Genomic DNA, 57671 nt, shown 5'->3' with positions numbered 1-57671 from the left:
TTATTAATCAAATTGCCACCCTTGTCCAAAAAATTATCCCCGGCAAAGAAAAAAATCTCGATATTCACCCGATTCAATTAGCAGAAAATTTAATTTATACGGCACCGAGCCTTGCCATTGAGCAGGCTCGCATTGAATTACAAAATATGGGGGACTATGTCTTAGCCGCCTTTCAAGCTGCTGAGACCTACTACCAACAGCAAAATCCTGAACAGCAACAGGATTTACTTCAATATGAGGATGCCATCAACCATTTAGATACTGAGCTGACTCTCTATTTGGCAAAGCTAGCCACAGTTGAATTGACAATTAAAGAAAGTCACGATTAGACGATGCTCTTAGAAATTGCTAAGGACATGGAACGGGTTGGCGATCACAGCAAAAATATTATTGAGCTGCTGGAAGATGCGGCAACGATTGAGAAGAAGCAGCGAAATAAAGATAAACGTCAGAAAAAAACTGACCTGCGCAATGATTTAATTTTACAAGACCAAGATATCTTCACCCTCTTTGCAACTGTCAAAAAAAATCTATCCTCTGCACTGAGTCTTTTACACGAAGACGACGAGCAGCTGGCCCATGAAATGATGGACCGGGAAGAACAAGTTAACTTGATGGTGGAAGAATTACGGGCTAAATACATTCAATTGATGACCACCGGCCAAGGCCGACCGTCTGACGGCGTCTTATTTATCGACATCAGTTCTAATTTAGAACGCTGCAGTGATTTGTCCGTTCATATTGCAAAATATGCCTTAGACAAGCGTTATTAAGTTAATAAAGGGTAAAGGAAAAGAAAACTTGCAGAAAACAAGTTTTCTTTTTGACTTTTTACTGCTAAACTTGGGTTTGTCGAATAAAAAAGGAGGTCCTTATGACTTGGAACAACTTGTGCTAGCTACTGCAACAACAGAATCTTCCTCCGTTGATATTGCCCAAGAGGCCACGCAAAAATTAAATGCGCTGCAACGCTTTTGGAATTCCATCGATTGGGATCAGATTACGTTAACGATTATTGAGAAAACCTTGTATATTCTTTTTATTATCGTCTTATTTTTACTTTTGGCAAAAATTGGTCGGGCAGTGATTAATCATTTGTATAAAGGTTACGCTAAAAAAGCGAGCCTCAGCGAAAGCCGCTTAAAAACCATCCATACGCTGTTAGGAAATACGTATTCATATATTTTAGTCTTTTTCTTCCTCTATTCCCTGCTGTCGACAATTGGCATTCCTGTGGGCTCCCTTTTGGCTGGTGCCGGGATTGCCGGTGTGGCGATTGGACTGGGTGCTCAGGGCTTTATGAATGATATTATCACCGGCTTTTTTATTATTTTAGAAAAGCAGATGGATGTTGGCAATTATATTAAATTGACGAATTTGAGTATCGAAGGCACCGTCACGAATATCGGAATTCGCAGTATTCAGGTCAAATCAATTGACGGCACGCTGCATTTTATTCCTAACCGAAACATTACCACCATCAGCAACCTTTCCCGCTCCAACATGCTGGTTCAAGTCGATGTGCGGATTAAACAAGATGAAGATTTAGACCAAATCAATTTGATTATTGAAAAAGTTAATCAAGAGCTGGCTAATAAATATCATGATGATATTCAAAATGGCCCCTCTATTTTTGGTTTAGTTGATTTAGGCAATGGCAATTTTGCGATTCGAACCACCATGTATGTGTTGAATGGCTTACAGGCCATTATCAAAGAAGATTTTTTAACAACCTATGTCAAAGAATTAACCGATGCTGGTTTTACAATTCCCAGCACCCCTATCGTAACAGTTTAAACCACAAAAAAAGCTGTGAATGTTTTAAACAAAGCCTGCTGAGTAAATTTTTTTAGCAAGCTTTTGTTTTTAAACATCACAGCTTTTTTATTTATCCAATGATTTCAAAAAGCGACTGACCCGGTCAACAGCAAAGCTTAAGGCTGACTCCTGCGGTTGAAATTTTGGATGATGTAAACCAAATTCAGAATCCACTCCTAGCCAAAACATCGTGCCAGGAATTTTATCTAACAGATAACCAAAATCTTCTCCCGTCATCGCTGGTTGCATAATTTTCAACTCAACATCGGCTTGAGCTTCCATAAACTCAATAAAATGTTCCGTTTCCTTTTGATGATTCACAACCGGCAAATAGCCTTTTTGATCCAAAATGACTTCGACTTCACACTGGAAGGAGGCGGCAATGCCGACGCCGATTTCCTGCATTCGCCGTTGCGTTAATTCATTCATTTCTTGGGTTAACGTGCGAATTGTACCGGCCGCTTGTGCTTGACCGGCAATCACATTGCGGGCGGTACCAGCATAAAAGGTACCAAAGGTAACAACAGCGCCTTGAATTGGATCTACGCTGCGACTGACCACGGTCTGAGCCTGTTGAATATACTCCATGCCGGCAATTATCATATCGTTGGCTTGATGAGGAAAAGCAGCGTGCCCGCCCTTACCTGTTAAATTGACTTCGACTTCACAGGTGCCGGCAAACAATGTCCCCACACGAGTGCCGATGGTTCCCACCGGCAGTTCTGGTGAAACATGGAGGGCATAAATTTCATCTGGCATAAAGCCATCATCAAAAGCGCCACCCTCATACATAATCATACCGCCAGCTTCGTTTTCTTCTGCTGGTTGAAACAACAACAGATAATTATTTTTCGGTTGTGTCTCGCTTAAGGCCCGCAAAAGACCTAAAGCGATTGTCATGTGAAAATCATGGCCACAGGCGTGCATTTGTCCGGGATGAGTTGATTGAAAGTCTGAGAGAACTTCTTCGGTAATCGGCAGACCATCAATGTCAGTTCGCCAGCCGATTGTTTTGGTCGGCGCAGTTCCGTTAATTTTAACGAGAATTCCCGTCTGCCATTCCTTGACTTCGATAAAATCTTTCATATTTGCCTGAATCATCTGCATTAAAAATTCGTGGGTTTTAACTTCCTCTAAGCCAATTTCTGGAATTTGGTGGAGGCTGCGGCGTAAAGCAATCAATTCATCTTGGGTATAAGTTGCTGCCATGTTTTATCCTTCTTTCAAAAAAATCTGAAAGGCCTTTGTTCGTCGGCCATTTCAGATTTATCTTTGTTAAATAAATTATAGTTTGCGTAATTCTTCCATCATGTTTGTCTTGCCTTTAGTTTTCTCATCAATGTCTTTAATTTTGCGGGCTGGAATTCCAGCGACAACTGTGTTTGGTGCAACATCGTCAACCACAATAGCGCCAGCGGCTACAACAGCTCCTGCACCGACTCGAATGCCTTCTAAAATAACGGCATTAGCACCAACTAAAACATTGTCTTCAATTACAACTGGATCAGCTGAAGGTGGTTCAATGACCCCAGCTAAGACAGCTCCCGCTCCGATGTGGCAATTTTTGCCGACAGTTGCGCGACCGCCAAGAATCGCTCCCATATCAATCATTGTTCCTGCACCGATGACAGCACCGATATTAATAACAGCCCCCATCATGATCACCGCATTGTCGCCGATTTCCACTTGATCGCGAATAAAGGCACCTGGTTCAATCCGAGCATTAATTTCTTTTAAATCCAATAAAGGAATGGCTGAATTGCGGGCATCATTTTCCACAACAAAGTCATCAATGGCATCTGCATGTTCATCTAAAAACGGTTTAATATCTGACCATTCACCAAATAACGTTCCCATTTTACAGCTGGCAAAAGCTTGAATCGTTTCGGGAAATTCCAGCTCCTTCAAACGACCTTTCAAAGTAACTTTTACTGGTGTTTTTTTCTTCGCATCACCAATGTATTTTATAATTTCATAAGCGTCCAACTAAACATCCTCCTCTTGATTGATACTGTTCTAGCATATCAAACTCGCCGCTAAAAGCCAATTTATTTCGTAGCTGCGCCTTAAATTACTTTGGTCGCAGTTTCTTCTGTCCGAGGAACCAAAACATTGCGTTTTTCCATCAAATGCAGGGTCCGATTGACGGCTTTTAAAATTTCTTTTCGGGTGATAATCCCCTTGAAAATTCGTTCTTCATCCACCACCGGTAAAAAAGAAGCGTCTACTAATAAATGCAGCACGTCCTCTAAATCCCAATTTTCTTGGACGACGGGAACGCCAACCTCCATCACATCCGCCACCGTGCATTGCTCAAGCGTTTCCACGTTGATGGCATTTAGGTCTAACATTTTTTCAACAATGTCAGATAAGCTGACTAAGCCGACAAAGCGATCACCTTTGCCCAAAACCGGAATTTTGCTGTATTTCACCTGTGAGAGGACTAATAAAGCGTGGGTTAAGGGGTTCATATACATCACATTTGCGACATTTTCCGCCGGAATCATAAAATCCTCTTGACCCTCTAGCATTAAATCTTTTACAGTTGCTCCAATCATTTTGCTGCTCCCTTCAAATCTATCACGTTGACTGTACCGTAAAAATATGAATTAAACGTTAATAATCTGCAATTATTTTTTAAAAACAAAGTGTAAATCCGGTACCATTTGATGATTGCGGCGATAATATTGGACTTCATCTTGAGTCGGCGTGCTTTCAATAATCGCATAGGACTGAATTTGAATCGGTCCTCGGGGTTGTGAGATACTGCCAGGATTTAAAAATAAAATGCCTTGATGCTTCTCACAGCCAATTTGATGCGTGTGACCAAACAGAGCAATCGTCGCCTGATTTTCTTGAGCTTCATAGGTTAAATGATTCAAGCCAAAGCGGACATTGCTTAAATGTCCGTGGGTCATGTAGACACGATCACCGCCGGTATCGACTAACCGGCGGTCCGGAAATTCCGGATCAAAGTCACAATTTCCCTTGACTACATAGAAAGTTTGCCATAATTCATCATTCGGGGCTAACTCGGAGTCGCCGCAATGAAAAAAATAGTCGACTTTACCTGCATATTGATTTTTTAAATCTACTAAAACATCACGATCGCCGTGGTTGTCGCTGACTACTAAATATTTCATAACCTCTCCTTGTCACACATTAATAATTATTCCGTTTCCTCTAACCAATTTTGCCAGATTTTTGCCAATTTGGCTACCGCTTGTCCCCGATGACTGACCTGATTTTTTTGTTCATCAGATAATTCTGCAGCCGTTTTATCGTATTCTGGCAGATAAAATAAAGGATCGTAACCAAAACCGTTTTCTCCTCGAGGAATTCGCCCGATTACCCCCGGCCACTCTGCTTCAACGACTAAACTTTTTTTATAAGGGGCTGCAAAAACCAGCGTACAATGAAATTGAGCCGTCCGTTTTTCATCTGGAACTTCAGTTAGTTCATGCAATAATTTGGCGTTGTTTCCCGCATCGGTCGCCTGCAGTCCAGAAAAACGGGCCGAATAAATGCCGGGCATTCCATCAAGAGCATCAACCTTTAAGCCGGAATCATCGGCTAACACTGGTTGCTGCAAAATCTGGGCAATCGTTTCCGCCTTTAAGCGGGCATTTTCTTCAAAAGTTTGCCCGGTTTCAGCGACATCTGGCAGCTCAGGATAATCCAATAAAGTTTTGATTTGATAGCCAGCTTGACTAAATAAATTTGCAAATTCCTTGGCCTTGCCGGGATTTCTAGTGGCAATCACAATCGTTTTATCAACTGCAGCTCCTTGATGGTGAGTAAAAAGAGCTTCCTTTTGCAAAGTAATTAATTCTTGAATCGCTTGCTTTCCGTAAAAAAGCATTGTATTCAAATCCTCACCGGAAAAAGTTGCTTCTTCACCGGTTCCTTGAATCTCAACAAATTCACCGGCTTCGGTCATCACTAGATTCATATCGACTTTAGCAGCAGAATCCTCTATGTAATCTAAATCGGTCACACAGCTGCCGTCTGGCAAAATACCGACACTGACAGCTGCCAGATGTTCCTTGATGGGATTTTCTTTTAACTCGCCTCTAACAATTAATTTTGTAATTGCCAAAGACAAAGCAATGAAAGCCCCGGTGATGCTAGCTGTCCGAGTGCCTCCGTCAGCTTGCACCACATCACAGTCAACGACAATGCTGCGCTCGCCAAGCTTTTCTAAATCGACAACCGCCCGTAAAGAACGAGCAATCAAACGTTGGATTTCCATCGTTCGTCCGCTGAGCTTGCCTTTATTGGCTTCCCGCCGATTTCTTGTGTTGGTAGCTCTCGGTAACATTGAGTATTCAGCAGTCACCCAACCGCTGCCCGCCCCTTTTAAAAAGGGTGGCACATTTTCTTCCACAGTAGCCGAGCAAATCACTTCGGTATCGCCAAAGGAAATAACTACTGAACCTTCTGGATGTTTGTAGACATTGGTTTTAATTTGTACTGGACGCACTTGATTCACTGCTCGACCGTCATGGCGCATGAGTTTCCTCCTAAAAATTATTTGCTACTTAATTTTGCATGTTGTGCTTTTTCTTGATAATTTGTCAACCAGCCTTGAGCAATTGCATCAAATAATTGCGGAGAACTAGTCGTATAAAATTCTTTTGTCGGCTGCGGGTTTTCTGGTCCGTTGGCGATGTCAAAATAATCTAATAGCATGCTGACCTCGCCGACAGTTTCCGCACCTGAGTCTATCAGATGCACGCCGCTGCCCATAACATTTTGAATGACTGGCCGCAGCAACGGATAATGAGTACAGCCTAAAATTAAGGTGTCCAGCCGTTTTTTTTGAAGCGGCATGAGGGTTTCTGAGACAATTTTTTTGGCAACGGAAGAGGCATATTCATTACTCTCCACAATTGGCACAAACTTGGGGCAAGCCAAACTTTCTACAAAAACCTGCGGGGATTTATTTTTTAAGGCTCGCTTATAAGAATCACTTTTGATTGTGCCTTGGGTGCCGATAATTCCGATTCGTTGACTGCCGGTGGATTTTAACGCGGCCCTTGTTCCTGGCAAAATTACCCCCACCACAGGAATTGAAAGCTGGGCCTTGATTTCCTCTAAGGCAACGGCAGTCGCAGTATTGCAGGCAATCACCAGCATTTTGATATCCTTCTGCAATAAAAAATTGGTCATCTCCCAAGTAAACTGAATCACTTGTTCTGCGGGTCTCGGACCATAAGGACAGCGGGCCGTGTCCCCTAAATAAATAATATTTTCATAAGGCAATTGCTTCATGGCCTCCTTAGCGACCGTCAAGCCGCCAACACCAGAGTCAATGAAGCCGATTGGTTTTGGATTTAACAAAAGAATCCATCCTTTTACTAGTTAAAATTAAAACAATACAATATATTCTCGCTTTTTTAGACAACTTTTTCAAGTTTTTTTCCTCTCCCTTAGGAAAGTTTAATAAGCCTTCTATGCATTCCCTTTTTCCAGCAAACAAATTCCTTCTATTAAACACTGGATATAAATATTTTTTATAATATTTTCCGCAAAAAAGCAGCCTGCCAAATGACAAGCTGCTGAAAAATTTTTTAATAACTGTATTTGCGTCTTTCTAAATAATTTGACAATAAAGAAAGGGCGTAACAAATTATAAAGTATAAAACCGTTAAGGCTACATACATCGGCAAAACATAGCTGGAATCCTGTCCGTAAATAATCCGAGCATTGTGGGTTACTTCCGGCAGTGAAATAATGATTGCCAAAGAAGTATCTTTAATTAAAGAAATCAGCTGGCTGACGATTGCCGGCACCATTGATTTAATCGCCTGAGGCAAAATAATCTGCCACATCGTCTGCGGATAAGTTAAGCCGGTGGAAAGACCGGCTTCCATTTGGCCTTTTGGTACCGCATTTAAACCAGCTCGGAAAATTTCTGAGAGCATTGCAGATTCGAAAATAGTCAATGCCGCAACCGCTGACCAAAAGATATCAAATTGAATACCGATTTGCGGTAAAGCAAAATACGTAAAGAAGATAATTAATAGCAAAGGTAAATTCCGAATCACATCGATGATGACCCCTAATATTTTAGATAGAAAGGGAATCTCAGCAAAACGTAAAATGCCGGTGATACCGCCAATCAGCAAACTCAGTACCATAGAAATCAGAGAGACTTCGACTGTAACTAATAGGCCGTCCAATAAAAAGCGAATATTAATCCATGAAAATGCTTCAAAAAATGCCATGTGGTCTCCCCCTTTCTAGCCGGTCACTGCCCAGCGTCTTTCTAAATATTTCATCAAATAAGATAGTGGCAAAGTAATTACCAAGTAAAAAATACCAACAATGATATAAGTGTTAAAGGTATCAAAGGTCGCACTGGCTACTAAGTCCCCTTGATACATGATATCCAAGCCAGCTACCATTGCTAAAATAGATGAATTTTTTACTAGATTGATAAACTGATTACCTAATGGTGGGACAACAATTTTAAAGGCTTGCGGCATGACGATATAGCGCATCGTCTGCACGTAAGTCAAACCAGATGACAAGCCGGCCTCCATTTGTCCGGTTGGTACAGTTTGAATCCCTGATCGAATGGTTTCGGCGATAAAAGCCGAGGTATAAAGAGTCAGCCCGATTGTACCGGCTGTAAATCCATCCACTGTGAACCAATATAACGGCACCACCACATAAAAGAACATGGCAATAATTAACAAGGGAATATTTCTAAAAAATTCCACGTAGGCTTTGGCTAAGCCTTTAACTAAACGGTTGTTGGACAGCTGTAAAATCGCCATCAACGTCCCGATGATTAAGCTGAAAATCAAGGCAAGAATACTGGATAACAAGGTGTATTTAAACCCTTCAAAAAAGCTTGAACTATATGTTTGAAAAAGCTCTAACATATTTTCCCTCCTCTACAGATTGCTGAATTTTAAAACTCGCTGGCCAACTGACTAACTAGCGACACTACCATCTTGATTATCAGGGAACCATTTTGTATAAATTTCTTCATAGGTTCCATCGGCGACCATATCAGCTAAAGCATCATCAACGGCATTTAGAAAATCTTCTTGCCCTTTGTTGATGGCAATTCCGTAAGGCTCATCGGTAAAAGTTCCACCAACTAGTTGATAATCAGGATTTTCTTGAGCCAAGCCGAGTAAAATTGCATTATCAGTGGTCATGGCATCCCCTTGACCAGCCTGCAGTGCTGTAAAACATTCTGAATAATTTTCCAGCTCTAAAACATTGGCTTCAGGAGCAGCTTCCCGAATGTTGTCAGCGGAAGTGGACCCTTTTACAACTAGAACCGTCGTATCAGAATTAAGATCGGCGATACTTGAAATGCTGCTGCCATTTTTGACTAATAAAGACTGACCAGCGCTAAAATACACATCAGAAAAATCAACCTGCTGCCGGCGTTCTTCAGTAATGGTCATCGTGGCAATAATCGCATCGATATTCCCATTTTTTAATAATGGAATCCGCGTTTTGGAGGTTACTTCGACAAAAGTTGCTTGTCCTTCATCTCCGAGAATTTCTTTGGTCAAGGCTTTTGCGATATCAATATCAAAGCCCTCGACTTGATTGTCAGCAATATTATAAAGTCCAAATAAATTGGTATCGTATTTGACACCCCAAACAATTTCGTTGTCACTTTCAGCAGCCGATAAGATATTCTGGTTGGCCACAGAGCTTGCGCCACAGCCACTTAAAAATAAGGCTAAGCCAGCAAGCAGACCTAAAGGCAGCCATTTTTTTATTTTTTTCATACAATACCTCCTAATGATTGATTACTTTACTGATGAACTGTTTCGCCCGTTCGTCTTTAGGATTTGCAAAGAAATCTTCCACATCGCGACTTTCTTCTAAAACTTGTCCGTCCGCCATAAAAATAACCCGGTCCGCCACTTCTTTAGCGAAGCCCATTTCATGGGTGACGACAATCATCGACATCCCTTCGCCGTCTTTGGCTAATTTTTTCATGACATTCAAAACGTCACCAATCATTTCCGGATCTAATGCTGAGGTTGGTTCATCAAACAAAAGCATTTCTGGGTTCATCGCTAAACCACGGGCAATAGCTACCCGCTGCTGTTGACCACCAGAAAGCATGGAAGGATAAGAATCTTTTTTATCCAGCATATCTACCCGCTTCAAGAATTTTTCAGCTGTTTTTTCAGCTGTTGCCTGATCTTGTTTTAAAACCTTCATCGGTGCCAAAGTAATGTTTTCCAAAACCGTCTTATTGGGATACAAATTGAAATGCTGAAAAACCATTCCAATATTTTTACGAATTTCGGTTAGCTTGATGGACTTGTCATGAAGATTGACATCATTAATTAAAAGCTCGCCTTCTGAAATCATTTCCAAGCCATTGATACAACGCAGCATGGTACTTTTACCAGAGCCGGATGGTCCAATGACAACCACAACTTCACCTTTTTCAAAACTTAAATTAATATTTTTCAACGCGTGAAACTTCCCATAATATTTCTCAACGTTCTTAAATTCAATCATGGCCATGCGATTCGCTCCTTTGTTTAGTTTGTTGTTAAAAAATCTAACATGAAAATATGTGCAGGTTTTATTATAAACTAATGAGAAAGGAATTGTAAAGTACTTAAAACATGAAAAATTGAATTTTTTTTCAAAAATCGCCACATTTTCAGAAAAAAATTCGATATTATTTCATACTTTTTATCCCAGTGACTTGATAATCTTGTAGTTTAGCTAAAAAAAAGGTACTATAAAGGGGAAACTTTTTAACGAATTAAATGAGGTGCACGATGACAAACATTATTTTAACCGGCGACCGCCCCACTGGTCGTTTACATTTAGGCCATTATGTTGGTTCTTTAAAAACCCGAGTTGAGATGCAGGCTGATCCGATGAATAAATTATTCATTATGGTGGCGGATATGCAGGCCTTGACGGACAATGCCAAGAATCCAGAGAAAATTCGGACCAATTTAACCGAGGTCGCCTTGGATTATTTAGCAGTTGGCTTAGATCCAAGCAAAACAACTATCTTTGTCCAGTCACAAATTCCTGAACTTTCGGAATTAACCATGTATTATTTAAATTTGGTGAGCGTTGGCCGTGTGCGGCGCAACCCGACCGTTAAAGCGGAAATTGAACAAAAAAAATTCGGCGAAAGTGTTCCGGCAGGTTTCTTTATTTATCCGGTATCACAGGCAGCGGATATCACAGCTTTTAAAGCTAATCTAGTGCCTGTTGGCGAAGATCAAAAACCGATGCTGGAACAAACGCAAGAGATTGTTCACAGCTTTAACAATACTTATGGTGAAGTTTTAGTTGAACCTAAAGCTGTGTTGCCGCCAAAAAATATGGGCCGCCTGCCGGGCATTGACGGCAACGGCAAGATGAGCAAATCTTTAGGCAATGGGATTTACTTAGCCGATACAGCAGATGTTGTCCAAAAGAAAGTTATGAGCATGTATACTGATCCTAACCATATTCATGTGGAAGATCCTGGACAAGTAGAAGGCAACATGGTCTTTACCTACTTAGATGTTTTTGGTCAAGACAAAGAAAAAATTGCAGAGTTGAAAGAACATTACCGTCGTGGCGGCTTAGGAGATGTCAAAATCAAACGCTATTTAATTGATGTTTTAGAAGCGGAGCTAGCGCCAATTCGCACTCGCCGAGAAGAATATGCAAAAGACTTAGGTGAGGTTTTAAATATTTTACAAGCGGGCAGCCAGTCAGCTGAAAAAGTTGCGGCCGCGACCTTATCTGAAGTGAAAAAAGCGATGGGCATTGCCTATTTCTAAAAAAATATTTTGAGGTGTCAGTATTTAATCAAACGTTAAATACTGGCACCTCAATTTTTTTATTTTTCCAAATGTTCACCAGCGTTGCGATAGAAATCAAAAATGCTTTTGCCGTAGATATATGGAATAAAGGCGCCACTTTCTAAAAGCGTCAGATACTCGGCTTCATCAACCCAACGGGCAGCTATGACTTCAGATTCCTGTAAAACAAGTGCTTCAAGGGGGATATCTTTAGTAATAAAATAAATCTCATCCCAACCTTCGTGAAAGGCAAACGTCATTCGGCTAGCTACATTTTTAAGCTGGACAGTAATTCCCAACTCTTCAAATAATTCTCGTTCAGCCGCTTGATAAATTTCTTCGCCGAAGTCAACTGCCCCGCTGGCCGTGAAATCCCAATAATTTGGCCACGCAAATTTATTTTCTTTACGCTTTTGAATCAGCAATTGTCCCGCTGAATTAAAAACCAAGACTGTCACCACAAAACGATAGTCATCTTTCATCATGGGGGTATCCCGTAGATGATATTTCTCCATTGTTTGCTTTTGGGCATTGTAAACAGATATTTTTTCCGGCATACTAAAACTCCCTTACTGAAAATTTTTACTACAAGAAAGGATACCGAAAAAATGACGGACTATCAACTAACAGATTATCAAGCAGCCAAAAAATCACTAACCTCGACCCTTCATAAAATTGAGCAAGCGGTGCTTTCTTTAGAGGAAAAGCAACGAGCCGGAAAAAATCTTAAAGCGCATATTACGTTGTCAAAAGAGCGCATAAAAGCTTTTAAGCTAGCCCTTTATTTGATTGAAAAAGAATTAGCCCAGAGTCAAAAAAATCTGTGAGTGTCAGAATTTCTAACACTCACAGATTTCTTTTTAGCGAATTTCGACTGCAAATTGGTCGATTAAGTTTTTAGTGATTTTTTCCATAGCTGCATTAATTTCTTCGTCGGTTAACGTCGCTTCGTGATTGACAAAGGTCAAACTGTAGGCCAACGACTTCTTGCCAGCTTCAATGTTTGCCCCTTGATAGACATCGAATAGGTCAACATTTGTTAAGAAGCGACCGCCAAATTCACCAATCGTTGCAACAATATCGCCACTAGCAACCGTCTCGGGAACCAACAATGCGATATCTCGGCTAACGGAAGGATATTTTGAGACTTCTTGATAGACTAAAGGCGCTTTTTCAACAGCCAATAGAGCCTGCAAATCAAGTTCTGCAACATAAGTTTCTTTAATATCATAAGCCTTAGCAACTGCTGGATGGACTTGGCCGATAAATCCGACAACTTGATTATCCAAGACAATTTCGGCTGTTCTGCCGGGATGCATTTCTTTAATGGTAGTCGTTTGGACAAAAGAAATTTGTTCAGCTAAGCCTAGCTCCTCTAAAAGCGTTTCAACAATCCCCTTCAACAGATAGAAATCAACTTTTTGTCCTGCCGTTTGCCAATCTTTATCCTTCCAATTTCCACTGATTGCCAGACCTAAATGTTTTACTTCTTGAGGCAAATCTTTTAACGGATCATGTTCTTGGAAGAAGACGCGGCCAATTTCATACAGCGCAACATTACTATTTTTGCGGGCGCTGTTATACGCAACATCATCCAGTAAGCCGCTAATTAAATTTTGCCGCAGAACTGAGCGTTCTTCACTCATTGGCCAGTCTAAACGGGTTAATTTCGTTGGCTGAACGGTAAATTCTACTGATTTTTCCGCCGTTGTTAAAGCGTAACTGATGGCTTCACTCAGACCACTGCCTTCTAAAATGCCACGAATTTGACGAGTCACCCGCTGTTCAGTAGTCAGACTGCCGGCAACTGTTTCTCCGCTTGGCAAGGTGGATGGCAAGTTGTCGTAGCCATAAATTCTAGCAACTTCTTCAATGATATCTGCTTCAATAGTAATATCCCAGCGTCTTGGCGGAATGGTAATTGAGTAATCCCCTTCAACTACTTCATAGCCAAAGCCTAAAGCTGTTAAAATTTCATTGACCTGCTCTTCGGTTAAATCGGTTCCTAAAGACCGATTGATTTTAGCTAAAGTAATGCCGACTAAAGCATCCTCTGGAATAATTTTAGAACCTTCTACGGCACCAGATAAAACTTGACCGCCAGCTAATTTAGCAATCATTGCGGCTGCCACATCACAGGCCTCTGCAATCGTCGCTTGATTAATCCCCTTTTCAAAACGAGTGGAAGATTCGCTGCGCAAATTAAATTGCTGAGACGTTTTGCGAATGGAGACACTATCAAACATGGCAGCTTCTAGGGCAACCGTTGTAGTCGCTTGATCAATTTCTGAATCTAAGCCCCCCATTACGCCAGCCAAGGCAACCGGATTTGAGCCATTGGTAATGACAATATTTTCTGGTGTTAAACTTCTTTCAACGTCATCTAGCGTAGTTAGTTTTTCTGCCGGTTCTGCTCGACGCACTAAAATTTCTTGACTGCCCAATTTATTGTAGTCAAAGGCATGGAGCGGTTGGCCAAATAATAAAAGAATATAATTGGTGATATCCACGACATTATTAATTGGTCGAATCCCTTCGTTCATCAAACGATTTTGTAACCATTGAGGACTTGGGGCAATTTTGACATTTTCAATTACGCGAATCTGATACGCAGGCGCATCTGCTGTATCTGCCACGGTAACTTTAATTTTATCGCTGGCTTTTTCGGCCACTTCGACTAAAACTTCATCATTAAAGACTGGCGTTTGACGATAGATAGCACCAACTTCATAGGCAACACCACGAATACTTAGAGCATCCGCTCGGTTAGGTGTAATCGATAAATCAATGATCGCATCATCCATCTCTAAGTAAGAAAAGACTTCAGTTCCTACCACAGCATCTTGCGGTAAATAATAAATGCCATCAGCGAATTCTTTAGGAATGACGCTGTCTGAGTAGCCCAGCTCCTGTAAAGAACAAATCATGCCGTTAGAAACTTGGCCCCGCATCTTGCCCTTTTTAATTTTGACATTGCCGGCAATCCGAGAGTTTGGTAAAGCCACGATGACTTTGATGCCGACTTTAACATTCGGTGCTCCACAGACAATCTGTGATAATTCCGCTTCACCGATATCGACTTGGCAGATTGAAAGATGATCTGAATCAGGATGTGGAATACATTCTTTAACCTCGCCGACGACAATTTTTTTCAAGCCTTCAACTGGCAGTTCCACGCCTTCTACTTCAATGCCGGTTAACGACATTTGCGTTTCTAAATCCTTTGCGGAGATATTGCTTAAATCCAAATATTCCCCTAACCATTTATATGAAACTAACATTTAGTCTATTCCCCCTTGAATTGTTCTAAGAAACGTAAGTCGTTTTGATAAAAATAGCGAATATCGTTGACGCCATAGCGCAGCATCGCGACCCGATCTGGTCCTAAGCCAAAGGCAAAACCAGAATAAACTTCTGGGTCAATGCCGGACATTTGCAGTACATCGGGATGGACCATGCCGGCCCCTAAAATTTCAATCCAGCCGGTATATTTGCAGACATTACAGCCAGCCCCGCCACATTTGAAACAAGAAACATCTGTTTCAACAGAAGGTTCGGTAAAGGGAAAATAACTTGGTCGCAGGCGAATTTTGCGATCGGCGCCGAACATTTTTTTCATCACCACTTCAAGGGTGCCTTTTAAGTCCCCCATCGTAATGTTTTTGTCGACAACCAAGCCTTCAATTTGGTGGAATTGGTGACTGTGGGTGGCATCATCGGTATCACGGCGAAAAACTTTTCCCGGCGAAATCATCCGCAGAGCGCCTTTTGAAAAATCATGTTTTTCCATCGTCCGTGCTTGGACAGGTGAAGTGTGGGTCCGGATTAAAATTTCATCAGAAATATAAAAAGTATCCTGCATGTCCCGAGCGGGATGATTTTTCGGTAGATTCATCCGTTCAAAATTATAATGGTCGCTCTCCACTTCAAAGCCTTCTACTACTTGATAGCCCATGCCGACGAAAATATCTTCAATCTCTTCCATCGTTTGCGTCAAGATATGACGAGTACCTTGTTTGACTTGTGCTCCTGGCAAGGTGACATCCAAAGTTTCCTTTGCTAATGCTTCATTTAAAGCATCAGCTTCTAGATCAGTTTTGCGAGCTTCAATTGCTGCGGTAATTTCATCACGAATAACGTTGGCAAAACCACCAACTTTCGGACGATCTTCAGCGGATAAATCCTTCATCCCTCGTAAGACCTCAGTAATCGGGCCTTTTTTTCCTAAGGTTTCCACGCGAATCTGATTTAAACTGTTTAAATCAGTTACGGCTGCAACCTTTGCCAATGTTTCATTCCGCAACGTTTCTAAAGTTGCTTGGGTTTTTGCTAATGACATGTTTCTCCTCCTATTTTTAAGTGGCAAAAATAAAAAACACGAGAATTCATTCCAACTAAGGAACGAGCTCTCGTGTTACCATCCTAATTCACAAAAAAATCTTTGCGCACTCAATTTTTTTAACGGTCTGACCGGTCTAAAAGACAAACTCCGGAAGTGAACTTCATTTTTCGACAACTCAACCTGCTTACAGTCAGTGACAGGTTTTCCCTTTTCAGTGTCAGCCAAACTACTCTTTTCCATCAACGTTTTTATTTATTCAATTGACAACAGTGTACTAAACTTAATCGAGAAAATCAACTGCATTCTGCATCAGTCAGCCATTTATCCCCCCATTGGTGGATTTGTGTCATAGCCAAACGCAAGTCTGCGCCTTTTTTCGTCAATAAATACTCGCTGCGATTATTTTCTTTACAGGAAACTTCTCGGGTAACGATGCCTTCACGTTCCAACTCTTTCAAGCGTTCAACTAAAAGACGATCGCTGACTTGAGGAATTTTGCCGGCAATGTCAACAAATCTTTGCGGCCCATTATCTAATAAGACTTCGATAATTAAACCGTTCCACTTTTTGCCAAGAATTGAAAAAGTTTTTTCAAACTTGGGACAGATTGCGTAATTAGAAATTTGTACTTGCTCCATTCTTATCACCTCATTAAGTGATTATAGCACATTACTTACATTTTGTAAGTGAGAATGCCTAGCCCTTTGCTTCGATGTCAATCACTTTACCAGATTCTAACAAAATAAGAAAAATTTTACTCACCGGCAACTTCTCCGCTTGACTTAAAGCCTGCTGATACAAGCGCAACTGTCCTTGGTGTCGTTGGACAACTTCTTGAAGTTCTACAGCATCGTCAGGGTTTTTTAAATGATCCGTTTTGAAATCATAGAGATAAATTTCATTTTCTAAAATGACGTAACCATCAATAATACCATGAATCAAGACTTGATCAGCTTCTGTCGGGTAATCTGAAAAAATATCATCGGCTTTTTTCAACATTGAGAAAGGTTGCTCTCTTTTGACTTTATCAGAATGGGCCAATAAAAATTGGCCAAAGTCTTGCTCGAAAAATTCTAGAATCGCTGGAACTTTAATTTTTTTCGCAACAGCTGCTTCAAAATTATTGGCTGCTACCAAGCGCTCAATCAAAGCTTCAACGGTTTCGACTGCTGGTTTTTGGTCAAGGGGTAATAGCTGCAACACGCGGTGAGTCGCTGTTCCAATAACTGCGGCTGTCGGTTCTGCCTCTGTTGCTAAAAAATTCGGCACAGCCAAATCATCCGCGACGTAGCGATGACGCTTCATCGCCTTTTCCTGACTGCTCTCCCACAAAAGTTTTTCAGAACCGGTGTTGTCAGGATCGTCAAAGACCCGTTTTATTTCAGAAACCGATTGGTAGCTAGTAGTTTCAGTGGCTTCTTTAAAAGGATAGCTGAAATTTAAAATTTTCTCTGCTCGATCAACAAATTCCTGTGTCGCAGGTTGTTGACTGACAGAAATCTCGATATCAGCCGCTTGTTTTTCTAACTGCTGATAGCTGTGTTGTAAATCATTTTCTGTGTACCAATGAATGCTAAAGTGACTAGGATGCTTCGCTAATGCGGGTAAAATCGCTTCTTGCTCGGTAAAATTTTTAATATCTGGATGGCGAATTAAAGACCAACCTAACCAGTCCATAAAACTGCGGGAGGTTTGCATCCTTAAAGTTGTGGGTAAAACCAAGCCGTCATCGGCTGATTTTTCCGCCATCTGCCACGTCTTCAGCAATTCTTCTTGATTTTTGTAAGAGCCAACTAAAAAAAGTTTCTGCTCCGCGCGAGTTAAGGCAACATACAGTTTGCGCAACTCTTCTGAGAGTAACTTGCGAGTTTTCAATTGGCGAATGCCATTATAAGGCAGCGTTTGTTTGCGCACACGGGAAATCTGGTCGAGATATTTGATGCCAATGCCGGATTTTTCATCAAAGATATAATTGGCTTGCGTGTCCGCCATATTAAAGCGTTTTGACATATCCATCAAAAAGACAATTGGAAATTCTAAACCTTTACTCGCATGAATGGTCATGACTCGTACAGCATTGCCGCTACCTTTGGCAATCGGTTCTGCTAAATCTTTATCCTTCTCCTGCATCTTTTCTATAAAGCGGATAAATTGATACAGACCACGATAACTACTGTTTTCATAATCCTTTGCCCGATCTGCTAAAGCTAATAGATTAGCATAGCGTTGATCACCAGCTGGCAAGCCTAAAACATATTCTGGATAGGCTGTCTCTTGGTAAACCTGCCAAATCAGTTGGGCAATATTGCGGCGGCGCACTAGATTGCGCCAGCGATTCAGCTGGTCGAGAAATTCTGTCACCTTTTGCAATAAGGGACCTGTTGTGCTATATGACAAAACTGCTTCGTAAAAACTGCCATTTTTATTAGCCATCCGAATTTCTGCTAGCTCCCGCTCGTTTAAACCGACCATCGGCGAACGAAGAATTGCCGCTAATGGAATATCTTGATAAGGATTGTCGATAATTTGTAGCAGCGAAATCATCGTGCGGACCTCTGTGGCTTGGAAATAATTTTCCGCATCGTTGACTTCAACAGGAATGCCCAAGCGTTTAAAAGTATCCATAATCGCAATATTATTTTTCTTTGTTGGGGTTAATAGGACAATGTCACGATATTCTGCTGGTCGTTCTGCTTTGGCATCTTTGTCGTAAAGTAAAAATTGACTGTCAATCAGCTCCCGAATTTTTAAGCCCGTCATCAACAGCTCGCCATCAGTCTTATCCTCCAACAGCAGTTCATTAATTGCACTGCTGTCGCCAATCAACTGGTCAATAACTTCTGCTTCGTCACTATTTTCCTTCGCTTTTTCATATAGTAGCAGCTCCGGTTGAAAAACATCTTTTTGCGGGAACTGCCCAAAGCCGGCGACCAATTTGGCTGCTTCATCATAAGCAATCTGCCCCACCTGTTTGTCCATCAGCTGTTCAAAAATTAAATTGGTAAAATTAATGACTTCCTTGCGGGAGCGAAAATTATCCGGTAGCACAATTAGGCGACCATCAGAATTATCGGCTTCCTTAAACTGTTCAAATTTACCAATAAATAAAGTCGGATCAGCCAAGCGGAAAGAATAAATCGATTGTTTGACGTCTCCCACCATAAATAAATTTCCCGGCTGATTTTCGGGATTGGTTAAGCGGCGAATAATTGCTTCCTGCAGGCCATTAGTATCTTGATATTCGTCCACTAAAACCTCTGAAAATTTATGACGATAATATTCTTGGGCCTCTTTGATGCCTTTAGTATTTTCAGTTTGCAAAATTTGCAGGGTCAAATGTTCTAAATCATTGAAATCTAAGACACCTTTTTGTCGTTTTGCCAGAGCATAGCTTTCCATAAATGCTTGTCCGACACCAATTAATTCTTGGATTAAAGGACGGGCTAAAGCAATTAAGCGATTAATTTCAGCTGGTAAGTAAGGGAGAAAATCTTCTCTAATTGCCGCTAATCTTTTCTTGGCAGCGTTACGGGCTTCTCTAATCTCTGTAACCGTTGTTTTTAATTCTGGGTCTCTGATTGGTGGAAAGCGCAAAGCTAAATCAGGATGGTCAAATAAAGCATAAGCAGCTTCAAAATCTTGCGCTTTCAAAGCTGTCAAAATTGCTTGGCAAATTGCTTGGCTGCCAAGCATCACAGGAATAATGTTTGCCAATCCTTCTGTGGCTTCAGCCGCCAGCTTCAATTGCTCAAAAAGCTCTGCCTCCGCTGCAACCATTTCCATCATCAAGGGCAGCATTTCCTCGGAGAATAATTTAGATTTTTTTAAGCCCTCTTCTTCCGGATAATTATCTAAAAGTTTTGACAGCCAAGCCTCCGGGTCGGGATTGGCTCTGGCAAATTCATATAATCGATAAACTAAATCAGTCAGTCCGTCATCACTGCGGTCATTGGAAAAATTAGCGGTCAGCTCATAAAAAGCAGCCGGTACCCCCTCGGTATCGTCATAAAATTTTTCCCGCAGTGCTTCCCAAACATCTTCTTTTAACAATAGCGTTTCAGTCTGATCTGTCAACATTCGAAAGACTGGATCTAAATCAATCAAATAATAAAAGCGACGAATCACTGTCAAACAAAAGGCGTGTAAAGTTGAGATATTGGCGGCTGGTAATTTTACTAATTGTTCTGTCAACATTTGTCGTTCTGTCACTGAAATTTCCGGTAGATTAATTGTTTTCCGCAACTCTTTTTGAATCCGTTCCTTCATCTCACGAGCAGCGGCTTCGGTAAAGGTCACAATCAACAATTCATCAATCTTGACGCCTGTTTTCAGCTTTTCAATCACCCGTTCAACTAAAATGCGGGTTTTACCAGAACCCGCTGAGGCCGAGACTAAAATATTTGTACCACTGTCGTAAATGGCATCCCATTGCGGCTGGGTGAACATCACGTCGGTTGGTTTTTCTGGAATATTACTCATGCTCTTCGCCCCCAATGCGTTTTAAAACTTCTTCTTTTGATAATTTTTCTAAACGATGGTAATCGTTCCCCTTCATTAGTACGTCGAAATTGCAGACACTTCTAAACGGACAAAAATTACAGGCCAAAGGATTTTTATTAATGTAGGCGGGATTTAAGGCAATTTCTCCTGATAAAATACGATTGCCGGCGGTTTTCATATTGTCTTCGTTGTGCTTGCGCAATAAATTCAGCTCGTCTTCGGTGTAAAATTTATTTTGTGAACGGCCGGGGCTATATAAATCTTTGGCATTTTTACTCACTGGAAAGACGTTAGAAGTTTCCGATTTTTCTAAATCCGGAGCCATCTGCTCTAACACTTCAGGGTCGTTAACAAACAGGCCGTCATACTTAAAGGCTGTCATCGTTTCTTTGGCGATATCCTGATCGTTTTTCAATTCAGGATTTCTGACGTGGAGATAATAAGCCCCCGCTGGTTTAACATCCTCCTTACCAACTAGTTTTACCGCATTCATCAAAGCGACATCTAGATAAGTCAATAATTGCATCGTTAATCCGTAATAGGCTTTCCAAATTTCAAAGCTGTGCTTACTGGATTTATAATCGACGACACTGAGAAATGTTTGCTGACTCTCTGGAGAAGTCGCTACATCAATCCGGTCAATAATCCCGCGGACTGCTAGTTTGCCATGATGATTTAGCTGGACTTCTTTACCGGCAATGCCTTCTTTTCCGAGATTGCTGCCAAAAAGTAATTCGGTTTGCATCGGCGATAATCCGGTGGCTTGACTCTGCCGCTTCAAGGCCCAGCTGACCTTATGAATTGTCTGTTTCAATTGGTAGCGAATATATTTCATTCGATTGCTTTCATTTAAAATGGTGAAGCGGGCTTCGCCTAACACCTTGATTAAGACTTGCTCCGTTAAGTTTTGCACCTCTTCGTCGCTGATAGTCGCAAGGCTGACTTGCATTTGAATGACTTCTTGTAAAAAACGGTCCAATGCATCGTGGAAAAAATCACCGGTGGCTGCCGGAGACAAACCGTAAATGTCCCGCTCTTTTAAAGCCAAACCATAGGTAGCGAAATATTTGTATTCGCAATTGAAAAAGTTTTCTAAACGGGACACGGAAACTTTTAACTGATTGCCATAAATCGCTTCGACTAAATCAGCAGACAAAGGCACCACCTGATTTGCATAATCCAAACTTTTAAAAGTCTTTTCAGTGGTGGCGGCTAATGCTGAGCGCTGCAGTAAATTTTTCAGCACCTGCCATTTTTGTGGCAGGAGAGCCTTTTTATCTTCTGTTAAACTTGCATCGATTGACAAGCGTTGCAAATAAGTTAAATCCCCCAGCAAACTGCGATAGGTTCCCAGATGCTTATCAGCCGCTGCTTCCAAAGAAATGCCCTGTGCCAGCTCAAAATCCAAGCCGAAATAATTGGCAATATTTTCCACATAGGGCGACACCTGCAGATTTTTGTCGGTATCTTGGTTGCCGGCATAGCTTAAATACAATTCCTCTGTTGCTGAAAGAAAAACTAAGTAAGCAGCAAAAGGCTCACGATTCATTCCCTGTGTGGTGGCATCAAATAAATATTTTTGTTGGACATCCTCAGCAAATAAATGATTAATAAACACTTTATCTTCTGAGCTTAGCAGGCCGGTCATTTCAATTTTTTGCGGAAACACTTGATTGTTCAACCCAACTGCAAAGGTGATTTTTGCCTGATTAGGTCGAGCCAATTCTAAATTATTGATGCGCACTTGGTCTAGGGCGCTGGGAATCATGCCGTAATTCGCATTTTCCATGCCAGCCTCTAAAATCTCTTGAAAGACTTCCCATTCAAAGACCTCAGTCCCATAAATCGAGACATATTCTTCTAAGAGATGAACCAGTGTATTCCAGGTCTGCTCATGATTTCTGGCAGCCTCCAAATTCCCTTGATTAATTTCTTCACTGCGCCAATCTAAAAGGCGCTGCTTAACGCCGCTTGTTGCCAAAAAATTAAACAGCTGAGCGGCCGCTTCTTGACCGGTCTGGCTATTTTCTAAATTAGCAAAAAAATCAAGGAGCTGTTGGCGAAGAAAATTGCGGACAAAATTGGCTTTTTGTTCCTCTGGTTTAATGTCTTCCTCTTGGCCTTCCTCAAAATCATAGGCATATAGATGCCAATCCTGTTCATTTTTCCAGCTATAGCCTTGAAAATTATAGGCCAGCGCAATATTTTCTGTTATATCTACCAGATCACGAAAACGATTGGCATGACTAAAGTTTTCATTGCCAAAAGGAATTTCCTCTGGCACTAATAATTCAGTGCGTAAAAGTCGCATGATGTCATTCAAACGGAAATCAAAAGTTTTGATTGCAAACAGCGCTGATAAAAACTCGACTAAAGGATGCTGCTCCATTTTGACGGACTCGTCCAAATAAACCGGCAGCGCTAATTCTTTAAAGACTTCGGCAATTAAATTGCCATAGCGGTCTTGATCACGGACTAAAACTTGAATATCTTGGTAGCGATAGCCCTCTTCTATCACTTTTTGACGAATTTTGCGGCCAATCCAGCTAATTTCTTCTTTTAAATTTTCTCCCCGCATTAAATGCAATGCTGAAACTGATTGAGGAGCTGGCGGAATTGCTTGATTACTTTGGCTAGTTTCCCAAAATTTTTGCAGCGCCACTAAATCAGGATGAACCTGACTTTCGGCAGCAAAGAGATCATTGCTAATCGGCACAGCTTTTTTTCTAGCGAGTTGATAAAGCTGAAAATAAAGTTCACTGGTATCGTAAAACAAATCAATCTTATCCATTGGCTGATCGTAGCTCTTTTTATCTAACAATAAGCTGACAGTCACCGATGCTTTTTCCATCAATAAGCTAATCAGCTTGATTTCTTTCGCTGAAAAGTGCGAAAAGCCGGTAATCAGAAAATGGACTTGGCTCAAATCTACTTCCTGTAAATACTCAACCAATTGATCCAGCAAGTCACCTTTAACTAATTGCGTCTGCCAAATGGTTTCTTCAAAGGCCGCCATTATTAGACTTAAATCCTGCAATTTTAACTGCTGATCGGCGGTCTGGTCATTTGATTGAGCAGCTTTTTTTAAATCTGCAGAGGTTAAATTCCCCTGCAGTAATTCTCGATACAAGGTATAAAGCTGACTGATAAACCCAGTTTTATTGATTTCACCCCGAAAAACCGTTAACTCCTGTTCATAGGTTGCTAAAATTTTTCGAAAAATCATACCGCTGCTAGACTCACTCAAATAACTTTGAACAAAATCCGGTGACTGCTGTAGGTAATACCAAGCCAAACGCTGTAGACTAAAGACTTGTAAATTTATAGCTGAAAAATCCTGTTCTTGATCGGCAAATTTTTGTAAAATTTCCCGCTCTTGTTCGAATTTATTAAAGTTAGGCACCAGAAAAAAAACTTGCTGTTGGGCAGTCAGTAATTCTTTGGCTTCTGAAATCAAAGTTTCCCGATGATTTCGACTGCCGGTCCCTAAGATAAATTTTAGACTCATAACATCCTCCTTCAAACTGTTATTACCACATAAAAGGTTGTTGATTCACTGTATAGTATAACAAAAAAATTCAGCAGGTGGGCTATTCTAATGCCCTCACGCTGCTGAATTTATCTTTATTTTAAATGCTGCCAAAGCGGTCAAAGGGCCAAAAAACATATTTGACATTGCCGATAATTTGATCTTCATCAATAAAGCCAATAATCCGGCTATCCTTTGATATGCGACGATTATCTCCGAGAACAAATAATTTTCCTTCTGGGACAGTCGTGACACCAGTAAACTGTGAAACTGGCGGATTGCCATGATAGCCTTGCGCTAACGTTTCAAAAGTGAAATCCCACGTGAGAACTTCGCCTTCAGATAGTTCTGATTTATACTCATCCAAATAAGGTTCATCAATGGCTTCGCCGTTAATATAAAGCACATCACCAGACATCGAAACCGTATCACCGGGTAGACCAATCACCCGTTTAATATAATTAGTATCTGCTTCAGTCGGTGCTGGAAACGTCACGATATCAAAACGTTGAATTTCACCAAATTTCAGGGCAATCACGCGTTCGTTATTTTCTAACGTTGGATCCATCGAATCCCCTTTAACAATCACTGGTGAAAAAACGTAGGTGCGTACAATCACGAGCACCACCACTAAAACAATTAGATACAAAATAAACTTCAAAAACTCAATCAACTTCACAGAATTTTACCGCCCTTCATCCAGTTTATTTTAGCATACAATTTCAACTGGAACACTTATTTGCCTTTTCCGTTGCTAAATCTAGCAATTTCTTAAATTGTTTTTAGCGGCAGTATAGTCTGCTAATTATTTTCAAGGGCTTGTAGTGCTTTAACCGGCAGCTCTTCTGCAGTCACTTCTTCATAAGTTTCCACGTAAGCCCCTTTATTGGAAATTTTTAAATAACGTTCTTGAATTAGTTCATGGTCTGCGGTAAATTCAATTTGTCGCTCTTTGCCGTTTTCATCAACGGCAGACTGGCGATAGCTAGCTGTGCCGTAGCCGTTCACACTATCAGCGGCTTTGGTTTTGACATAGACAGCCCCTTCTTGCACTAATGGATTAAAGCGGTCAATGACAGCGGCAACTTCGCCTGAAGAATTGGCGGTAAAAAAGAGTAAGCCGCCTAAGCCAATGATTATGATTACTGCAAAGCCCATTAAAATTTTTATGATTTTCAAAATTACACGTCCTTTCTAGAGAAATAGTAACAAAGATTCTCAAGAAATCCGTCCGCCTGTGAAAGGAGTTTTTTTTCAGCCTTTAGCAGTAGACCACTTCGGGCAAATCTTAGATTTTTCTTTTATTCAAAGTTTTTTCTTTCTATTTTAATGGGTTATCCTTATAATCAAGATAAAGGAAAAATAAGAGTAGGTTGATGGACTATGCAAAAAATTTCACGATTACCTGATAATATCAATGAAATTCCTGTGGTATTTTTGAAAAATCCATCGGGAAAAATTTTAGAAAAAATTTCAATCAATGAGCTAAAAGAACGGGTCTCTCCCCTTGTTAGTGAAGACTACCGAATTAAACTCTATCGGAATGCCCTAGAACATTATGCGGACCAAAATTTTGAGAACGCCGAATTACTGCTTTTACATTTAATTGAAACCTCTGAAGGCTTCCACTATGAGTATTATGAACGACTAGCTTCTGTATATGAAGCCCAAGAAGCCACCGAATTACAGATAGAAGTCCTGACCTTCGCCCAAGAAAAAATTACTGAGTTTAATGGGCAAGAAGCCCTGCTGCGGCGAGTTACTAGACGCTTAGTCAAAGCGCAAAAGCAGCAAGAAAAGAAATTAAAACGCCAATCACAAAATTAGACTTAAAAGCAAGCTATCTTGATAAATACAAAACGTGCCAACTGCTGGAAAAGCTTTCAGCAATTGGCACGTTTTACGTTTGTCAGGTTGGCAAGCGTTTTTTTATTTTGGAAATTGAGACAGAAGTTTAAAAAAATAAATAACTTGACTAGTTTAAGCTAATCCAAAACCGCTTTTAAATCAGCCGCTAAATCTTGGCTGCCTTCAATGCCGATTGATAGTCGCAATAAATCGGCAGTTAAACCATAGGCCTCCCTCAGTTCTTTAGGAACGTCGGCATGGGTTTGCGTTGTCGGATAGGTAATCAAACTTTCGACTCCCCCTAAGCTTTCTGCAAAGGTGAAGAGTTGCAAATTTGCCAAAATCTCAGGAACTAATGCGGCCTCAGTCACGCGAATCGAAATCATGCTCCCCACCCCAGGATAGATGACTTCTTTGATTTTGCTAAATTGTGGCAATAGCTTCACCAACTCTTTAGCAGTTTCCTCCTGCTTTTCAAAGCGTAACGCTAAAGTTTTCAAACTTCTGACAAATAGCCAGCTATCAAATGGTGATAACGTTGGCCCTGTTGTATTGGCGAGCCAAGTCAGTTTCTCGCCAATTTTTTGATCTTTAGCAACGACCACGCCAGCCAATAAATCATTATGCCCGGATAAAAATTTCGTGCCAGAGTGAATCACAATATCTGCTCCCAAGTCTAAAGGTTTTTGTCGCAATGGTGTTAAAAAAGTGTTGTCGACAATTAAAAGGGCTTGATTAGCTTTGGCGATGGAAGCGATCTTTTTGATATCTAAGACTTGCATTAAAGGATTAGTCGGCGTCTCGATAAAAATTCCAGCAATGTCAGCAGAAACTAGCGCAGCAAGCTCCTCTTCATTATTAAAATACTCAAAGCTAGCAATCCCTTGTTGCGTTAGCATCTCAAAAAAGCGGAAGCTGCCACCGTATAAATCACGACAGACGAGAAAACGGCTGCCTTGTGGAAAATATTGAAAGGCTAGTTGCAAAGCGCTCATCCCAGAACTAGTAGCGACTGCGACACTGCCGTTTTCTAATTTTGCTAAAGCTTCTTCTAAAACCCAACGTGTTGGATTTTTAGTGCGAGTATAATCATAACCGGTACTTTGACCTAATTTTGGATGCTCATACGTTGTTGATAGATGGATGGGCAAACTGATGGCGCCGGTGCTTTGATCTTGATGATTGCCGATTTGAGCTAAAAAAGTATTGATATCTGTCATAAAATTGCCTCCAGTAATTTTATCATTAGTTTAATATTAGATTAAAATGAAATAATGATTAAATTATAGACAGGCACAATTTTTCTGTCAACTTAAAAAAGGTTGGAATTTATCTTTGTGGGAATAAATTTTTGGGATTGGTCTAAGAGAATCTGTCGTCGGTGTTGTTGACCGGTGACGTTTATAAATTCACCTTTTTAGTCTCTGTAGTTTAATAAGCTTAAAAGACAGATCGTATGTGAGCCTCTTTAATCAAGTAACCCTTCATCGTGAACATAAGATTTTCAATGCTTCACAATAAAATCATTCACAAAATTCAAATTTGTATTAACTCATCTCGGGGCCTTTTCTAGTTGCTTTTGAGCTTTTTTTTGTGATACCTTTAATAAAAGGAGCGAATTACCGTGAAGGGACATTTAAAACAATTATTACATTTTAATAAACCACAGGGCAATCGGGCTCGCCTATTTGGTGCCTGCCTAGCGATGCTGACGATTTTATTAGTCAGTTATCTGTTCGCTACACCGACGATTGCCAGCTTTGGCTCATTGGGCATTTTTACTTTTCTTTATTATGATAATTTAAAATTAACGGATTTAATTAAAAGGCTCTTATTGGTGGGGGCTTACCTATTGCTTTGCTTACTGGCTGGAATTCTGGGAACCCATGCCGTTTGGACAACGCCGATGTTGATGGCTGCCATTGCTTTTATCGGCCGCTTTTGTTTTCGCTTATATAGCTTTGCTAAACCCGGAGTGTTTTTCGGCGTGATGGTGGCCGGCACCGGCAGCAGTACCCGCATTGCTGTTGAAAATTTACCGACTGTGATTGCTTATTTTTGTTGCGGCATTTTTATCTCACTGATTTTTGCTTTGATTGTTCATAGGATGGAAAAAATTCCGGCGCTTGCCTTACCAAAAAAAAGCTTGCGCAAACGCTTGGATGCAGATCCGACAGCCATGATTGATGCATTATTTTATACAGGCATTATTTTCTTTGCGGCTTATCTCAGTCAGGGGCTAAATTTGCATAATCCTTACTGGATGGTCGTTTCAGCGGCGGCCATTTTGCAGGCCAATGATTTAGCTAACATGATGCAACGAAATTTACAGCGGATTTTGGGGACAGTAATTGGTTTGGGAATTGCCGCCATTTTATTAAATATTCACTTTTCTTATTTGGAAATGGTGATTGTCATCACGTTGCTCTTTTTTGCGGTGGAATATTTTATTCCCCGCAATTACGGGGTTGCTAATTTTTTCACGACACCCCTTTCTCTGCTCTTGGCGAAATTAGCGACGGACCAATATGTGATTTCCATTTTGCAATATCGTTTTATTGGAATTTTTTTAGGTAGTATTTTAGGGGTCGTGGCTGCTTGGGTCATGCATACTGGCTTGAAATTTTATCAACGTACTTTGCATTTTTAAAAAATGTTTTCCGTTAGTAAAGCAGCTTTTAAATTTGTAAAACATGATTTTGGCTCATAGATTCTGCTCTTTTCTAGCCATCCTCTTTTGTTTAAAATTTTCTATCACAATGTGGCAGTCCAATTTTTTTGATGGCCTGCATTTCGACAATTTTTTTAAACAAATAAAATGACTATAATCCGAAAACTTTTTGAGAATAAGCTAATCCTTTATTTAGTTATTCATTCAAGCGTTTTTGGTTATGATAATTTTGTGAAATGTAGTACATGTGTGTCATAAAATCAAGAAATAAATTTTCTTTTTTTCCGTTGCTGTTTAACTTTTTTGAAAATCCCCAAGATTGATAGTCCGGCTCTTTCGTACTAAATTAAAGGTGGGGTGAAGACCATGAAATCAGTAAAAGAATTTCGAACAGACAACGAACTAGTGATTTTTTTGGAGAATCAGAACACGATCATTTTTGTTACCGAAAAGGATTATAAAACTTATACTTATCTATTATATGCTGATGCGGAACACTTTTTTTTGAAACTAAAACGTGCCCTTTGTAAACCACAATTGCTTGCCTGAAGGAAAAGCCTGAGAATCCAGTTTTCAACTTAGTTCATACTAAGCTGCTAAACTCGGAAATCTCAGGCTTTTTTTTAATTTATTTGATATCTTCTACTTTTTTTCACCGCAAATTTCAAGTAGAACTTAGCCACTTATTGAAATTCACTTGTTATTTAGTTTTATTTTTATTTTCTTGTAGTTGTTTCACTGGATAAAGACAACTTCGTCAGTTCGTTTAATAAGCACTCACGAGGAGTTGCGTAGCCTAAAATTTTTCTTGGGAGGCTATTCATCCAGTCTTGCACTCTGCGAATTGTTGCGAGTGGAACAGTTGACAGGCGTGTTCCCTTGGGAAGGAAACGGCGAATCATCCCGTTGTGGTTTTCATTCGTCCCACATTCCCAAGAAGAATAAGGATGGGTAAAATAAACAGCCGTGACCTCTTTCAAGAGCGTTGAGATGCCTGAAAATTCAGCACCGTTATCCGAGGTGATGGTTTTAAAGAGCTGTTTAAAATGGCTTCCAGCAGAGGCTTTTAGATTAGTGAGGGCTTCGTTGACTGGATTCGCTGCTTTCCCATCGATTTTTAGAATTATTTCGAACCGTGTTTTTCGTTCTGTCAACGTCAAGAGCGCATGGTCCTTACCGCCCCGGACCCCTGCGACAGTATCGATTTCCCAATGACCAAATTCTTCACGGTGATCCACAACATCCGGATGCTTTTCAATCAACTCACCGAGCATTTTTTTTTGTTTTTTCTATTTTTGGCGCGTTCACTTTTCTACGAACCTTCAAATGGAGATCAATATTTTTCGTTTCCATCAATCCAAGATGGATATAGTGATAGAGTGTTGTCGTCCCCGGAATCTTCTCATGTGGAAAGAGATTCATTTTTTTTTGCTCGTCCTGCCACGGCATCAGGAGATTGTTTTTCTGTTTTCATTTGTTGATCCGCATACGCCATAAACTCAGGTGCAGCGCTCCATTTAGGTTGCTTGATACTATTCTGACGTGCTTTTTCATAGGCTGCCTGACCAGCGGCGGCAGAATAGATAAACGTTTCATAGTCGTAACGCTTGTCATGTTGTTTCTTTTGCCGAATTTGGCGAACAGTACCATCCTTCACTTCAGTGTGAATCGTCTGTGGCGCACGACCGAGCTGTTTGGCGACTTTTCGGTTAGATAGCGGGTGTGTTTGTGCTTTTAGGGCTTCGATTTGGCAGCGTTCTTCATAAGTTAGGTGTTTTCCTTTGTGTGAATCTGTGGTATTCTCGATTTGCGTCATTGCGAACTCATCCTTTATTGATTGTGTAGGAACTTCAATAATACATGAAATTTGCAATGACGTTTTTTTATTTGTCTAGGTGGCTAAGTTCATTATAAAATCCGCCACTTTTTTTCACTGCTAAAACTTTTTTAATCCACTACACTTTTCGTTCGACTAAACGATAATAGACTTTTGAAGTCTGCCAATAAACGAATAAGTAGCAAATCGCAAAAACAATGACCGACAAGATTGTCACAATAGTAATCAACTGACTGTTGGTTAAGCCAAAGAGAATCAGTAATTTACGAATAATCGGCAGCGCGAAGGCTAAGTGAATGACGGCTAATGACAGCGGCAGTAAAAAGACCATCAACACTTGGCTAGAAATTGTTTGTCTGACCTCTTTACGGCTCATGCCGACTTTTTGCATAATTTCAAACCGACTAGTATCCTCATAGCCTTCAGAAATTTGCTTGTAATAAATAATCAGAGCTGTCGCCAATGTGAAACTCAATCCGAAAATAATGCCGATAAATAAAAAGCCGCCGGTAAAGCCATTGGTCTCTTCACGATCGACCTCAATTGAAGTTGCCGAAGCATAATTCATGGAAGGATTCGGCAGCAAATCTTGATTGGCTGCTTGATTGAGCTGCTCTTGGTAAGCAAAGACTGCAGTGGCAAAATTCTTCAAATTTGCCTGACTCCCCTCAAGGTTCATCATGACTTCGCTGTCATAAGCAAGCGGCTGATAGCTACTATGGGTGCCTAAATTCAAATCTGCATAAATTTTTTCAACAACACTCTGGTCTTTTACAAAAAAGAAAAAGGTATCGACAAAGCTAGGATTTTTAGGAAACATCGGTAAATCTTCCAGCCGCTCTCGAATGTCATAAGATTGTTCCCCAAAGTAAATGGTTTGGCCTTCATAATCGCCAGAAATTGGGTAAAAGACTAATTTGTTGTCTTTTAAGTCAATCGTCTTTCCGGTGAGCTGTTGATAATCAGCCGCTGTTAGAAATTCAACCCCAATCACACCATCAAACTCCTGCGTATCATTTACTGGTACAAAATTATTTCCCTCTTCCTTTAAAAAAGAAATATTAGGACTATCCAGTTCCACCATCTCAGTAACCGTCACTTGATTTTCTACAGCCAAGGCGTTTAAGTTTGCTGCTAAGTCGTGATTAACTGTCTGAGTTGTCAGACTAATATCACTAGGATTGCGAGTCTCCAGGACATTTTCTTTGCCAAAATAAAGTCCTGCAGTTGAAGATACCGTCACTAAAACCATCGTTGATAAAATACAAATACTCGCCAAGCCAGCACCATTTTGCTTCATGCGATAAATCATCCCAGAAATATTAATAAAAGGCTTTGGTTGATAATAGAGCTGGGGCCGTTTTCGCAAAGCTTTTAAAACGGTAATGCTGCCGGTCATCATCACCAGATAAGTGCCGATAATCACTAAGACAATCGCCACGAAAAAATAAGGCAAGGCGGCAACCGGTGATTCAATCAAAACGGAAATCAGATAGCCAGCGGCAATCGCAGCAAAGCCAATGATCGTCAGTAGCCAATGAGCTTTCGGTTCTTTTTCACCTGTGTCGCTACCGTGAAGCAATTCAATCGGCTTGGTCCGCCATAATTGAAAATAATTATGCAGCAACAGCAGTAAAAAAATACCAGCAAAAACGACGGTCACAAATAGCAGCATTTGAAAGCTTAGCTGGAAAACAAAATCCTCACCAAAGCCGGTCATTTTCTTCATGACTAAAAATAAAAATTTTGCCAAAATACTACCTAAGCCAATGCCAATCACTAAAGAAATCACTAAACTAAGGAGACTTTCAATCAACAGCATCCAGCCTAATGATTTTTTGTCCATTCCTAAAATATTATATAAGCCAAGTTCTTTTTGGCGCCGCTTAATTAAAAAACTGTTGGTATAAAAAGAAAAAATGACAGAAAAAACTAGAATAACGACAACTCCAAAGCTAAACATAGAGTGAACCGTCATCGCTTGCGGTAGATTTTGCATGCCGGGATTGTTCACCATCACCTGCATCAACAGATTTAAAAAAACTAAAAACATCATTGAGCCTAAAAAAGGCAGATAGGTCGTCCGATTTTTTTTTAAATTGGACCAGGCTAGTTTTAAGTAAAACATGACTAGACCCCCTTTGTTAAAAGAACGGTGGTCGTATCCGAAATTTCACTTAAAAACTCTTCCTGTGTTTTTGCACCCCGATACAGCTGATGAAAAATTTCACCGTCTTTAATAAATAAAACCCGTTTAGCATGGCTAGCGGCAATCCCACTATGGGTCACCATCAAAATCGTTTGGCCTTGTCCGTTAATCTGGTTAAATAGCTGTAGCAATGCATCAGCCGAACGGGAATCTAATGCCCCAGTCGGTTCATCTGCCAACACCAAATCCGGACGAGTAATCAAAGCTCTGGCAACGGCAACCCGCTGCTTTTGGCCGCCGGAAATTTCATAGGGATATTTTGTTAATAAATCAGAAATCCCCAAGGCATCGGTCAAAGCTGGCAAACGCTTTTCCATTTCCTTAACCGGTACACGAGATAAAACCAGCGGCAGAAAAATATTGTCTTTGATATTAAAGGTGTCTAGTAAATTAAAATCCTGAAAGACAAAGCCCAGATGCTCCCGCCTAAACTTGGCCAGCTGCCCCTCAGGAATCTCCCCCAAATTTTTATTTTCTAATAGCACTTCTCCGCTGGTTGCTTTGTCTAGAGTGGCTAAAATATTTAAAAGCGTGCTCTTGCCGGAACCGGATTCCCCCATGATTGCGATATACTCTCCAGCATCAACACCAAAACTAACATTTTTCAAGGCTTCCACTTGGTAGTTGCTGAGGCGGCTGCGGTAAACTTTTTTTAGATTTTTGACCTGTAATAATTCCATTTTTTTCTCCACCTTTGCTTTTTCACACGCTGAGTTTAACTAAATTATTAATACCCAAATTCGTTTTGCAGCAACTTGCTAGTAGCTGCCCTCTAAGTTTTTAACTCAGCTGTTGATACCTTTAGTTTAAGAGAAAAAAAGTAGAAAAAACAGTTACAGTCCTGGCCAGTAAGGCTACAATTTTGTCACATTAGTCGACCGTTCCGTAATTTTTTTGTTGAGATAAGTCAATGGTGACGGTTGTCCCTTCACCGATTTTTGAAGTCACGGATAACTCAATCCCTAGATAACGGGCAATTTCATGGCTCATAAAAAGCCCTAGTCCGCTAGCTTTTTGCGTTTGCCGTCCATTAAAGCCTGTATATCCCCGCTCGAAAATCCGCGGCAAATCCTCTGCCCGCATGCCTCTGCCGGTGTCGCTGACACGTAATACTTGAAGGTTATCAGCTGTTGCTTCAATTGTAATACTGCCTCTGGTCGTATATTTTATCCCGTTAAAAATAATTTGCTCTAAAATAAAGGTCAGCCATTTCTTGTCAGAAATAACCTTGCCCTCCAAATTGATTAAATGTACCTCTAAATCTTTATGAATGAAAAAAGGAGCATATTTTTTAACAATTTGATTGATTAAAGGCTTAATGGTGATTTCTTCAAATAAAAAATCATTTTGAATATTTTGCAGACGAAGATACTGCAGCATCATATCCAGATATTGCTGAATTTTAAAAATTTCTTCCTTCATATCTTTTTTTAACGGCTGTTCTAAAGTTTGTACCATTAAATCCAAGGCTGCCAAAGGTGTTTTGATTTGATGAGTCCACAGACCATAATAATCATGAAGCTCAGTTTGCTGTTGCAGCTGTTGTTGTTGCAGTTGCTGAATTTCTTTGGTTAAGTTTAAAATAATTTTTTCATAATCCTCTTCGATTAAACTATTTTTTTGCTGTAGCTCATCAAGCTTGGCCATACCTCCGCTTTGCAACAGATTTTGCAGCTGTTGATGCTTATAGGATAGCTTCACCCCACGGATAATCAAAAAAATGATTAATAAAGGCAAGGTAAACAGTAACGCATCCTGATAAACCACCGTGGGAATATCATATAGAAAAAACGTCACAGCAAATAAGAGAGCCATCGCAATATATAAAACTATAATGCCACTGTTTTCTTTTAAAAAAGCCTTGAGAAAATGCCATTTTTTCTGAAAATTATTCATCTGACTTCACCAAAGTATAGCCAACTCCTTTAACAGTATGGATTAGATGGGGAAAACCAGCAGTTTGAATTTTTTTCCGCAAACGAGTGATGTTGACGGTCAATGTGTTTTGACTGATAAACTCTTCACTTTCCCAGAGCTTTTCCATAATGATTTCTCTGGTCACGGTTTTTTCTGGTGTCGCAAATAGCAAAGCCAAAATTTTAGTCTCTGTTGGCGTCAGCTTGACCAGTTGTTTTTGAAACGTCAGCTCCCCTTCTAATAAATTCAGCTGCACCTCATGATAAGCTAGCAACTGGCTTGGCTGATCATTAAAAGTGTAAGTCCGTCTTAAAATAGCTTGAATTTTAGCCACTAATAAATCCAAATCCACCGGCTTGGCGATAAAATCATCGCCTCCCATGTTCATAGCCATCAAAATATTCATTTTATCATTGGCAGAGGAAAGAAAAATTACTGGGACATTGGATTGTTTGCGGATTTCTTGGCACCAATGATAGCCACTAAAATAAGGCAAGGAAATGTCGAGTAAAACTAAATCCGGCTGGAATGTAGAAAATTCCTGTAGGACTTGTTGAAAATCATTGACGCCAGCCGTCTGAAATTGCCACTTGGCTAATTCTGATTGGATAATGCTGCTGATTTTTTCATCATCTTCGACAATAAAAATTTTATTATGTTCCATAAAAAGTCACCTGTTTTTTCTTTTTATTATCACAGAAGTCCTGCCAAAGTGCAAAACGGCCTTTAGTCAAATCAAATTTTTTAAAGTTCAATTATTTTGTCGGCGACTGCTTCAACAAATCGGCTATCGTGTTCAATTAAAATCATCGTCGGTTGAATCGATTTTAGGAGGCCTAAAATCTGATCTTGATTAAAGACATCGAGATAATTCAATGGCTCGTCCCAGATAAATAAGTTGGCGGTTTGCGATAAAGATTTCGCTAGCTCAACTTTTTTCCGTTGGCCCATACTCATCTCCTGAATGTCATTGTCAAAAACATTGCGCTCCATCCCGAGTTTCCGCAAATTATTTAAAAATTGCGGATAATCTAGCTCTTCTGCTGCAGCAAAATCAATCAGTTTGCCTTGGTTGTTTTCGTAGTTTTGCCGCACCCGACTGATGAGTAACCCTTGAGGTAGAAAAATTTCACCCCTTTGCTCACCAGCAAACTCAGCTAAAATTGCTGCCAACAGTGAGCTCTTGCCGCTGCCGTTTGCGCCGGTCACTGCCAAGCATTCACCTCTTAGTAATTCCGCATTTAGTGGCTGAAACAACGGCTGATCTTGATAGCTTAAGACTAAATTTTCCAGCTGTAAAATGCGCCGATGATAGCTGGGCAGATAACTTATTTTCAAGCCATCGATGGTTTCAATATTTTTTAAGAGCTGGGATTTTTCGCTAATCTGACTTTCTACCCGCTGCAAAATAGCTTTCGAGCGTTTCATCATCCTTGCTGCATCGGCACCAATTGACCCGGGAGACTTGCGGCGATATTCTGTATCGATAAAGCCCTTTGATTTATTCAGTTTATCTTTTTCGCGGTTGCGGGACCATTCGGCTTTTTCAATGGCCGTTTGTTGGAGCCGACCGATTTCTTTTTTTAATTTGATATTTTGCGCCTGTTCATAGGCATCTTGGCGGGCTTTTTGGTCTTCATAGACACTAAAATTCCCCTGATAAAGCACCAATTGATTTTTTTCAATTGCCAAAATATGATTGACCGTCTCATCTAAAAATTCACGATCGTGACTGACCAAAATATAGCCTTGCTTTTTCTTTTGTAAATATTGTGCTACCTGCTGTCGCCCGACAATGTCCAAGTGATTCGTCGGCTCATCAATCAAAGGAAAATAGCCTTCTTCAATAAACATCAAGGCCAACAAGACCTTCGTTTGTTCACCTCCGGATAAAGTTTCAAAAGGTCGCCACAGGACTTCTGGATCACAGGCTAATAAATTTAATTCCCGTTCCAGCTGCCACAGTTCAAAATCCTTTAAATTATTTAAAGCGTAAAAAGTCAGATCTCTTGGGTCTAAAACTTTTTTAGGAAAGTAGTCAAAGGCCAAACTGTGAGTAATTTTTCCTTGAAAGGGCAACTGCCCCTGTAAAAGTTTTAGCAACGTCGTCTTCCCCCGACCATTGCGACCTATCAAGCCCAATTTCCATTGAGCATCAATCACCAATTGCGCCTGATCGAATAAAAGTGTGCCTAAGCGGTCATAGCCAAAGCTTAAATTTTCAATCTTAATGGTTGTCATTTTGTGTCACATCCTTACTTCACGAAAACGTGATGGCAGGATTTTTTCACCGTTTTTTTTACGACAAAAAACCCGGTCATTTTCAAAAAACGGGTTTAAAATCAAATTATTGGAAAATGCAAATAAGCTGCTAAATAGATTAGGAGTATTGTGAATTTTCTCAATTGATTTTTTTTCACCAGTTTTCGAAAATCTGCACACTGCTCCCTCGGAAAAATCCTTGGTACAGTCTGAATGCAGCTTCTACTTATTTGGCGAAATTAATCATCAAGATTCCTCACTTTCCTTTATCTACTTTAAAAATAGCATGGTCTAAAAAACAAGTCAAGCCTTCGTTGCGTTTCTAAAAAAACGCTTACTATTATTTAAAATTCTAGCTGACTTTCTAGTTTAACGGGAACTTGGATTTCTGTTAACCATTCTTCAGTAGAATTTTTATTCCAGATGCCGTCAATATAGTTTTCTCGCGGTAGGCCATCAATTTCTAAGCCGTGAGTATCAATGTAATGAAAAATAGCAGCGTAGGCTTGAGGTAAATTTTCGTAAGGTCCGTGATGCATAGTGCAAATAGCTCGGGGAACTTCTGCCACCCGTTTAAATTTCAATTCACCGAAGTCCTCTTTCATCTCGGTGACAGCTTCACAAATTTCGTAATCAATATCGGTGTCTCGATACTCCTGATCGTGATACAAATTAAAGCAATACTCGGGAATCCGGCACTCACAACCGGCAGCCTCCATCATCTGCCCCATCTCTGGCACCACCGTCATCAGTTGATCATAGTTGGCGACAATTCGGCGTATAGAAGCTACAATAACTTCCGGTAAAACTTTTTCCACCATATGATAGGTTTGCCGATAGTCCTGCTGCATATAAGTTTCAATTAAAGAAAGCATCTTGGTTTTTTCAGCGATGTCTTGCAAAAGCTGCGCCTTTTTTCGTTGCAAAAGCGTCTCTTGGGTAGCTCCTTTTCCTAAAGATTGAATATCTTCAATCGAGAAACCGATTTTTCGCAGGGCCAGTAATTGATGAAGTTCCCCCACCTGCCCGCTGCTATAATAGCGATAGCCATTATCAGGGTCAATAAAACGGGGTTTCAATAAGCCGACATCGTCATAATAGCGCAGCGCCTTAATTGTCACTTGATTCATTTTAGAAAACATCCCGATGCGATAAAGTTTTTCTTCCTCTAATAATTCACAATTTTTTTCCATGCTGTTCACTCCCAGCGAAATATTTTTAAGGAAATCAGTGCTGCTGCTATTCCCAAGATTAGCAAGTAGCCGACGATTAGCGGCTGATTAACGAGCGCCTGATTTAAGGTAATACTTTTTAAAAGTTGAATGCCTTGGGTTAAAGGTAAAATTGCGGCTACCTTTTGAACAGCGTTGGGAAATAGTTCAAAGGGAATCACGGCACCAGATAAAAAGAGCATTGGAAAATAAACAAAGGTGCAGATGACATTGGCAATTTTTAAATTCTTGCAGATACTGGCAATCAAAAAACCGAGACTATACATGCTGAACATTACTATGAAGTAACCACCAATTAAAGCTTCCCAGCTGCCCGCCAGCTGATAGCCGAGAAAAAGATAAGCGACGAGGGTCACCAGGACTGCGGAGATAATTGCCGTGACTGCCGCTACAATAAATTGAGCCAAAATAAAAACTAAAGGTGATACCGGCGTGACAAAAAAATGTTTCAAAATTTTTTTATCTCGATAGTCACAGATGGTCAACGGAATGCCCATAAAAGCCGTAGCGCAAATCCCCACTGCTAATAAAGAAGCAAAACTGCTGTCTAAAAAAGTATAATCCGCCCCATTTGCAGCTGTATTGCCAGCAATGACTGCAATTAATAATAGCACACAAACCGGCATCCTAATGCCAAAAATTATGCCATCTAAGGTTCTGGTTGCTAATTTTCCTTGAATTTTTGTTAACGTCAATAAACTCGTCATGTTAATTTCCCCCCATAAAATAAAGATATGCTTCTTCTAAATGATTACAGCCAGCCTGATGTAAAATATCAGCGACTGTTCCACTAATTACCGGGCGACCATTTTTTATCATGAGTAAGTGGTCGCACAACAACTCAGCTTCCTCCATGTAATGCGTCGTCAAAATAATTGTCAGTCCCTGCTCCTTTAAGCTGAGCAGCGTTTTCCAGACTTCTCGGCGGGCCTCGGTATCTAAGCCCGTAGTTAATTCGTCAAGAAAAATTACCTCAGGATTAGGAATTAGTGCTAAGAGAATCGACAGCTTTTGTCGCTGACCACCGGATAAATCAGCGACCTTTTGACGGGAAAAATCTTGGAGACCAAAAAGTTTCAGCAGCTCACGATAGTCCTTTGGCTGTTGATACAAGGCCATCATTTCCTGACACAATTCCTCCACCCGAATCATATCTTGGTAATTTGAGGATTGCAGTTGGACGCCAATCTTTTGAAAAACTTTTTTGCGATGCTGTCGCGGCTCCACTCCAAAGACAGTCCCTTGACCACTGTCAACTGGACGAATTCCCAGCAGACATTCAATTGTCGTTGATTTTCCGGCTCCATTTGGTCCCAGTAAGCCAAAGACTTCTCCCCGATTAACAGTAAAACTCAAATTATCTACAACTTTTTTCCCTTGATAACTCTTAGTGATACTTGTTGCCTTCACAATTTCCTTCATTTAAAAATCGCCCCTCTCACTATTGAGAATAAATCCTCCTCTAAGTGGAGAGTCAACTGTAAAAAAATAATTTTCAAAAATATTATAGCCGCTAGGATTTCTGTTTTAGGCTTGCTATACTAGCATAAAGAAAATTAATAAATTCTATCTAGGAGATACAGATGAATATCCAAGAAATTAAATTGCAGCAGCTGTCGACACTCTTGTACGGACGCCCTGCTGATAAAGTCGTTTTATACCTGCACGGACAAGCTGGAAACAAAGAAGAAGCTGCAACAGCGGCCGAAATTTTTGCAGCAAAAGGTTGGCAGACCTTTGCTATTGATTTACCAAAACATGGTCAACGTAAAGATGAGGCTACTGAACTCCTGCCTTGGGAGGTTGTGCCAGAGTTAAATATGGTTGCTGATTATCTATCAGAAAATTGGCAGCAAGTAGCCTTATATGCCAACAGTATTAGCGCTTGGTTTAGTCTGATGGCCTTTAGTGAGAAAATTTTTACGCAAGCTTTTTTCGTGTCGCCAGTGCTTGATATGGAACAATTAATTTATCAGATGATGACTTGGGCGCAAGTGACGGCAGATGAACTGCAGGAGAAAAAAGAAATTCAGACTGATTTTGGACAAACCCTTTCTTGGCAATATCTTCAATATGCTAAAGAACAGCCTGTCAGCAACTGGCCAACTCAAACAAAATTTTATACGGGGAAAAGGACCATCTGACACCTCTAGCAACTGTGCAAACTTTCGCTGAACATAATAACAGCCAGCTGACAATTATGCCGGCAGCGGAACATTGGTTTCACACACCGGACCAGATGGCTTTTTTAAAGGATTGGCTAAGTAAGAGTATTGAAAATTAAAAAAGGTCCAGAGCTTGATGCACTGCACTGGACCTTTTTTACATTTTTTCAATTGGATAACGCAAAATAGTTTTTCTTTTTTCTGGAGGAGTTTTTCGGGCATCATTTAAATAAATTTCCCGATGGACATGGCCTTTCCGCTGATAACCGGCTTCTTTAAGATACTCAGCCATCACTGCAAAAGTCTCAGCTTCTTTTTCAAAGGCTCCTAGGTGCAGCATCTGCACCGCCTCTTGGTCAGCTATTTCGATAAACTTCACAGCTCTTAGTAAAGGCAGTTTTTTCTTTTGGCTGACCGTTGGCAAAACTTCTTTGTAAAAAGCTTCTGTGATAGCTGCCGGTTGCTGGATCATAATCGTATAAATAAAGCTATCCTTGTCTAAAAAATCAGTTTCGTTGCTGGAATCCCATAAACCCTCTAGGGGAAAGACTGTAAAATCTGTCAGTTGTTCAGTCAATTGATTTTCTGAATTGACTTGAAACCTTTTTTATAGGTCATTTTTATTCCATAGGCAAGTGCGAATAAAGCAGCCACTCGTTCGGCAAAATCAGCTTGGTTTGGATTACCAACGCCGTCAATTGCAATAAATCTTTGTGGGGGTACTGTTAAAATTTGCGGCTTTTGCTTGGCTCCATACAATGCTTTTTCAGCTTTACACCATTCATATTTCATCTTGTTTGCCTCCCTTTCTCTTATTACATCTAGTTTAACAAACAAAACCTGTCAGCTGATGTCAGGTTTGATATAAATTTTGCATAGCTGTTATTCTTTGTTGCAGCTTTTTACAAATATCATCAGGAGCTAACACTTTAACTGAGGCGCCAAAGGACAAAATAAAACGATAAAAATCTTCGGTAATAGGAAAGGCTTCTTCAACCAGCAAACCCTCAGCGTTTTCTGTGAATTTTTCAAAATTTTCAGTGACCCGCTGTCGCAGTTTTTTGTCAAATTGCAAGGTCACAACTCTTTTAGGCAATTGAAAATCAGCATTGTCCTGCAAGACTTTTCCGGGAGTCTTTCTGTCAAAGTGCTCAGCTAAGGTTTGCAGATTTTTTATTCTTAACAGCTTGAAAAGCCGTTCCCCTTGGCTTTGCCGACAAAAACCATAGAGATACCAGTCATGGTGTTTAAAAATTAATTTTAAAGGCTCAACTAAACGTTCTGCTGCCGACTTCTCAATACCGGCATAAAGAAAACTCACTCGTTGCTGATTAATAATCGCCTGCTGCAACGTTTCAAAGCTCTGCTGATTTCTTTTCGACCAATCGGAAAAATCAATTTCCAGCCAATTCAGCTGTTCTTTTTTAAACAGCCCCGCCAACTTCGTCAGTAAGGGCTGTTGGTCAACATTTCCTAACACGGTCAACCCTTCTAAAGCGGCTAACAGTTGTTGCTGTTCCTCATTTGAAAGGAGAGTTTTTTCAAGGGTGAAATTTTTATCGAGGAAAATACCACCGCCTTGTCCCTGCTGAGTATAGACGGGAATCCCAGCACTACTCAAGTGGTCGATGTCTCGATAAATGGTTCTTAAGGAGACTTCAAATTTTTCAGCCAGCTCAGGGGCTGTCACCTGTCCTTTGGCAATCAATTCATAGACTATTTCAAATAGACGTTGTTCCATAATGCCTCCCTATTTAACCCTTTGACAGGGGAATTTTTTTATCATACACTGTAATTACCAAATATAAGTAGGTGAAGTTATCCGGCAAACTGGCAATCAGGTTTTCATTGATTGAAGTGTGACTGGAAGGGGTAAATAAAATCAAATTTGAACAGGTTTTTCTTTTAGCTGAGCGCCAGCTTTTTTTGAGATGCCTGAATTTGATTTTATTTTACTCAAAACTGCCAAAGACCCAAGCAGGCTGCAGAGTAAAATCTGCAGCCTTTTTGCGTATTAAATACCTACGAAAAAGGAGCTTGATAGAAATGAATTTACCGCAAAACTTATTTGAACGACCAGCCGTTTATCAAAAAACGGCGGCAGCTTTTTGGGAGGACGAGTACATCTCATCACAAATGCTGCAAAATCACCTGAATCCTGAGACTGAAGGGGCCAGCCGTAAATTAACTTTTATTGAAGAGTCGGTTGCCTTTATTTGTCAGACACTGCCCTCTGCCGATTATCCCAAGCTTTTGGACTTGGGTTGCGGTCCCGGAATCTACAGCGAGCTCTTGGCAAAGGCCGGCTATCAAGTAACTGGTGTTGATTTTTCTAAACGCTCGATTGAATATGCCAAACAAGCGGCAGCCAAGCAGCGGCTTAAAATTGACTATCAGCAGCAAAATTATTTAACTTTAAATTTGCCAGAGAAATATGATTTAATTATTATGATTTATTGTGACTTTGGCGCCCTTTCCACAATAGACCGCCAGCTAGTTTTACAAAAAATGCTGGACCATTTAAAACTTGGAGGCAAAATTTTATTCGACGTCTTCTCCTTAAATAAATTTCAACAAATTCGTGAAGCAAAAGACTGGCATTACGTTTTAGAAAATGGCTTTTGGTCCCCTGAGCCTTATCTTGAGCTTCAGCAAACGTTGATTTATTCGCAAAATATCACCTTGGAGCAAAGCTTTATTCTGCAGGAGAATCAGCTAACGCCTTATAATATTTGGACTACGTTTTTTGATCAGCATTCTCTAGCCAATGAATGGGCTCAATATCCTGTTAAAATCTGTGACTGGTTCAGCGACGTTGCTGGTCACCGAGATTTTGCTCAGCAGGACACCTTAGCAGTCTTGCTGGAAAAAACAGCGGACTAAACTTAAACAGTTGATGCTAAACTAGATTTTGTAATTCGATTTTTAAAGTAATTGAATTAAATGTTCTATTTAAGCTTCAGACGTTCACCATTACCTTAGGTTGAACCCGCAGATGAATCAATTGCAGCGCATCGGTGAAACTAGTTTGCTGATTAATTTTTAACATCAACCATTTTTGACCGTTGCCTAGCTTGGCAGCAGCAAAAACTTTTTGCGTTTCTTCCGACAGCAGCGGCAGTAAAGATTCCGCTGCTGTCATTTCTTTTTGACCAATTACCACTAAAGCAATGAAATATCCTGGCATAGGGTATAAGGTACAAAGTGATTTACCACTTTTTTTGTATTTTACATTCCAGCCTGCTTGCAGGGAACAAGCACTATACGCAAATTTAGGTTTTACCTGATAGCTTGCTGATAAGTAGTCAGTAAATTTCAGCCACAAGGGATTGTCGATAAAGCTGCAAATTTCTTGAAACGTCGGCGGCTGCCCTTTCGGGTATTCCTCTAACCAATTGGTCATCAAACTACCTCCTTTTTATTTCTGACAGCCACTACAATAATAAATGGTTCCGCCAAGATAACTTTCTTTACTCACTTGATGGTCGCAGCGGGGACAGGGACTCTTCCAAGTTTTACTAGATAAAATTGTCTGATAGCCACCCTTTTGGCCATAAAAATCTTTTTCTGTATCTCGGCCCCCCTCAGCCACAATCCCTTTTAAAACAGTTTTCATACCTGTAAATAAATCAGTGAACTCAGCATCACTCAAAGTCACCAGTTTTCTTTTCGGCAAAAGCTGTGCCGAAAAAAAGATATCATGGAGGCTGCCGTTGCCTAAGCCGGGAATGCGCTGCTCAGTCCCCATAAAAGCCTTTAAGCTGAGGGTCGGCTTGGCTGATTTTCGCAGCTCTGAAAAATATTCTTCATTAAATTCAGTTGCAAGAGGATTGGGCTTTTCTTGAGCCACTTGAAAATATTCGTTGCCGACTAGCTCAGCTGTTTGGAGCATCATCGCACCATACATGCTGACAGAACAAGCCAAAACCCAATCATCTGAAAAGGTTAAAGCAAACTGATATTTTTTCGGTAATTTTTGTGTCGGCGCTAACCAGTAAAAATTCAACCCCTCACTAAAACTCAAAGCACATTTGTGTAATGCGAGTACGACAAAATTTCCGTAGACATTGACCTCTTGAATCGTTTGATTTAGCAGCCACTCCTCGTAAACTTCCTCCGTTGCCGAAAAAAAGGCAAAACGATGGGGTGAATTGCCGAAAGAAACCTGCGCAATTTTTTTGCCAATTAACTCTTTGGCCATCTGTTTTCCTAAAACCTGAGCTTCACCAATATCAATCATCTTATCTCTCCTTTTGTTTTCGCTAATCACGTCAGAAAATCAACTGGATAATCTTCTGGAAAAGCGCCTTCATTTTAATAATGGAAAATTTCAAAACGAATGCCATCTGGCGATTCAAAAAATAGCGCATAATAGCCAGGGGCAATTCGCTCATTGTATTCCTTAGGTCGACCATGTAAAATCTTGACCTCCAAGGACTGAATCGCTTCAAAAAATTCATCGATAGCCCTTCTTGATTCCGCTTCAAAGGCTAAGTGCTGCACTGCTCCTGGCTTGCGGGAGTTAACTGAGTCAGCTGCAAATTCTGCTTTAGGCGAGCAAATGCCAAAGTCCAACATGTCATCTAAATATTCCACCACTAACATGTCACTGTGCTCGAGATAGCCCTTATATTTTTTGCTGACATCAAAGCCCAAAAGGGAAAATAATTGATCGTAAAAGGGTTCAACCTTTTCCACATCTGGCACCGTGATTTGTAAATGATCAAAGCGAAATTTCATTTGCCCGCTCCTTTCTTTTCTTGAAATCTTTGTTGAACACCGAGAAAAAACGTATCGTAAGCATAAATTAAGCTGCTTTCGACAGAAGATGGATGCACAAAACTCTGATGGCTATCTAAGTCAGCATACCCTTGAGCGAGGCTACGGACAGTCCGAATAATATGGGAGGCCTCTAGCTCACTGGCTCCCAACTTCTGACAAATTTGATAAATTTTGTTAATGGCCTCTTGAAAAACAGGTTGTCCTTGGGTATCTGCCATCAAAGCCGACCATTCGATGGCTTGATACAGTTTCGGCTGTTCTTTGGCAAAATGAACATAGGCTAAAGCCATCGCTTTTAACAGGTCAACGCCATCAAAATTCTCGGCAGAGGTCAACAGTTGATTCTTAATAATTTTTTGAATCTCCAGTTTGACGGCATTTTTTAAGCTCTCCAAATTTTCGAGATGCTTGTAAATTGCCGGTGTACTCACCTTTAACCGTTGGGCCACTTCTTTTAAAGTCAGATTGTCCAATCCGACTTCGGCGGTTAAAGCCAGTCCTGTTTGAACAATTAAATCTCGATTAATCAAATGCTTCGGCATGCCAGTCACCCCTTTTTTTTGAAATATATTTACAGCCAGTCAGCTTTTTTAAGTAACAGGCGTTCCTCGTGGAATTCTTGGTCAGCAATGGTATAGCTGAAGGTTCCTTTTTCTTTAAAGCCCGCCTGCAAGTACAGTTTTTTAGCGATGGGATTGTCTACTTCAACGCTAGTGTAAATTTGAGCTGCATCAACTTCTGTAAAAAAGTAATTTAAAAAAAGTGTCAGGGCTTTTTTTCCAAAGCCCTGAGCTTGAAATTGTTCGCCAATCATTAAGCGGCTCATCGACCAGTCATTCAGTTCTAAATCAAAATCATAGAGGACGAAGCCCACCATCTCCTGCTGATTATAAATGGCTAGCGGATACATTTTCGGTTCGTAGGCGGCTTGAGCTAACGAGACGCTATTAGCCGCTACAAAACCAGTTTGTGATTGAGCGACTTTTAAATTTAGACATTCTTGGTAATTTTCTCGAGTAATTTTGGCTAATCTTAGTGTCATTTGCTGCTCCTTTTGTAAGTTTCGTATTGATAATTGCTTGCTTATTGTTTTGATAATTTGCGGTATTCTTCTTCTAATAATCCATAAACAAAAGTATCCTGCCAAAGTGGCAGACCAGCTGCATCTTTAAAAAAGGCGACATTTTTTCTCAGCAGACCTTCTCTGTAGAAGTGGCAACGCTCTAGAAGTTGCCATGAACGTTCGTTTTTGGGATTACAATGGGCGACCACTCGATGGGCACTCTTTTCATAAAATGCCCAATCTAAAATCTTTTTAACTGCCTCAGTCGCCAGGCCTTGTTTTTGGTACGTTCGATTGAAGACATAGCCGAGTGTAAAAATCTGCGCTTCAGTCTCTTCCAAATAAAGATTGCCAATCATTTTCTGATTCGACTTGAGGCAGACTGCCCAAAAATTTTCATCGAGACTTCTTTGTGCTGCCGTTTCTTGAGCGGCTTGATAGCTAAAGGGCAGATATGGTTCAAACTTCACCACCTGTGGATCAGCTAAATATTCATATAAATCATCTGCATCACTTGTTCTAAATTTCCTTATCATTAATCGCTTAGTTTGCATTTTTTCCTCCGTTAAATTGCTAACCATTGAATAAAAGCCGTTTTATCTTCTAAATTATAGCCGGCTTTTTGGTAAAACCTCAAAGTGGCTTCCTCTTTGGCACCAGTCATTAACATTATTTTGTAGCAACGTTGTTCTTGAGCTAAATTTTTGGCAGCAGTTAAAAGCTGACTGCCGTATCCCTGTGAGCGAAAGGCTTTTTTGGTCACAACATTTTCAATTAACGCATACGGCCTTTGCTGGCGTGTCAAATTGGGAATGACACTTACAACACAGGAGGCGATTATTTTTTCGGCAATAGTTCCCACCAACACATGTTGATTACCATCAGCCAATATCTGTTGCCAAACTCCCTCAACCGCTGTAATTTCCGGTAGACTTTCTTCGTGCAAGTCTAAATATAATTCCAAAAGTTCGGCTAAATCAGCCGAAACTGCTTCTCTGATTATCATAGCTGCTGCTCCATTTCCTGAAACAGTCAACTAAAAATGCATGACTGCTTCATTATTTTGTCGTCGTTCTTCTTTAATGGCTGTGATTTTTTCGACAATCTCAGCATCTCCTGAATGATACCGACGGTGAATTTCTGCTGAAACAGTCAATAAGTTTTTTTCATGGTCTGTCCCCTTTTCTGAGACAAAAAAAAATGATGAACTGCTAAATTGCCATTACTGGTAGGGATTCTCTGCTGATGACGATTGTATTGTGCCAAATCTTCAAGGCTGACTTGGCAAAAAAATTTATCGCGACAAGCAATTTGATAAGGCAAGCTAGCCATACTTCGTTGACTGAAGGTCGCCTTAGAATAATTTCTCGAACAACTATCTTTGCAAAATGACTTGCGGCCTTTGGGTAAAGGTCCGCCACACCATTTACACAGTGTCTGGTCTATTCGTAAATCACAAGGCGTAAATTTGAGACTCTCGCCAAATTGTCTCTCATACTCAGCTAAACTGAGCCAACGTCGCTGATAACCTTCTTCTAGCTGCCGCAACTGGCTGCCCTGACCCAAAAAATTGGTCTTTTTGGGAAATGCTTGCGGCAAATTTTTTAGTGCCGCTCTTTCCGCTGCTTTTGCCTGCTGAGCTGGCGCTAAAACCGTCAGCATTTCGTTTTGATACTCGTAAACTTTTCGGCAGGAAAAACACAGGCAAAAACTGACAGCAGCTGAATCAGCATATAAAATTTCTAATTTTCGATTGCAGCGGGGACAGTTGACTCCCGGCATTTTTAGGCGTTTATAGGTCATGAAAACTCCTTATCTAGATGTAAAAGCTGGCTTTACATAAAATTTTTTTCAAGCTATCCTTAAAGGAGACCTTAAGGAGGCTTTGCCATGAAAATTGATTTGACAGCTGAAGAACGCCAGCTATTGTGGCAGCAGCTGCCCCCGCTACAACAACAGACTCTTACCGATTTCAAAAAATATCAGCTGCAGTCTTTATTTCTAACCAAAAATTTTTTAGCTGATCAAGAATGGCAATTCTTTGACTTCAAAGAAAATCCCAGCTATCCCTTCGGCGAGTCCAATCGCCTTTACTGTCGCTGTGGTCGGGAATTGAAATATCAATTCATTTTAAAGTCTAAGACAAGCGGCGAATTATTGAATTTAGGAGCGACTCATTTTGCCCAGCACCTTAGTGTTGAACCACAGATTGCCCGCCAAATTCAACAGGGTCTGCTGCAATTAGATCGTGGCGTCGATATTATTTTACAAAGTAAAGCACAAGGCCTGCAGTTTCCTAAACGCCATTATAATTTATTTAAAAATCACGGCTTGATTAAACAAGCTCCGACACAATTTGCCCTTCGACTGGCGGCTTTTAAGGCCGCCGACCTGCCCTTATACGATGAAGATATTCAAAAATTAATTGGCTATTTGAAAAAAGCTGGCTTGGCCTTGCCAAAATTGTTAAACAATCAAGCAACCCCTGTCAGTTCTGGCAAAAATCATTTTAGAGAATTGATTTTTCACCTGCAAAAACTTGAGATTGGTGAAGCGATTGAGACTCACTTATTGCTTGAGACATTGCCGATTACTCAGCAGGAATTAATGCGTTGGTTGGGGCTTTTTGACTGGCGCTACCTTCCCTGTTCAATTAAAGCAAGTTGCAGACACATGGTACCGGATTGCTTAATTAAAATTCTCCGTAACTTTTACGATGGGAATCAGCATCTGTGTTAAATAATTTTCGGGCGGCTGTTTTTCATCATTTAAATAATGATAATAAATTCCCCCATTCGCCTGATAGCCATTTCTAGGAATCCATTCACCCAAAGCCATCATCGTCGGATCCTGCTTTTCGTATTCTCCTAAATCAATGGTGGTTGCCACTAAACTTGCTGGTAAAACGGTACAGTTTAGTGGTTTTTTAGTCGCAATCCGATGAGGAATCACCATGCCAACCTCGACATCCAATTGAGTTAAATCAATGTTATGAAAGCAAGTTACTAAGCCACTGCTGGGAGCTAAATTTTCTTTTTCTAAGGCTTCGTCAATTTTTAGCATTGTTTCCCCAATCAGCCCGCTGTATTCAGCAAAAAAATCAATTGTCCGCCGGTGGCTCAAAAAAATTAATTCTGGCAATTCCTTGACATAAATTTTTGAAATTTGAGTCATTTTTCCACACTCCTAATAGAAAATTATAGTTTAAAATAGTTTGCAAAAATAAAAGTGGCTCATTGCATTTTGCTGAAAAAGACTTTATCCTTGAATTGAGGTAACTAAAATAATGTAAAGGAGGTCATTTCAATGGCGAATGAAGATAAAAAGGACTTTAATGCGATGCTCCACAAAGAAAACGATATGCCCAAAATCCAAATTGTCACCGATCCAAAAGTGATTGCCCGTTATGGCGGCGAAAAAATGTTTTTTGCACCGGCCCCCACCTATGACGCGATTATGAAAAAAATTCCTGAAGGTAAGCTGACAACAGTCAGTGAAATCCGGACTTATTTAGCAGAAAAAAATCAAGCAGATTTTACCGAACCAACGACAGCCGGGATTTTTGTTTCCATTTGTGCCTGGGCGAGCGAGCAGCGGACCACCGATAAAACACCCTATTGGCGCACTCTTAAGGCTAATGGCGAATTGAATCCCAAGTATCCCGGTGGCATTGAGGAACAGAAAAAATTGTTAACGGCAGAAGGCCATAAAATTATCCAAAAAGGCCGGAAAAATTTCCGTTATTATGTTGAAAATTATCAAACTGCCTTGATTGAGTTATCTGAGCTGCTTTAATTTTTTTTAAATAAAAGCGATTTATTTCACTTGTTTTATAGTATAATTTTAGTTAATCGAATTAACTTTGTCAATCGAAGTTCGCTGAAGGAGCGTTTCAAATGTTTATTTTTGTTGGTTGTGCAGGCGGTGGCAGCTCTAGTTTATTCTGCCAAAAGATTACCCAACATGTGAATGAGGAAGATCAAAACTTAACGGCGGTCGCCCTCGACGCTTTTACTGCCATGGCAAAATACAAAGCATACGGGGATAAATATGATTTAATTTTTGTTTATGGAGGAATCAATGCCCTCAGTGCTTCTAGTGCCTTTGAGTTTGGTCAGCTTTTCGACGTGGTATTTGTAGCGCCACAAGTCCGTTATCTGACCAAAGAAAAAATACGCTTGCTAGCTGATTACCCAACTGTGGTACAAGATATTCCCCCAAAAATTTTTGGTATGATGGATGGGCAACAAGCTTACGCTGATTTATTAGATCAATTAATTGAGCTTGATTATCAGCGGGGCTATCAATCGGCTATCCACAGTGCTTCAAAGGCTGCCGATAAAAACATGGAGATTTTAGTGATTAACGGCAATGCTGACGGCAGACTTTTCACTCAGTTCTTTGAATATTTAGGCGAATTGGGGATTCGACCGATTGCCGAAAAATTCAGTCTGGAAGGCTTGTTCGATTTTCAACCACAGACTGATTTTGATATTCGCTTTTTATTCGGTAATAGCGAGACTCTAAATAAAACGGATATGCCGAAGATTTCCCGGCGCATAGACAGCGTCATCCTGCCCCGCTCCCTGCAATTTCCTTTCACGGAAGAAAAAGCTTGGTTAAAGGATTATCAGATTCCTTACCTAATAGTCAGCCAACAAGATTTTTATCGAAATGATTTTACCCAAATCAATCAGCTTTTCTTAACGATGCTGATCCAAGCTGCCTTTAAGACAGAATTTACGAGTGAGCTGCGGGTTGATTATTTAGAAACGGAAAAATTAAAAAAGCGCAAAACATTTTTAGGTATTTTTTCTTGGGAATAAAAATGAAATAAAAAAACAAAGCGACCGCTGGGAAAATTAATCTCAGCGGCTGCTTTGTTTTAATCAGGTATTTTTGTTCTATTCATTTGATTTTAAAGCGCCAATCATATCAATTTTTTTCAGGCGCTGATGGGTAATCAGCATCACTACTGCAGAGAAGAAAATTGTGAGTCCTGCAGGAAAAAGATAACCAATCGCTGGCACCAGCAAAGGAAAGCTAATACTCGGTGAAGCTGCCATGGTAATAATAAACCAGGTGAGCACATTTCCCACCACAAAGCCCAGCAAAATTCCCAAGCCAGTAAAAATGATCGACTCACGAACGATATACATTGACACTTCTTGATCATAAAAGCCTAATACTTTAATGGTGGCCAATTCCCTTTCCCGTTCAGAAACATTAATATTCGTCAGATTAAATAAAACAACTAAAGCCAGCGTTCCAGAAAGCACAATAAAAATAATCACCACAGGTTGCAGATTGGTACTAGAATAAGCCTGCTTTTCTAATTGCTGACTCATAAAAGTGGTGGTCAATACTTGGTCGGTCCCTTTTAATTCTGCCGCCAAATCATCTTGGCTAGACTTTGACATTTCTGTAGTCTGAATTAAAAAGGAATTAACCTGATGACTCTGGTCAGTTAGTTGCTCTAAATAACTTTGTAATAGCAAGACATTGTTCCCTAAATAGTTCTCAACGATGCCACTAATTTTGAGAGTCATCTGATTGCCGTTTGCATCTTGAAAAACTAAGTCATCGCCAACTTTCACTTCATAGGCTTTGGCTAAGCCTTCTGAAATAATAGCGCCATCTCCCACTAATTCACTGGAAGAATCACTGCTTGTTGACTGTAAAGTAAAATTGGCACGCGCTGCAGCAGATGTTTCAAAAGCATAAAGAGAGGCGCTTTGATCAGCTACTCCGTCTGCCTTAAATGTTACTTGACTTGCATAAACCGGCGTTTCTTTAGTAACCGCCGCAGTCGAGTCTAAAACATCTAATGTTTGACTGGCTGCATCTGCCGATATCTCACTATCAAGGGTCACAATGCCTTGAAAATGATTTAATTGATTAAATTGCACAGTGCCGACATTTTCAATCGAGTCTCTTAAGCCAAAGCCCGCTAGCATTAAACCACAGCAGCCAGCAATCCCCGCAATCGTTAAAATCATGCGGGCCTTATATCTAAATAAATTCCGATAAGTAACTTTTTGATTGAAGCTTAACCGGCGCCAAACTGGTTTAATATATTCTAATAAAATTCGCTTACCGGGTTTCGGTGCTTTGGGCATAAGTAAGGCTGTTGGTTTTTCCCGTAAATCCTTGATTAAAATATAAATCGTTGCTACGACCGTTGCTACAAAGCTGCCACCAATCGCAATCAAAATGGGGCCGAGCCAAAAAGTTATCGTGTAGTCTGTAAAAACATAAGACGCACCGAGCATGTTAAAAACAAGCGCCGGCAGAGAAAATGTGCCGACAAAAATTCCCAGCACAGTGCCCACGACAGCCGTCAACAGGGCGTACAAAATATATTTCATAGAAATTTCTATATTGGTATAACCAACGGCTTTCAAGGTCCCAATAATTTTCCGATCTTCTTCCACCATACGCGTGATGGTCGTAAAGGTAATCAAGGCGGCAATTAAAAAGAAAAATACCGGAAAAACATTGCCAATGGCATCAATTCGATCAGATAAGCTGGTCACCTCTTCAAAGCCAGGATTAGAGGTTCGTTCGTTAATCAAATAATTGGGCGTCGACAGATTTTCTAAATCTGTTTTCGCTTGATCAATTTCGGCTTGAGCCTCGTCAATGGTTTGCTGATTTTCCGTCAGCGTCGTTTGTTGAGTGCTTAATTCAGTTTCCGCAGTAGTAATTTGCGCTAAAGCAGCTTCGTAACTACTCTGACTTTGTAAACTAGCAGTCGCTACCAATTGGCTTTTTTGAATTTCCAATTGTTGCTTCGCGTCATCCAGTTGTGTTTGACCGGCAGTCAGTTCGCTTTGGCTTTGATCAAGACTTGCTTGGTTTGCGGCAATTTCATCATTGCCGCTTGCGATAAGTTCTGCTCGTCTTTCACTTTTTCGGTTGGCAAATGTTGTTTCCAGCTGATTTAATTTGGCTGTTAGTTTTTCTTGATAGTCGTCAGAAAAAATATCCAATTCCGCCAATGAATCAAAACGCAAATACATGATGGAATAGGTATCACCAGCAGAAAAGGCGTCTTCACTAAGATAGGCATACCCATCAAGAGTGCCATCACCCACATTTGATGAACCAAATTCATTTTCGCTGACATAAATTGGCGATTCGACAAAGCCGACAACTTGAAACTCTGTTTCCTCTAATTGATCGTTTTGAATCATCAATGTCGAACCCAGAGGATAAATCTCAGCTAAACTTTCATTGAGAACGAGCTCATTAGCCGCTTTAGGTAGCCGGCCTTCGATTAAGGACAAGTTATTTTGACTGCTAGTCTCATCATAGGAATAGACTTGTAAATCGATATTCTCCTCTTCATCATCATAGGCAAAACTATAACCAAGTTCGGCGGTTGCACCGGTTTCTTCGGCGATAGCTTGATCCTCTTCAGTTAAGCCAGCTGTTCCGATGATTTGTACATCAGAAATATTTTTTTGACTGACAAATTCATCAACTGTCTGCTCCAAATCTGGCCCAACTGATTTGATTCCGACAAAGAGTAATACCGCCATAAAGATGATTAAAATAATTGCAACAAAGCGGCCAAGGGTATCACGAATATCTCTAAAGAGACTGCGCAAATATAATTTATTCTTCAAACAAGGCACCTACCATTCAATTTTTGCGATCGAAGTTGGAGCTGAATTAAGCTCAACTGAGCGAACCTTCGCATCATTAATTCGAATCACCCGATCGGCAATCGGGGCAATCGCACTATTATGGGTAATTAAAACAACTGTTCTCCCTTGTATTCTACTAACATCCTGCAATAACTGCAAAACCTGCTTACCAGTTTCAAAATCCAAGGCCCCAGTCGGCTCATCACAAAGCAAAATTTTGGGATTTTTAGCTAACGCTCGAGCAATCGCCACCCTTTGTTGTTCGCCGCCAGATAGCTGCGCTGGAAAATTATTCATTCTTTCCCCCAACCCTACTTGTCGCAAAGTCGCTTCAACATCGAGGGCATTCGGCGAAATTTCTGACGCCAATTCAACATTTTCTTTAGCCGTCAAATTAGGTACTAAATTATAAAATTGAAACACGAAACCAACTTCAGTCCGACGATAGGCTGTCAATTTTCGATTGGAAAAATTGGCGATGTCGACCCCCGCTATTTTGATTTCACCTTTTGTCGGCGTGTCCATTCCTCCTAAAATATTTAAGACAGTTGATTTTCCAGCCCCGCTAGGACCCAGAATCACCGCCAGCTCTCCTTCTTCCACTGAAAAACTAAGATCATTATTGGCGACGATGGTTGTATCCCCCATCTGATATTCTTTAAACTCATGATTCACTTCAATGAAACTCATTTCTTCACCTCGTCATTTTTCAAACACAGTGTTGCTTTCATTACACTTTGTAAGTATAATTGTTTAATCATTGAGGTCAATAGTCAATTTGAAAGCACTTGTCATTAAACAGACACTTTTTAGAAAAATGTTGAAGGGAATGAGCTACTTGGCAGGCACAAAAAATAATCGCCGGACACTTTATACTAAAAAAGTCATTCGGGAAGCTTTTCTAGAACTCCTAAGTCAACAGGAATTATCAAAAATTACCGTCACTGAAATTACGGAAAAAGCAGAAATTAATCGGGGCACCTTTTACAAGTATTACCAAGACCCGTTAGATTTATTCCAGACAATCGAAAAAGAGCTGACCGCTGAAATTTTACCCTTAATTCAATTACGCTCCTCAGATGATTTAGCCATCTGGTTAGAACGCTTTATCAGCGTCTTAAATCAAAATAAAGTTTTATCTCTGGCTCTCTTAAAAAGCAGCAATACTACTTTTTTTGTCACAACTATTTTCTCAGAAGTTCATGATTTAGCAATTTCACAGTTCAGCCAAATGTTCGATGAAACAAATCCTGAAATTTTGGAACTCTTTTTTACCTATTTTGCCAAAGGCACAATCGGTATGATTGTCGAATGGATGCAATTAGAGTCAGATATTTCCGTCGAAGAAATCAGTGTCGCTCTATCGAAAGTGTTAATTTCTCAAACGAGAAGTTGACGTGTTATAAAAACCGCCCAGTATTTTAAACTGGACGGTTTTTATTTTTTGAAGTCTCTGCGCTTCAAAATTTTTTAAAGGCACCATTTAAAGTTCTATTTCTTCAGATTATCATCCTCAGCCATTCTCTTTGAAACCAAACTCGGTCAATACTGATAAACTCAGTATCCTCCGAAAAAAAGATAAAACAGCAAAAAATTAGCGCAATTTCTAACGACTATCAAAACGGGAAAACTCACCAGTCAATTGTTGATTCGTTTCTGGGTATAGGAATCCATCCAGAAAATTTTTTTTCCTTTTGAATTAGAAAAAACTTTACATTAAGATTATCACTATCTTATAATGACTATATAATACAAAATTAGTCATTATGGTTTGGAGAAGAACATGCCACGAAGTTTAACTGATCAAGAAAAAAAAATACAACGAAATTTATTGCTAAAACACGGAAAGGATTTAATCACCCGCTATGGACTTAGTCGCGTGAGCGTTGATGATATTGTAAAAGATGCCGGCGTTGCTAAAGGCAGCTTTTATAATTATTTTTCTTCAAAGGATGATTTCATCTATAGTCTAATTTTCCAGCTTCACGAAGAAGGATTTGCTCAAATTAAAGATGTCCTTAAAAAAATTGCCCACCTGCCCTCCAGTGAAAAGCGCCAACAAATTAAAATATTTTTTTTGAAACTTCTAAAAAATCCTCAACAGCGTTTTTTCATTGAAGAACACAATGAAGTTCAGCAATTTTTATTGCGCTATTCAAAGGCAGATTTAGCTGCGTTGGAAAAATTGGAACAAGAAAATTACCAACAAATTTTTGATAGCCTGAATTTACAAGGAAAACAAATCGAAATTTTGCAAAATGCGATTCATATCCTCTTCTTCGGTGTCAGTCATGAAGAAATCTTGATTGACGGATACATTGACTCGACTGTTGAAATTTTGCTAGATGGCCTATTATCCTATCTGGAGGTGTAACGAATGAGTTTATTTTCACTGAAAAATGTCACCAAAGTTTACGGCGTGGGGGACGCCGCTGTAGTGGCGCTAAATAATATTTCTTTAGAAATACCTCAGAACAAATTTGTTGTAATTCTTGGAGAAAGCGGCTCTGGAAAATCGACTTTATTGAATATGATCGGCTGCATGGATCAGCCAACAACTGGAGAAATTATTTGTCAGGAAAAAAAACTCACTGATTTGACTAAAGGTCAAATGACCGATTTTCGCAAGGATAAAATTGGCTTTGTGTTTCAAAGCTATAATCTATTGCCTGATTTAAATGCTTTAGAAAACGTTGAATTTTCAACAGAAATTGTCCATTTGAAAACTGAATATGCCAAAGAAGCAATTGCTTCGGTTGGTTTAGCTACACGAGCTACACATTTTCCAGCGCAATTATCCGGCGGTGAACAGCAGCGCATCTCCATTGCGCGAGCCTTAGCAAAAAAACCGGAAATATTGCTCTGCGATGAGCCTACCGGAGCACTTGATTTTGAAACCGGTATCAAAATTTTGGAGGTTCTAAAAAATATCCAAGCAGAAAATAATAGCTCAATCATTTTGATAACTCATAGTAAAGAAATCGCCAAAATTGCAGACATCGTCATCCGTATGCGCAGCGGACAAATAATTGAGTATTTAGAAAACCCATACCCATTAATGCCAAGCGAGGTGGAATGGTAATGAAAACTTCGAATCGTTTTATTTTTCGAAAAATGAAAAATAATCGCGGCCAAATGCTGGGAATGGGGTTACTGATTTTTGTCGCTGTGCTCTTTTTTTTAACTATTCTCTCCTTCAAAAATTCATTTCAGCTCTCCGCTGAAAATTATTTTAGCCAAAATCATTATGCTCCGATCACTGTGACCGGTTCATTTACTGAAGATGATGTCACTCGGCTGAGTAGCTCAGTAGAAATTTCCCAAGTCGAGCCCCGGAGCATCTACGAAATTAAAGAAGCTGACCTTACATATCGTTTCATCACAATCACTTCTGCGCTTAATCAACTGACAGTAGTAGCTGGCAAGTTACCCAATGATAGTCAGGAAATCATTGTTTTAAGTCAATTTGCCCGAGCAAACCAACTGACTGTCGGGGAAAAATTAAAAATCAATGATCAAGAATTTACCATTTCCGGTATTGCCAGTTCGCCGGAGTATGTTTATTATGTACAAAATGCCCGCACAATGTTTGCCGATGCCACCCAGTTTGGCGTGATTTTTATCAATCAGCTCTCCATTTCCTACAATCAATTGCTAATTGAGCCAACTGGAAAACTAACCGAAAAAAATCTCGCAGAAATACTTAGCTTCGATTCATATACAACAGCTGAAAATCAGATTAATTACCAGATGTACGAGGGTGATTTGGGGCAATTTGAAACGTTTGCCATTATTTTTCCTTTAATTTTTTGGTTGATATCCTTCAGTATTATTTTTATCCTTTTGAGGCGTACCATCCTCAAAGAGCATAAACAAATTGGCATCATGAAAGCATTGGGCCACAGTAATACCACGATTTTGAAAATCTATTTGTTTCAATTTGGCCTATTGGGATTTTTCGCAGCTTTCCTTGGCTGCTTAGGCTCAATCCCTCTATCCCAGTGGCTGCTTTCCATGATAAAAATTATGATGGAG

At 40.2% G+C, this 57671-nt stretch carries 55 protein-coding genes and 2 pseudogenes (2 of these 57 running past the window's edge); 15 read left to right on the top strand and 42 right to left on the bottom strand.

Features of this window, described 5'->3' with window-relative positions; all coding sequences use genetic code 11:
* Together ACYSNU_RS13285 and ACYSNU_RS13280 are read left to right on the top strand one after the other, a co-directional pair.
* Positions 1–773 (top strand): annotated as a pseudogene (locus ACYSNU_RS13285) (Na/Pi cotransporter family protein); it begins 898 nt to the left of the window's first position.
* A 106-nt stretch (positions 774–879) separates the two neighbouring features.
* Positions 880–1797 carry a mechanosensitive ion channel family protein gene (locus tag ACYSNU_RS13280; RefSeq protein WP_461737689.1) on the top strand — a complete coding sequence of 306 codons (918 nt, stop codon included), beginning with the start codon at positions 880–882 and terminating at the stop codon, positions 1795–1797.
* An 87-nt stretch (positions 1798–1884) separates the two neighbouring features.
* Here the strand turns inward: ACYSNU_RS13280 and ACYSNU_RS13275 are convergent, their stop codons facing one another.
* The 10 genes from ACYSNU_RS13275 to ACYSNU_RS13230 all read right to left on the bottom strand — a co-directional run bounded on the left by ACYSNU_RS13275 (position 1885) and on the right by ACYSNU_RS13230 (position 10335).
* Positions 1885–3027, bottom strand: a complete 1143-nt coding sequence (locus ACYSNU_RS13275) for an N-acetyldiaminopimelate deacetylase (RefSeq protein WP_461737688.1) — start codon at positions 3025–3027, stop codon at positions 1885–1887.
* A 75-nt stretch (positions 3028–3102) separates the two neighbouring features.
* Entirely contained in the window at positions 3103–3804 is a 702-nt protein-coding gene (gene dapD, locus ACYSNU_RS13270) for a 2,3,4,5-tetrahydropyridine-2,6-dicarboxylate N-acetyltransferase (RefSeq protein ID WP_461737687.1), read from the bottom strand.
* 80 nt (positions 3805–3884) lie between these two features.
* On the bottom strand, positions 3885–4376 hold the full coding sequence (cbpB, locus tag ACYSNU_RS13265) for a cyclic-di-AMP-binding protein CbpB (protein ID WP_461737686.1): 492 nt from the start codon (positions 4374–4376) through the stop codon (positions 3885–3887).
* A gap of 72 nt (positions 4377–4448) precedes the next feature.
* Complete coding sequence (locus ACYSNU_RS13260) at positions 4449–4961, bottom strand: metallophosphoesterase (RefSeq protein ID WP_461737685.1); 513 nt, start codon at positions 4959–4961, stop codon at positions 4449–4451.
* A gap of 26 nt (positions 4962–4987) precedes the next feature.
* A complete protein-coding gene (gene rph, locus ACYSNU_RS13255) occupies positions 4988–6331 on the bottom strand; it encodes a ribonuclease PH (RefSeq protein WP_461737684.1) in 1344 nt (447 codons plus the stop codon).
* Between the two features lie 17 nt (positions 6332–6348).
* Positions 6349–7161 carry a glutamate racemase gene (gene racE / locus ACYSNU_RS13250; RefSeq protein ID WP_461737683.1) on the bottom strand — a complete coding sequence of 271 codons (813 nt, stop codon included), beginning with the start codon at positions 7159–7161 and terminating at the stop codon, positions 6349–6351.
* Between the two features lie 230 nt (positions 7162–7391).
* Positions 7392–8048, bottom strand: a complete 657-nt coding sequence (locus ACYSNU_RS13245; protein WP_461737682.1) for an amino acid ABC transporter permease — start codon at positions 8046–8048, stop codon at positions 7392–7394.
* A gap of 15 nt (positions 8049–8063) precedes the next feature.
* Complete coding sequence (locus ACYSNU_RS13240; RefSeq protein ID WP_265457334.1) at positions 8064–8711, bottom strand: amino acid ABC transporter permease; 648 nt, start codon at positions 8709–8711, stop codon at positions 8064–8066.
* Between the two features lie 51 nt (positions 8712–8762).
* Positions 8763–9581, bottom strand: a complete 819-nt coding sequence (locus tag ACYSNU_RS13235; protein ID WP_461737681.1) for a transporter substrate-binding domain-containing protein — start codon at positions 9579–9581, stop codon at positions 8763–8765.
* 10 nt (positions 9582–9591) lie between these two features.
* Positions 9592–10335 (bottom strand): amino acid ABC transporter ATP-binding protein, encoded by a 744-nt coding sequence (locus ACYSNU_RS13230; protein WP_461737680.1) that lies wholly within the window; start codon positions 10333–10335, stop codon positions 9592–9594.
* Between the two features lie 263 nt (positions 10336–10598).
* Between ACYSNU_RS13230 and trpS the strand changes: the two genes are divergently transcribed.
* Entirely contained in the window at positions 10599–11606 is a 1008-nt protein-coding gene (trpS, locus tag ACYSNU_RS13225) for a tryptophan--tRNA ligase (RefSeq protein ID WP_461737679.1), read from the top strand.
* A gap of 59 nt (positions 11607–11665) precedes the next feature.
* On the opposite strand, the gene ACYSNU_RS13220 is transcribed toward trpS, so the two are convergent.
* Positions 11666–12184 carry an NUDIX hydrolase gene (locus ACYSNU_RS13220; RefSeq protein ID WP_461737678.1) on the bottom strand — a complete coding sequence of 173 codons (519 nt, stop codon included), beginning with the start codon at positions 12182–12184 and terminating at the stop codon, positions 11666–11668.
* A gap of 51 nt (positions 12185–12235) precedes the next feature.
* On the opposite strand from ACYSNU_RS13220, the gene ACYSNU_RS13215 reads away from it, so the two are divergent.
* Entirely contained in the window at positions 12236–12454 is a 219-nt protein-coding gene (locus tag ACYSNU_RS13215; RefSeq protein WP_461737677.1) for a hypothetical protein, read from the top strand.
* 33 nt (positions 12455–12487) lie between these two features.
* On the opposite strand, the gene pheT is transcribed toward ACYSNU_RS13215, so the two are convergent.
* The 7 genes from pheT to ACYSNU_RS13180 all read right to left on the bottom strand — a co-directional run bounded on the left by pheT (position 12488) and on the right by ACYSNU_RS13180 (position 25177).
* Positions 12488–14908, bottom strand: a complete 2421-nt coding sequence (pheT, locus tag ACYSNU_RS13210; RefSeq protein ID WP_461737676.1) for a phenylalanine--tRNA ligase subunit beta — start codon at positions 14906–14908, stop codon at positions 12488–12490.
* A gap of 5 nt (positions 14909–14913) precedes the next feature.
* Positions 14914–15966: a phenylalanine--tRNA ligase subunit alpha gene (gene pheS / locus ACYSNU_RS13205; RefSeq protein ID WP_461737675.1), complete on the bottom strand. Its 1053-nt coding sequence runs from the start codon at positions 15964–15966 to the stop codon at positions 14914–14916.
* A gap of 296 nt (positions 15967–16262) precedes the next feature.
* Positions 16263–16607 (bottom strand): winged helix-turn-helix transcriptional regulator, encoded by a 345-nt coding sequence (locus ACYSNU_RS13200; RefSeq protein ID WP_265457322.1) that lies wholly within the window; start codon positions 16605–16607, stop codon positions 16263–16265.
* Between the two features lie 58 nt (positions 16608–16665).
* Positions 16666–20448, bottom strand: a complete 3783-nt coding sequence (gene addA, locus ACYSNU_RS13195) for a helicase-exonuclease AddAB subunit AddA (RefSeq protein WP_461737674.1) — start codon at positions 20446–20448, stop codon at positions 16666–16668.
* On the bottom strand, positions 20441–23977 hold the full coding sequence (locus tag ACYSNU_RS13190) for a PD-(D/E)XK nuclease family protein (protein WP_461737673.1): 3537 nt from the start codon (positions 23975–23977) through the stop codon (positions 20441–20443). The genes addA and ACYSNU_RS13190 overlap by 8 nt, the downstream gene beginning before the upstream one ends.
* Before the next feature lie 121 nt (positions 23978–24098).
* Positions 24099–24677, bottom strand: a complete 579-nt coding sequence (lepB, locus tag ACYSNU_RS13185; RefSeq protein ID WP_461737672.1) for a signal peptidase I — start codon at positions 24675–24677, stop codon at positions 24099–24101.
* A gap of 122 nt (positions 24678–24799) precedes the next feature.
* Positions 24800–25177: a YxeA family protein gene (locus ACYSNU_RS13180; protein ID WP_461737671.1), complete on the bottom strand. Its 378-nt coding sequence runs from the start codon at positions 25175–25177 to the stop codon at positions 24800–24802.
* A 204-nt stretch (positions 25178–25381) separates the two neighbouring features.
* On the opposite strand from ACYSNU_RS13180, the gene ACYSNU_RS13175 reads away from it, so the two are divergent.
* Positions 25382–25825: a hypothetical protein gene (locus tag ACYSNU_RS13175; protein WP_461737670.1), complete on the top strand. Its 444-nt coding sequence runs from the start codon at positions 25382–25384 to the stop codon at positions 25823–25825.
* A gap of 158 nt (positions 25826–25983) precedes the next feature.
* On the opposite strand, the gene ACYSNU_RS13170 is transcribed toward ACYSNU_RS13175, so the two are convergent.
* Entirely contained in the window at positions 25984–27066 is a 1083-nt protein-coding gene (locus ACYSNU_RS13170; RefSeq protein ID WP_461737669.1) for an aminotransferase class I/II-fold pyridoxal phosphate-dependent enzyme, read from the bottom strand.
* A gap of 404 nt (positions 27067–27470) precedes the next feature.
* On the opposite strand from ACYSNU_RS13170, the gene ACYSNU_RS13165 reads away from it, so the two are divergent.
* Entirely contained in the window at positions 27471–28496 is a 1026-nt protein-coding gene (locus ACYSNU_RS13165; RefSeq protein ID WP_461737668.1) for an FUSC family protein, read from the top strand.
* Between the two features lie 737 nt (positions 28497–29233).
* On the opposite strand, the pseudogene ACYSNU_RS13160 reads toward ACYSNU_RS13165, so the two are convergent.
* The 9 genes and pseudogenes from ACYSNU_RS13160 to ACYSNU_RS13120 all read right to left on the bottom strand — a co-directional run bounded on the left by ACYSNU_RS13160 (position 29234) and on the right by ACYSNU_RS13120 (position 39396).
* A pseudogene (locus ACYSNU_RS13160) lies at positions 29234–30333 on the bottom strand (IS30 family transposase).
* A gap of 139 nt (positions 30334–30472) precedes the next feature.
* The gene (locus ACYSNU_RS13155) at positions 30473–32482 is read right to left on the bottom strand and encodes an ABC transporter permease (RefSeq protein WP_461737667.1); all 2010 of its coding nucleotides are present in this window, start codon (positions 32480–32482) and stop codon (positions 30473–30475) included.
* A 2-nt stretch (positions 32483–32484) separates the two neighbouring features.
* Entirely contained in the window at positions 32485–33243 is a 759-nt protein-coding gene (locus ACYSNU_RS13150; protein WP_461737666.1) for an ABC transporter ATP-binding protein, read from the bottom strand.
* A gap of 190 nt (positions 33244–33433) precedes the next feature.
* Entirely contained in the window at positions 33434–34459 is a 1026-nt protein-coding gene (locus ACYSNU_RS13145; protein ID WP_461737665.1) for a sensor histidine kinase, read from the bottom strand.
* Positions 34452–35144, bottom strand: a complete 693-nt coding sequence (locus ACYSNU_RS13140; RefSeq protein ID WP_461737664.1) for a response regulator transcription factor — start codon at positions 35142–35144, stop codon at positions 34452–34454. Before ACYSNU_RS13140 ends, ACYSNU_RS13145 begins: the two co-directional genes overlap by 8 nt.
* Before the next feature lie 80 nt (positions 35145–35224).
* Positions 35225–36721 carry a ribosomal protection-like ABC-F family protein gene (gene abc-f, locus ACYSNU_RS13135; protein WP_461737663.1) on the bottom strand — a complete coding sequence of 499 codons (1497 nt, stop codon included), beginning with the start codon at positions 36719–36721 and terminating at the stop codon, positions 35225–35227.
* A 365-nt stretch (positions 36722–37086) separates the two neighbouring features.
* The gene (locus tag ACYSNU_RS13130; RefSeq protein WP_461737662.1) at positions 37087–37935 is read right to left on the bottom strand and encodes a MerR family transcriptional regulator; all 849 of its coding nucleotides are present in this window, start codon (positions 37933–37935) and stop codon (positions 37087–37089) included.
* 5 nt (positions 37936–37940) lie between these two features.
* Positions 37941–38681 (bottom strand): ABC transporter permease, encoded by a 741-nt coding sequence (locus tag ACYSNU_RS13125; RefSeq protein WP_461737661.1) that lies wholly within the window; start codon positions 38679–38681, stop codon positions 37941–37943.
* A gap of 1 nt (position 38682) precedes the next feature.
* Entirely contained in the window at positions 38683–39396 is a 714-nt protein-coding gene (locus ACYSNU_RS13120) for an ABC transporter ATP-binding protein (protein WP_461737660.1), read from the bottom strand.
* Positions 39397–39557: 161 nt separating this feature from the next.
* On the opposite strand from ACYSNU_RS13120, the gene ACYSNU_RS13115 reads away from it, so the two are divergent.
* Positions 39558–40118, top strand: a complete 561-nt coding sequence (locus ACYSNU_RS13115; protein WP_461737659.1) for a hypothetical protein — start codon at positions 39558–39560, stop codon at positions 40116–40118.
* Between the two features lie 178 nt (positions 40119–40296).
* On the opposite strand, the gene ACYSNU_RS13110 is transcribed toward ACYSNU_RS13115, so the two are convergent.
* The 3 genes from ACYSNU_RS13110 to ACYSNU_RS13100 all read right to left on the bottom strand — a co-directional run bounded on the left by ACYSNU_RS13110 (position 40297) and on the right by ACYSNU_RS13100 (position 41880).
* On the bottom strand, positions 40297–40716 hold the full coding sequence (locus ACYSNU_RS13110; protein WP_461737658.1) for a GyrI-like domain-containing protein: 420 nt from the start codon (positions 40714–40716) through the stop codon (positions 40297–40299).
* On the bottom strand, positions 40713–40931 hold the full coding sequence (locus tag ACYSNU_RS13105) for a hypothetical protein (protein WP_461737657.1): 219 nt from the start codon (positions 40929–40931) through the stop codon (positions 40713–40715). The genes ACYSNU_RS13110 and ACYSNU_RS13105 overlap by 4 nt, the downstream gene beginning before the upstream one ends.
* A gap of 61 nt (positions 40932–40992) precedes the next feature.
* The gene (locus tag ACYSNU_RS13100; RefSeq protein ID WP_461737656.1) at positions 40993–41880 is read right to left on the bottom strand and encodes a helix-turn-helix transcriptional regulator; all 888 of its coding nucleotides are present in this window, start codon (positions 41878–41880) and stop codon (positions 40993–40995) included.
* A gap of 305 nt (positions 41881–42185) precedes the next feature.
* Here ACYSNU_RS13100 and ACYSNU_RS13095 point away from each other — a divergent pair, with 305 nt between their 5' ends.
* On the top strand, positions 42186–43022 hold the full coding sequence (locus ACYSNU_RS13095) for a class I SAM-dependent methyltransferase (RefSeq protein WP_461737655.1): 837 nt from the start codon (positions 42186–42188) through the stop codon (positions 43020–43022).
* 76 nt (positions 43023–43098) lie between these two features.
* Here ACYSNU_RS13095 and ACYSNU_RS13090 read toward each other — a convergent pair whose 3' ends face one another.
* The 8 genes from ACYSNU_RS13090 to ACYSNU_RS13055 all read right to left on the bottom strand — a co-directional run bounded on the left by ACYSNU_RS13090 (position 43099) and on the right by ACYSNU_RS13055 (position 47787).
* On the bottom strand, positions 43099–43542 hold the full coding sequence (locus ACYSNU_RS13090) for a DUF3788 domain-containing protein (protein ID WP_461737654.1): 444 nt from the start codon (positions 43540–43542) through the stop codon (positions 43099–43101).
* 15 nt (positions 43543–43557) lie between these two features.
* Entirely contained in the window at positions 43558–44379 is an 822-nt protein-coding gene (locus tag ACYSNU_RS13085) for a hypothetical protein (RefSeq protein WP_461737653.1), read from the bottom strand.
* Positions 44380–44453: 74 nt separating this feature from the next.
* Positions 44454–44879: a VOC family protein gene (locus ACYSNU_RS13080; RefSeq protein WP_461737652.1), complete on the bottom strand. Its 426-nt coding sequence runs from the start codon at positions 44877–44879 to the stop codon at positions 44454–44456.
* Positions 44876–45463, bottom strand: a complete 588-nt coding sequence (locus ACYSNU_RS13075; protein ID WP_461737651.1) for a TetR/AcrR family transcriptional regulator — start codon at positions 45461–45463, stop codon at positions 44876–44878. Before ACYSNU_RS13075 ends, ACYSNU_RS13080 begins: the two co-directional genes overlap by 4 nt.
* A gap of 29 nt (positions 45464–45492) precedes the next feature.
* Positions 45493–45963: a GNAT family N-acetyltransferase gene (locus tag ACYSNU_RS13070; protein WP_461737650.1), complete on the bottom strand. Its 471-nt coding sequence runs from the start codon at positions 45961–45963 to the stop codon at positions 45493–45495.
* Positions 45964–46004: 41 nt separating this feature from the next.
* On the bottom strand, positions 46005–46538 hold the full coding sequence (locus tag ACYSNU_RS13065; RefSeq protein WP_461737649.1) for a GNAT family N-acetyltransferase: 534 nt from the start codon (positions 46536–46538) through the stop codon (positions 46005–46007).
* A gap of 11 nt (positions 46539–46549) precedes the next feature.
* Complete coding sequence (locus ACYSNU_RS13060) at positions 46550–46990, bottom strand: GNAT family N-acetyltransferase (protein ID WP_461737648.1); 441 nt, start codon at positions 46988–46990, stop codon at positions 46550–46552.
* 146 nt (positions 46991–47136) lie between these two features.
* Positions 47137–47787, bottom strand: a complete 651-nt coding sequence (locus tag ACYSNU_RS13055; protein ID WP_461737647.1) for a hypothetical protein — start codon at positions 47785–47787, stop codon at positions 47137–47139.
* A gap of 87 nt (positions 47788–47874) precedes the next feature.
* Here ACYSNU_RS13055 and ACYSNU_RS13050 point away from each other — a divergent pair, with 87 nt between their 5' ends.
* On the top strand, positions 47875–48723 hold the full coding sequence (locus ACYSNU_RS13050) for a hypothetical protein (protein ID WP_461737646.1): 849 nt from the start codon (positions 47875–47877) through the stop codon (positions 48721–48723).
* On the opposite strand, the gene ACYSNU_RS13045 is transcribed toward ACYSNU_RS13050, so the two are convergent.
* A complete protein-coding gene (locus tag ACYSNU_RS13045) occupies positions 48673–49158 on the bottom strand; it encodes a GyrI-like domain-containing protein (RefSeq protein WP_461737645.1) in 486 nt (161 codons plus the stop codon). The two genes, ACYSNU_RS13050 and ACYSNU_RS13045, sit on opposite strands and share 51 nt — an antisense overlap.
* Positions 49159–49290: 132 nt before the next feature.
* Between ACYSNU_RS13045 and ACYSNU_RS13040 the strand changes: the two genes are divergently transcribed.
* Positions 49291–49779 (top strand): MGMT family protein, encoded by a 489-nt coding sequence (locus tag ACYSNU_RS13040; protein ID WP_461737644.1) that lies wholly within the window; start codon positions 49291–49293, stop codon positions 49777–49779.
* Between the two features lie 101 nt (positions 49780–49880).
* Complete coding sequence (locus tag ACYSNU_RS13035; protein WP_461737643.1) at positions 49881–50810, top strand: PTS sugar transporter subunit IIB; 930 nt, start codon at positions 49881–49883, stop codon at positions 50808–50810.
* Positions 50811–50888: 78 nt separating this feature from the next.
* Here ACYSNU_RS13035 and ACYSNU_RS13030 read toward each other — a convergent pair whose 3' ends face one another.
* Together ACYSNU_RS13030 and ACYSNU_RS13025 are read right to left on the bottom strand one after the other, a co-directional pair.
* The gene (locus ACYSNU_RS13030; protein WP_461737642.1) at positions 50889–53615 is read right to left on the bottom strand and encodes an FtsX-like permease family protein; all 2727 of its coding nucleotides are present in this window, start codon (positions 53613–53615) and stop codon (positions 50889–50891) included.
* A gap of 9 nt (positions 53616–53624) precedes the next feature.
* Positions 53625–54326 carry an ABC transporter ATP-binding protein gene (locus ACYSNU_RS13025; protein WP_461737641.1) on the bottom strand — a complete coding sequence of 234 codons (702 nt, stop codon included), beginning with the start codon at positions 54324–54326 and terminating at the stop codon, positions 53625–53627.
* 139 nt (positions 54327–54465) lie between these two features.
* Here ACYSNU_RS13025 and ACYSNU_RS13020 point away from each other — a divergent pair, with 139 nt between their 5' ends.
* The 4 genes from ACYSNU_RS13020 to ACYSNU_RS13005 all read left to right on the top strand — a co-directional run.
* Positions 54466–55032 (top strand): TetR/AcrR family transcriptional regulator, encoded by a 567-nt coding sequence (locus ACYSNU_RS13020; protein ID WP_461737640.1) that lies wholly within the window; start codon positions 54466–54468, stop codon positions 55030–55032.
* Between the two features lie 387 nt (positions 55033–55419).
* Complete coding sequence (locus tag ACYSNU_RS13015; RefSeq protein WP_461737639.1) at positions 55420–56010, top strand: TetR/AcrR family transcriptional regulator; 591 nt, start codon at positions 55420–55422, stop codon at positions 56008–56010.
* Positions 56011–56013: 3 nt separating this feature from the next.
* Positions 56014–56718: an ABC transporter ATP-binding protein gene (locus ACYSNU_RS13010; protein ID WP_461737638.1), complete on the top strand. Its 705-nt coding sequence runs from the start codon at positions 56014–56016 to the stop codon at positions 56716–56718.
* Positions 56718–57671, top strand: the 5' portion of a protein-coding gene (locus tag ACYSNU_RS13005) for an ABC transporter permease (RefSeq protein WP_461737637.1). The gene runs 1254 nt beyond the window's last position; 954 of the gene's 2208 nt are visible here — the first part of the coding sequence; its start codon is at positions 56718–56720; its stop codon lies beyond the right edge, outside the window. Before ACYSNU_RS13010 ends, ACYSNU_RS13005 begins: the two co-directional genes overlap by 1 nt.

Source organism: Enterococcus sp. LJL120, from assembly GCF_054871765.1.
This window is presented reverse-complemented; position numbering and strand designations above follow the sequence as displayed.

Bases quoted from the DNA above. Each gene is read 5' to 3' on its own strand.
- ACYSNU_RS13275 (WP_461737688.1), bottom strand. From the start codon at position 3,027: ATGGCAGCAACTTATACCCAAGATGAATTGATTGCTTTACGCCGCAGC.
- cbpB (WP_461737686.1), bottom strand. From the start codon at position 4,376: ATGATTGGAGCAACTGTAAAAGATTTAATGCTAGAGGGTCAAGAGGAT.
- ACYSNU_RS13260 (WP_461737685.1), bottom strand. From the start codon at position 4,961: ATGAAATATTTAGTAGTCAGCGACAACCACGGCGATCGTGATGTTTTA.
- rph (WP_461737684.1), bottom strand. From the start codon at position 6,331: ATGCGCCATGACGGTCGAGCAGTGAATCAAGTGCGTCCAGTACAAATT.
- ACYSNU_RS13245 (WP_461737682.1), bottom strand. From the start codon at position 8,048: ATGGCATTTTTTGAAGCATTTTCATGGATTAATATTCGCTTTTTATTG.
- ACYSNU_RS13240 (WP_265457334.1), bottom strand. From the start codon at position 8,711: ATGTTAGAGCTTTTTCAAACATATAGTTCAAGCTTTTTTGAAGGGTTT.
- ACYSNU_RS13235 (WP_461737681.1), bottom strand. From the start codon at position 9,581: ATGAAAAAAATAAAAAAATGGCTGCCTTTAGGTCTGCTTGCTGGCTTA.
- ACYSNU_RS13230 (WP_461737680.1), bottom strand. From the start codon at position 10,335: ATGGCCATGATTGAATTTAAGAACGTTGAGAAATATTATGGGAAGTTT.
- trpS (WP_461737679.1), top strand. From the start codon at position 10,599: ATGACAAACATTATTTTAACCGGCGACCGCCCCACTGGTCGTTTACAT.
- ACYSNU_RS13220 (WP_461737678.1), bottom strand. From the start codon at position 12,184: ATGCCGGAAAAAATATCTGTTTACAATGCCCAAAAGCAAACAATGGAG.
- ACYSNU_RS13215 (WP_461737677.1), top strand. From the start codon at position 12,236: ATGACGGACTATCAACTAACAGATTATCAAGCAGCCAAAAAATCACTA.
- pheT (WP_461737676.1), bottom strand. From the start codon at position 14,908: ATGTTAGTTTCATATAAATGGTTAGGGGAATATTTGGATTTAAGCAAT.
- pheS (WP_461737675.1), bottom strand. From the start codon at position 15,966: ATGTCATTAGCAAAAACCCAAGCAACTTTAGAAACGTTGCGGAATGAA.
- ACYSNU_RS13200 (WP_265457322.1), bottom strand. From the start codon at position 16,607: ATGGAGCAAGTACAAATTTCTAATTACGCAATCTGTCCCAAGTTTGAA.
- addA (WP_461737674.1), bottom strand. From the start codon at position 20,448: ATGAGTAATATTCCAGAAAAACCAACCGACGTGATGTTCACCCAGCCG.
- ACYSNU_RS13190 (WP_461737673.1), bottom strand. From the start codon at position 23,977: ATGAGTCTAAAATTTATCTTAGGGACCGGCAGTCGAAATCATCGGGAA.
- ACYSNU_RS13175 (WP_461737670.1), top strand. From the start codon at position 25,382: ATGCAAAAAATTTCACGATTACCTGATAATATCAATGAAATTCCTGTG.
- ACYSNU_RS13170 (WP_461737669.1), bottom strand. From the start codon at position 27,066: ATGACAGATATCAATACTTTTTTAGCTCAAATCGGCAATCATCAAGAT.
- ACYSNU_RS13155 (WP_461737667.1), bottom strand. From the start codon at position 32,482: ATGTTTTACTTAAAACTAGCCTGGTCCAATTTAAAAAAAAATCGGACG.
- ACYSNU_RS13150 (WP_461737666.1), bottom strand. From the start codon at position 33,243: ATGGAATTATTACAGGTCAAAAATCTAAAAAAAGTTTACCGCAGCCGC.
- ACYSNU_RS13145 (WP_461737665.1), bottom strand. From the start codon at position 34,459: ATGAATAATTTTCAGAAAAAATGGCATTTTCTCAAGGCTTTTTTAAAA.
- ACYSNU_RS13140 (WP_461737664.1), bottom strand. From the start codon at position 35,144: ATGGAACATAATAAAATTTTTATTGTCGAAGATGATGAAAAAATCAGC.
- abc-f (WP_461737663.1), bottom strand. From the start codon at position 36,721: ATGACAACCATTAAGATTGAAAATTTAAGCTTTGGCTATGACCGCTTA.
- ACYSNU_RS13130 (WP_461737662.1), bottom strand. From the start codon at position 37,935: ATGGAAAAAAATTGTGAATTATTAGAGGAAGAAAAACTTTATCGCATC.
- ACYSNU_RS13125 (WP_461737661.1), bottom strand. From the start codon at position 38,681: ATGACGAGTTTATTGACGTTAACAAAAATTCAAGGAAAATTAGCAACC.
- ACYSNU_RS13120 (WP_461737660.1), bottom strand. From the start codon at position 39,396: ATGAAGGAAATTGTGAAGGCAACAAGTATCACTAAGAGTTATCAAGGG.
- ACYSNU_RS13115 (WP_461737659.1), top strand. From the start codon at position 39,558: ATGAATATCCAAGAAATTAAATTGCAGCAGCTGTCGACACTCTTGTAC.
- ACYSNU_RS13105 (WP_461737657.1), bottom strand. From the start codon at position 40,931: ATGAAATATGAATGGTGTAAAGCTGAAAAAGCATTGTATGGAGCCAAG.
- ACYSNU_RS13100 (WP_461737656.1), bottom strand. From the start codon at position 41,880: ATGGAACAACGTCTATTTGAAATAGTCTATGAATTGATTGCCAAAGGA.
- ACYSNU_RS13095 (WP_461737655.1), top strand. From the start codon at position 42,186: ATGAATTTACCGCAAAACTTATTTGAACGACCAGCCGTTTATCAAAAA.
- ACYSNU_RS13090 (WP_461737654.1), bottom strand. From the start codon at position 43,542: ATGACCAATTGGTTAGAGGAATACCCGAAAGGGCAGCCGCCGACGTTT.
- ACYSNU_RS13085 (WP_461737653.1), bottom strand. From the start codon at position 44,379: ATGATTGATATTGGTGAAGCTCAGGTTTTAGGAAAACAGATGGCCAAA.
- ACYSNU_RS13080 (WP_461737652.1), bottom strand. From the start codon at position 44,879: ATGAAATTTCGCTTTGATCATTTACAAATCACGGTGCCAGATGTGGAA.
- ACYSNU_RS13075 (WP_461737651.1), bottom strand. From the start codon at position 45,463: ATGCCGAAGCATTTGATTAATCGAGATTTAATTGTTCAAACAGGACTG.
- ACYSNU_RS13070 (WP_461737650.1), bottom strand. From the start codon at position 45,963: ATGACACTAAGATTAGCCAAAATTACTCGAGAAAATTACCAAGAATGT.
- ACYSNU_RS13065 (WP_461737649.1), bottom strand. From the start codon at position 46,538: ATGCAAACTAAGCGATTAATGATAAGGAAATTTAGAACAAGTGATGCA.
- ACYSNU_RS13060 (WP_461737648.1), bottom strand. From the start codon at position 46,990: ATGATAATCAGAGAAGCAGTTTCGGCTGATTTAGCCGAACTTTTGGAA.
- ACYSNU_RS13055 (WP_461737647.1), bottom strand. From the start codon at position 47,787: ATGACCTATAAACGCCTAAAAATGCCGGGAGTCAACTGTCCCCGCTGC.
- ACYSNU_RS13050 (WP_461737646.1), top strand. From the start codon at position 47,875: ATGAAAATTGATTTGACAGCTGAAGAACGCCAGCTATTGTGGCAGCAG.
- ACYSNU_RS13045 (WP_461737645.1), bottom strand. From the start codon at position 49,158: ATGACTCAAATTTCAAAAATTTATGTCAAGGAATTGCCAGAATTAATT.
- ACYSNU_RS13040 (WP_461737644.1), top strand. From the start codon at position 49,291: ATGGCGAATGAAGATAAAAAGGACTTTAATGCGATGCTCCACAAAGAA.
- ACYSNU_RS13035 (WP_461737643.1), top strand. From the start codon at position 49,881: ATGTTTATTTTTGTTGGTTGTGCAGGCGGTGGCAGCTCTAGTTTATTC.
- ACYSNU_RS13025 (WP_461737641.1), bottom strand. From the start codon at position 54,326: ATGAGTTTCATTGAAGTGAATCATGAGTTTAAAGAATATCAGATGGGG.
- ACYSNU_RS13020 (WP_461737640.1), top strand. From the start codon at position 54,466: ATGAGCTACTTGGCAGGCACAAAAAATAATCGCCGGACACTTTATACT.
- ACYSNU_RS13015 (WP_461737639.1), top strand. From the start codon at position 55,420: ATGCCACGAAGTTTAACTGATCAAGAAAAAAAAATACAACGAAATTTA.
- ACYSNU_RS13010 (WP_461737638.1), top strand. From the start codon at position 56,014: ATGAGTTTATTTTCACTGAAAAATGTCACCAAAGTTTACGGCGTGGGG.